This window comes from Leptospira montravelensis (assembly GCF_004770045.1).
In the GTDB taxonomy this organism is placed as follows: Bacteria; Spirochaetota; Leptospiria; order Leptospirales; family Leptospiraceae; genus Leptospira_A; species Leptospira_A montravelensis.
Genome location: NZ_RQFO01000011.1, coordinates 1 through 56,902 on the forward strand (window position 1 = coordinate 1; position 56,902 = coordinate 56,902).

Consider the following 56,902-nt stretch of genomic DNA (forward strand, 5'->3'; position numbering starts at 1 on the left):
AGGTGATTTAACGGCGGTTCGTGGGGTCGCAGGGGTTCTGACTTTTTTATTTTTAGTTGTATTTGCCATTCGCACTTTTTCCAAAAAATCAACTTCCTCCTTTGGATCATTACCGCAAGGGATTCGTAAGTTTTTGGAAACCATTCGCTCCCGATTTAGTAAAAATGGACTTGGGTTTGGTATTGGAATGGTTAGCGCCCTACTGCCTTGTGGAGTTTTGTATCCGGCTTATGCGGCCTCATTTGCTACAGGTACACTTCTAAACGGTGGACTTGTGATGTTTTTCTTTTATTTAGGAACCGTACCTGCGTTAACAGGTCTTGGATGGATTGTCAGAAAATGGAGAGATAAAATCCCTACAAAATGGATCCCTGCTTTCGGAACGATTGTGATTTTAACTTCTTTAAGTTTTTTACTCTACCGTCTTTTTTTCCACAGCCACGGAGAGTCTTGCGATCATTTATTATAATCAGTTTGTTATTCTGCCTTTCAATCACCAAACTAAAGTTTAGCGGAAATCAAAGAACCTAGTCTTTTAAAAATCAAAAACCTCTTCCTCTAAAGTATTTTTCTTTGAAGTGGCTAACCAAATCCTGATTAATTTTGGTATCATTGTTATTGCCAATCACGGCAATTAGTTTCTTTGCTATACTTCGATCATGGTTGACTAACCATCGTTTGTATTGTGCGTTCAGCTCCGATTCTCCCACAAGAATGACTTCTGTTGGAGATTGTAAGGTTTTTGTGATTTCTTCAAAATCCCAAACATCTGACTCCAGTGGTTTCTCCCAAGTTTTGGATTGCATTTGATCCGATTCAAACTTAATCATCTCGATTCGCTTCTTGTTGAGGTATAAGATACAGGCATTCATATTTTCACTTCCCTACATTCATTATGACGCATAGAAAAATAAAAACATACTATTTTTAAAAAAACCTCCTGTTCTGTTTCCTAATATTCAACATTGATAAATGTCAATCCATACTCAAACTTACAATTGATTCAGAACTTAACTCCTCTACAAGATAATGGACATTAGTTGATAATTCACTTGGTTCAAGAATGAACTCATTTAAAAAAACTAGAGAAAAAAGCAAAGAAGAGAACGTCAGAGCGACATAAACTTTTCTTTTTGTTTTTTCTGTTTGGACTCTGGCTTTTGTCCGTCTCACCATACGCAATTCAAAGTCAGAATCATTTAAAAGTTGTTCCCATTTTTTAGGATTCTTGGAATTCATTTTTTCCTCCTGGTATATGTTTACGGATCCATTCTTTAGTGCGGAACAAACGTGACTTTACTGTTCCCTGCCTAACTTCCAATTCTTTTGCAATTTCTTCCATTGTTTTACCTGACAAATAAAGTCGCAAAGTTTGACGATACACTTCAGGGATTTGTCCAAGCATAGACTCGACCCATTCTTCTTTTTCAAAAGAGGCCTCTTCCCTAACCCCAGACAACTGGACTTTGTTTTTGACCAAATACCTTCTTGCCTTTTCCTCTTCTCGTAATCGTTTTTCATTCATACGAAGGGCCTCGTTTCGGGCGATGGTGTAAATCCAAGTAGAGATTTTGGATCGACCATCAAAACCACCTTTTTCCAATGATTTAAAAACACGGAAATACACTTCTTGTACTACATCTTCTGTAGAATCATCAAAACGATCGATGAGGGTATCACCGACCGTTTTTAAAACCAAATGTTTGGTTTCTTTGACTACTGTTTCGAAGTCAAATTCTGGCATTGTTTACTCTTCCGGTGGTTGGTGACGACTTGCGAAACGCTCCACTAAATCAGCAAACTTCTCCCTTTGGTCTGGCTTGAGTACTGCATGGAATTCAACGAGTTTTGACTGGAAAAACTTACGCATTTCTTGGTGGCGAGTTTCTCTTTCGATACTCATTTTATCCAATAACTTCGTATCAATTTTTTCTGCACGAATCTGCGTTGCCATTTCTTTCGCCCAGGATTCATGTTTCGGTTTCATTTCCTTGTGTTTGGCTATGAGTTCGGCTTTGATAGATTCTAATTTTGCTTTTTGCGTATCATCCAAATCTAGTTTTGATGTTAGTTTAGAAGCTACCCATTCAATTCTTTTTTCGAAATCTTTGTGTCCACGACAATTTCCAAAAGCAAATGCCATGACCGATACAAGACCTATCGTTGTTGCGATTTTTAAAACTTGTTTGAGAGAGATCATAAAACCTTCCTTGTTTGTTTGGTGAATATGACCCGAAAGAATGAGGGAGAGTTCCCTACCTTCAAAAAAAGGTAGGGATTTTATTTTTTTAATTAAAAACTAGGGAACGGATCTCCTGTTAAGTATCCATCTGTTTTTAGGTCTTGGCAAGAAAGGATGTTTGCAATCGCAGAACCAAGTACAAAACCTTTAAATCCTTTGATATCAGAAACACACTGATCCACATCAGCTTTAACATAATATTTAGCAGAGTCAATACTTGCAATGTCAGCCGCAATTAAACTGTAAATAGAGATAAAAGGTCGACCAACCAAAATAGTTGAGTTGATTAGGTCTGTCTGGATTGCCGCATCGGTAATTCTAGAAGCAACTTCAGAACCCTTTTCACGATCGACCGTTGCTCCCACTGGATTTAAGACAAGACAATTGGTTAGCGAAAACGCTAAAGCAACAAACAGAATTTTTTTTAACATAAAAGTTTCCTTCGATAATGGTTTCACCAAATCTAAATTCTATATACCTTTGGTTCAAGAAAAATCTATCCCAACTGTTAATTTAACAACGGTCAATCGCCAACGATAAATATCGTTAGATACCAATTGTTTTTCTTTTTTTCAAAAAAAGCTCTGTAGTCAAGAGGACTACGTAAAAACCGATCACATACATAACCTGGTTTTCCTTGTGGTGTACATATTTTTTTCCAATTACAATTACTTTCTTTTTCGAGTCGTCTTCCATCCAAATCATCTGCCTCTGCTCTTACAATTTGGTAACTGAGTTGAGTGATTGACTTTGATTCTTTAGTAGCATCCTCTCTAACATTTACATTCTTTCCAATCACTAAATAATGAGTGAAAGGATCGTAGTCACCAGGGAAGGTTTCAAAAAAATAAGGAGCTACCATTTGACCTTCATTATTTTGGCGAAAACCTAATTTGACAGTTTCTTCCATAAGTTCCCAAAAATTGGAAGAGGAAGGTTTTTCTGTTAGTTGGAATGATTTTAAAAAATCTTTTTTCCCTGCTTCCCCACCAAAAGAAAAATGGATGTCTTTATCGATTACCTCTTCCAATGCTTTTCGATCTTTTGATTTTAGGATTTTTAAAAATTTTGTTTTGAATTCGTTAAAACTTTTATCTTTCGCAGAATGATCGATAGGTGTTAACGTTTTTGCAACAAAAGGTTCACAGGGCAAAAGAACGGTCGGAATCAGAATAAAAAAAAGGACTGAATAGAATTTTAGCATAAAACTTGCAAAAAAGTTACGCCGACAGGATAAAGAATCAATTCTTTTTCTGTACATTCACCGCAATAGTGCATTGTTTTGGGAAACCAAGATTTTCACGAATTTCTTCCAAGGAAAGTTTTTTCCGTTTGAGTTCGCAGACTTTCAAAAAAAGTTCGGCATACTCTTTATCTAGTTTTTCACCTTCTTCGTCCTCTTCGGTTAAAACGAGTTTGGCAATGTCGACACAAGATCTTTCTGAATCTGGCAATAACTGAAAAATAGTTTTTACGGTCTCTTCTTTCTGTTTGCAAGAAACACTGGAGGGATGTTTTTCTTTTCCATATAAAGAAGTTAGGAAGAAAAACAAAAAGATCAAAAATAGGTTTTTAGACATTCGCAAGATAAATCTTCTTCCCATTTCCATTTGGTCGAGTATCTTTCGTCCTATCCTAGAGAAATTAAATACCGATGACAAAACCAACTCGAAAAGAACACGACCTTTTGGGGGAAAGAGACCTTCCCGCAGATGTTTATTGGGGAATCCATACCCTACGGGCATTAGAAAATTATCCCATCACAGGAAAAACGATTGGAACCTACCCGGATCTAGTAAGGGCACTTGCCTATATCAAAAAAGCTTCTGCTAAGACTAATTGGCAACTCGGTCAACTTTCAGCGGAAAAAACAAAAATAATTTCTGACGCTTGTGACCGGATTTTAAAGGGAGAGTTCCATTCTGAATTTGTAGTCGATGTCATCCAGGGTGGAGCCGGAACTTCCACGAATATGAATGCCAATGAGGTGATTACTAACATCGCTCTTGAAATGTCTGGCTTACCCAAAGGAGATTACTCCCACTTACACCCATTGAATGATGTAAACATGTCCCAAAGTACAAATGATGTTTATCCTACTTCTATCAAAGTAGCTGCCGTCTTTGCTATCAAAAGTTTACTAAAAGCAATGGAAGAACTCCAATTAGCCTTTCGCAAAAAATCAGAAGAGTTTAAAGATATTTTAAAAATTGGAAGAACTCAATTACAAGATGCAGTACCTATGACTCTCGGCCAAGAGTTTTCTACCTACGACGTTATGTTAGGTGAGGATATCAGCCGTTTAAAAGAAGCCACTTCTCTTATTGGTGAAATCAATTTAGGTGCTACAGCAATTGGTACGGGGATCAATACAGATATTCGTTATTCACAAATTGTGACCGAAATTTTAGCAAATGATACGGGACTAAGTTTAGTAGCGGCACCGAATTTAATCGAAGCCACTCAAGACACAGGAGCTTTTGTTCAGTTGTCAGGCATACTCAAACGAATTGCGACAAAGTTATCAAAAATATGTAATGATTTACGGCTTCTTTCCAGTGGACCTCAAGGTGGATTTAACGAAATTAATTTACCTGCTAAAGCCGCAGGTTCTTCCATTATGCCAGGAAAAGTGAATCCCATCATTCCAGAAGTGGTCAACCAAATTGCTTATGAAGTCATTGGAAACGATATCACTATCACAATGGCTGCCGAAGCGGGTCAACTCCAGTTAAACGCTTTTGAACCAATCATTGCTCATAGTCTTTTCAAAAGCATTGAGCACCTAACTGCTGGTTGTAAAACATTAGAAATCAATTGTATTAATGGAATCACTGCCAATAGGGAACTGTTAGAATCACGTGTCAAAACTTCAGCAGGCCTCGCAACCGCTCTTAATCCATATATCGGATATGAAAATGCAACTCTTGTTGCCAAGAAGGCACTTTCTGAGAACCGTTCTGTTGAATCAATCGTTTTGGAACTGGGTTTATTAGAAGAAAAAAAATTAAAAGAAATCCTAAGACCTGAGATTCTCACATCACCACATACACTTTAAACGATGTTTATTTCTTGCTTTCTTTTTATTTTTTATAAAAATTCGCTCGGATCTCTCTGCAAATTATGAAACATTTAAGTATGGTATACCTAGTGGAAGATGATGTGATTACCACATTTCTCATCAAAACTCTGATGGAAAAATTCTCCTTTGCAGATGAAATTCAAGGTTTTCAGAATGGGGAAGATGCTCTGAATGCGCTCCTTGCAAGTTCCATTGATCCAGATATGTTATTTTTAGATTTGAATATGCCTGTCATGGATGGTTGGGAATTTTTAAAAGCAATTAGCAAACATCCAAAATACTCAAAACTTCCCATCTATATTTTAACCTCTTCTATCGATCCCACCGACAAAGCTCGTTCTGCAGAATTCCCGAATGTCAAAGGGTATCTTGTCAAACCACTCTCCCTCAAAGATTTGCAGTCCATCAACCCAGAAGTTGGCTAATGAGACATATTTTTTTCTTTAGTTTTTCCAAATACAGACGATCCTTAGGGTGTGAGACTTTCTGATATACCTTCTGTATCTTCTGTTTTGAACCGGATGGAATCCCTATCCAAACTTTCAGAAAATCCCAAATCCCTTGTCTCCTTTCCCGATGTTCTTGAGAGGGAATGGAACCGTTCCCATCCAGAAATCCAACAAAAAGGACTGAATCCTAAGGAAAAGGCCGAGGGAATCACTCTCCCCTTCCCCGAAGAAGTTGGATTCAAATCCACCACCTCTCTCCAGGCAGATACGAAAACCAAACCAGATGATATTTTAGGAACAATTGAATCCATTGCCAAATCCCAAGGTATGGACCCTAACTTAGTCAAGGCGATGGTAAAAGCAGAGTCTGGGTTCAAACCAAAGGCGGTGTCTCCGAAAGGCGCAATGGGACTTATGCAACTCATGCCGGAAACCGCTGAATCACTTGGAGTCAATGATCCATTTGATCCAGAGGAGAATATTGGCGGGGGAGTGAAATTTTTAAAAGGTCTTATGAAGGAATTCAAAGATCCAGAAAAAGCAATTGCCGCTTATAATGCTGGCCCTGGGGCTGTAAAACGTTACAAAGGGATTCCTCCTTATGAAGAAACTCAAAAGTACGTAAACAAAGTGAAACGATATTATAAAGACTTTAGTTCGTAAAACTTTTTATCCATTCTTAATAAAAAGTTAAATAACCAAATTTTTTCTGTAAACCAGTAGTATATTTATCAAACGGGCGTTTGGTGGGAATCTCAGACCAAGCTTCATCTACTTTTTTCACAATAAAATTCAAACTTTTTTCGTTTCTAATTTTTTCTGTAGTGGCTCTTTGGATGAGAACATCATCTTCGCTAATTGGAACAATGGCAAATGCCCTTTGGTTTCTTCTAAATAAACCTGATTTTTGGACCAATTGGATGTCTTGGTTCCAAATTCCATCTACATACAAGAAAGATTTATCAGTTACCGTTTCCTCACGCATGTATTTTGTTTTAGTTCCTGTTTGGAAATAAAAAGCAAAAGAAAACTCTTTCGGCAAATAAATGGGATCCGATTTTAAAATCAGAGCCTGACCGAAGGCTTTGGTAAGATTTTTAGATTGGAGTTCCCAAGGTTCTTTGTCTGAAGCACTTAGATTTTTAAATATAAAATAAATGGAAACGGCAATGGATACAACGATGACTACAGATGCAGTAATGGTATTCAGTTCTTTTTCAGTTTTTAATAAAACATGCCCAATTCCAAGCACCACAAGTGGCAATAAAATTAGAAGAGCCGAAGTATACCAAGTTTTGAATAAAAAACTAATGGAGTTTGGTCCAAAAAAATCTGCATAGGAAAAGTATATGAGAGAGAGAATAAAAAAACCTAAATACCCGAGTAAAAATAAAAACGGTACATTTTTCTTTTTATAAAACACTGATGTCTTTTGGGCAGCTTTTCTAGATCCACGAATCCCAGTCAGAATCACAAAAAAAGTAAACCCTAGATAGAACATAATGAAACTAGAAAAGAAGGCAAGGATGGTAAAGCTGGGAAAGATAAGCAAGTCTGTCATCTTCTCCAATCGGAATGTTAAAAAAACTAATAATAAAAATACAAGGCAAAGGGTTTCTGTAAAATAAGAAGTGGGAAATCCATAAGAAAAAGGTAAAAAAGCAGCCAGATAAACCAAAAGATAATGGTTACGTTTCCACTCTTCAGACCGAAGTAGTAACATAAACAAATGTAGGAACAAACTATAAAAAAGACCAGCTAACACTAAAAAGGATGGAATATAATTCATCCCAAAGAGTTTTTTCCAGGCAACCACAAACCAAATCGCAAGTGGTTCCCGGGCGGAAATCAGTCCCCCCTCTTCCACAGCTGCCTTAATATTGGCCAAAAACTCCCACTCTGATTCCGAAGTAGGAAAAGGTCTAAAATAAGAGAACAAAGCAAAGCCCAAACTTAAGAATAAGATGCTAAAAAAGAAAGGAAGTGGTGAAAAAGGTTTTGGGTCTCGCATCTTGGAAAAGGCTCAATTTGCCTAGTCCTGTATAAATTTTTAGGTGAAAATATTCCAGAAGATTTTCAATTATACATAGAATTTATAAAACGAGGCAAAGAATGTCCGCCGAAAAAAAAGATTACCTTCTCGTGGACGAGAATGGACAGGGAAAACCTGACAAACCGTGGATTTTTAGGACTTATGCAGGTCATACCAATGCAAAAGCCTCCAATGAGTTGTACAGAAAGAACCTTTCTAAAGGCCAAACAGGTCTTTCCATTGCATTTGATCTCCCTACCCAATGCGGCTATAGTTCCGACCATGAAGTATCACGCCCTGAAATCGGCAAAGTGGGTGTTCCCATCAACTCACTTGAAGACTTTCGCATTTTATTCGACCAAATTCCGATCGAAGAGATGAACACATCCATGACCATCAATGGAACTTCCATGTGGTTACTTTCACTATATGTAGCTCTTGCAGAAGAACGAGGATTACCTCTAGAAAAATTAAACGGCACCACACAAAACGATCTTATCAAAGAATATTTAGCTCGTGGAACCTATATTTATCCGCCAAAAGAATCCATGAAAATCATTGTGGATATGTATGAGTATTGTTTACACAACATCCCCAAGTGGAACCCATCTAACATTTGTTCTTATCATTTACAAGAAGCTGGTGCCACTCCTGTTCAGGAACTTTCTTTTGCACTTGCCACAGCCATTGCCGTGTTGGATGCCATCAAAGAAAGAAATTGTTTTACCGCAGACGAATTTGAACAGTGTGTGGGTCGTATTTCCTTCTTTGTCAACGCAGGAATTCGTTTCGTGGAAGAGATGTGCAAAATGCGCGCCTTCACAGAAATGTGGGAAGAAATTACCAAAGAACGTTATGGTGTTAAAACTGCCAAATACCGAGTGTTTCGTTATGGAGTGCAAGTCAACTCACTTGGACTTACAGAAGAACAACCAGAAAACAATGCATGGAGGATCCTCATTGAATCTCTGGGTGTGACACTTTCAAGAAATGCAAGATGTCGTGCCCTCCAACTTCCGGCTTGGAACGAAGCTTTATCCTTACCAAGACCTTGGGACCAACAATGGTCACTTCGATTACAACAAGTTCTTGCTTATGAAACAGACCTACTCGAATACCCAGATATCTTTGAAGGATCGAAAGTAATTGAATCCAAAGTGAAGGCTCTCAAAGAAGAAGCCAAACTTGAAATTCAAAAAATCGTCGATATGGGTGGGGCGCTAGTTGCCATTGAAAACGGATATATGAAGTCTCAGCTTGTTAAATCACAAACAGAAAGACTTTCTAAAATCAATTCCAACGAACTAGTGATTGTTGGTAAAAACAAATGGACCGACGGAATCAAATCTCCGCTGATGACTGACTCCGATGGTGGTATTTTTAAAGTAGATCCAAAATCCGCAGAACAAACATTAAACGTACTAGCAGAAGCAAAAACTCGCAGAAATGCTGACCTTGCCAAAAAATCAATTGAAGACTTAAAACAAGCAGCAAAAGACGGAAAAAACCTAATGCCGTTCTCTATTGCTTGTGCCAAAGCACTGGTCACCACAGGGGAATGGGCAGACGCACTTCGTGAAGTATACGGGGAATACAACCCACCTACTGGTGTGGATGGACAAAAACTCTTTTTATCGGATGATAAGGTTTCTACAGTTCGTGGGAAAGTAGAGGCATTCACTAAGGCCAATGGACATAGACCAAAAATTGTTGTAGGAAAACCAGGACTTGATGGTCATTCGAATGGTGCCGAGATGATTGCCGTTTCTGCAAAACATAGTGGTTTTGATGTAATTTATTCAGGAATCCGACTCTCTCCTGAAGAAATCGTTCAGTCAGCTGTGGAAGAAAATGCTAATGTAATCGGGCTCTCTATCCTTTCCGGTTCACATAAAGAAATCGTAAAACAGCTGTTTGATGAATTAACTCATTACAAAGCAAAAATCCCTGTTGTGATAGGTGGAATCATTCCTGAATCCGATTTTGAAGAACTCAAAAAAATGGGAATTCGTGAAATCTTTACACCAAAGGACTATGATCTAATGTCGATTATGGAAAAAATCATCGACATCGTCTCTGTAGAACCCGCTCTCGTTTAAAAACGGAAAATCGGTTTTACGATTCTCTTCCATTGTGGGTTTTTTAAATCTGCAATGGAAGTTCCACTACCCAAATTTATCTTTTTTTAATGGCACCACTCTTGTTTGATACCAAAGAATCTTTATCCCAACTAGTTTCGGAGGCACTTCTCGGTGAAAAGTATCCGATCGCAAAACTCATTTCAAAAATAGAAACGGAAAACAATTTAGAATTTCGCGAGTTCTTATTCCAAGAACTAATCCTTCAAAATCCAAATGCAAAAGAAGGTCTCACCATCGGTATCACAGGAACACCTGGTGCCGGTAAATCCTCGTTACTCGGTGAGTTATGCAAACTTTTTTTAGATTTTGCACCCGATAAAAAAATGGCAATCGTGGCGATTGATCCTTCTTCCAATGTGAGTGGGGGTTCCATCCTCGGCGATAGAACGAGAGTCACACTTCCAAGAAGAGACAATCGTATTTATTTCAGATCCCAACCTTCTCAATTGGAATTGGGTGGACTCAATCCTTATACCTATCATGTCATCCGTTTCCTAAGAAGAGTTTTCGATTATGTATTTGTAGAAACTGTAGGGATAGGCCAAAACGAAATCTCAGTTTCTCTTATTTCCGATTTATCCTTTCTTGTCATGCAACCTCTCGGTGGAGACCAAGTTCAATTTATGAAATCGGGAATAATGGAAGTTCCTGAAGCCTTTATCATCAACAAATGTGATGAAGAATCTTTGGCTAATTCCAGTTATTATATGTTAGAATCCACTTTAGAATTCATCAAAGACATATTACCCGATCAATCGCTACCCCCTATTTTCAAAACATCGGTTACCAAACGGAAAGGAATCGAAGAACTATTGTCATATATCTTACAGTATCAAAAACGGAAGGACAAAAATACAGAAACCCTCACCCAACTCACACAATGGATACGCAATGAATATGGAAGATGGGGAATTTCGATTTGGGAAAAATTAGAATCTTCCCAGTGGAACCAAGCTGTGAAACGAAATCCACTGGGTGGGATCCATAAACTGAAGTATGAAGAAGAGGAACGGAAATTCGTTTCGCTGATCCAAACAAAAATTAAATAAGGACTTTCAAGAATACTTCTGGGATAGGACAGGGTTTTCTCTCTGCATAATCAAAGAAAACGATGGCAGTTTTGGCACGGGCGATTTCTTTTCCTCCATTTTTGTGAGTCATTACATACACCATTTCCAATGATTTTTTGGACACATTGTCCACATAAAGCTGCATCAAAATGTCATCTGGAAAAAATGCTTCTGATTTATAAACAATTGCAACATCAGAAACCACTATCCCCTTCCCTTCTACATTGATTTCTGTCCAACCATGAGAATGGAAAAAACGGGCCCGACATTCGTGAGTTAATGTCAAAATGGCATCATGTGCTAAGTGCCCGGCAAAATTGATATCGGAAATCCTAACACTTAACTCTGTTACATAAATTTGTTTTTCAGGAATATCGATAGCGATTCGGGCCATTAATCAACAAACCATTTGTATCTTTCGTCAACTAACTTCGTTTCTTCTTTCAATCGGTCGGTATTCCAACCAAGAATTTTTGCAATCTTCTTATCTAGCCTTGTCCTTTCTGTGGAATCAAGGAGTCCTACAGTACCTACCCCAGACCTTCTAAAATAAAAATCAGTTAGATGAAAAATATCTTCATGAGTGAGCATATATTCCACTTCTTCTTCATAATAAATTTCGCCGTTAGGGATCCGATAAAAATCTTTGCCTTCTACTGATAAAATCTTCCAGGTGACACTACCATATCGCCTAGCCAAAGTTTCTAACTTTGCACCAGCTACTTTCGGAAATTTTAATTGTATTTCGTTTACAAGTTCTTTAAGGCTTTGGTATCTTCCCCCAAGTAAAGGAGTGAATTTTGTGGCACAAGGAGATTCTTGTCCTTTTGTGTACTGATCAATTGCATTTACTAAATTCTCGGCAACAGCACGACTTGTTGTGTATTTCCCACCTAACGCTGAGAAAAAACCTGGGAATCCTTCCTTTTCATAATGAAAGATCTCTGATTTTCTAGAAGCTGAATATGTTCCTTCTGTACTTCCTGGATCTTCCACTAATGGACGAAGGCCACCATAATAATAATCCACATCTTTTAGTGTCAGTTTCGCGAACCCAAAACTATAGTTTACTTCATCGAGTAGATCCACAAGTTCCGATTGTTTGACTTTAAACGCATCTGGATCATCGCCGTAAGCAGTGTCAGTGGTTCCGACAATCGTTTTTCCTCGCCAAGGGATTACAAACAGATGGGATCCATCTCTTTTGGATAACACGGCACATTCATTCCCGCAAATATTGCGAACTACCGCATGGATTCCTTTGGAACGAACGAGTTTTTTCTCTGCTGTGACTCCGGTCATGGATTCGATCACATCCGCCCAAGGCCCAGCCGAATTGACAACTACCTTAGTAGAAACCAATACCTTCTTCCCAGTCAGAGAATCGGTAAGACCGACCGTATAACCACCGCTATTTTGTTTTTTTAAAGTAGTAACCGCAAGGTAATTAAAGGCATGTGCACCCTTTTCTTTTGCTGATAAGATAAATTCCGTTGTGTGTTTTTCTGGATTGAGATTGGCGTAATCATAATATTGAAAACTACCTTTGAGAGACTTTCTATCTAATCCCAACACTTTATAAATGGTTTCTCCTAATGAATTCCATCTATATCTAGGAAGTTGAACATCAGCATCTATTTCCCGGTTACGATCAAAAGAAAGCGCATTGTACAACTCCATTCCAAAAAACAAAAGAATTCTTTGAAATAAAGAACGAATGGGAATGATAAATCCCATTGGTCTTACTGAATGAGGAGAAATTTTTGCAAGATACCTTCTTTCTGAAAGTGATTCACGTACAAGTCCAAACTCAAAGTTTTTTAAATATCTTAACCCACCATGAATGAGTTTAGAAGTAGCTTGGCTTGTACCGGAAGCATAATCATTTTTTTCGACTAGTAAACAATTGTAACCGCGAAGTGTGGCATCCCATAGAACATTTGCACCAGTAATCCCACCACCAATAATAATGATGTCGTATTCAGATTTTAAGTGACCGAGTCTTGAACTTTCTTTTTTTGTAATTTGTTTCATAGAATTAACATTTGATTGGAAGGGCATTCGGTATCACTTTGAAATGAGCAGGAAGTTGTCCCATATTCTCACCATCTACATCAATAAATACATCTTCGTCTGACTCTGCAGTTAGTTCGGTGATCTGTTTGGAAATGACTTTGGAATCTTCTGATAACTTCCCTCGGTACAAATAACCAAATTTTCGAAGGGTTTCCATTACCGTCACATCTTGAATGGCGAGTAAATCCATTTTGCCATCATCGAGTTTTGCTTTTGGAGCAAACCACATTCCACCACCCGCATACTCTCCATTAGCGCAGACAATTAACCTACATTTGTTGGTAATTTTTTCAAATTTGGAAAGTGTAAGTGTAATTTTTTTGTTGGTATAAGTGAATAAACCAAGAATTGTATATAATAAAAATACACCCTTACCTCCAATGATATGAGCCAATTTTGACCTATTAACTTTATAAACAACTTCACCACCCATCCCAAAATCTGCCAGATTCAAACATAGATAATTACCTTTTGTTTTATCTGCTTTCGTATAGGTAACAGCTATCAAATCAATCAATCCTTCTTTTCCATTTAGAATTTGTTCTAAGGCTTTGATTGGATTTTTTGGGACTTTGACTGTTTTTATAAAATCGTTTCCTCGCCCAGCAGGGATTGGGCTAAAAATTACATTTTTGTTTATTAATTTTCCATTTTCAAAAAGACCATTTATCACGTTTGAGAAGGTTCCATCTCCACCGATTCCTACAATCCAATGAAACCCTTGTTTGACGGCTTCTTTTGCGATATCACGTGCAGCGCGTTCCTTAGTTGTGGCTTCAAACTCATAAGGAATCCCTTTTTTGATTAATTCTGGTTCTACTTTTTTCCAAACTTTTGCAGAGAGACCTCCGCCAGATACTGGATTGATAATCACTTTCATCTTTCTCATCAAGTCTCTCCTTTGTTTCCACCAGAAAATAATCCATAGAATAATACATGTTCGATCGTTTCTAAATAGGCTTTTTCACTTTTGATTTCGTTTTGGAAATGCCCATCTAAAATCACTTCCACAGCTCCACGGATCATCCCCCAAGCAACGGCAACATTAGGATAAGTCCCACGCGAATTGATTAAGTTTTCTTGTTTTGCCTGTTTATAGATTTTTTCTAAAAGTGTTAAACGATTGGTTCTTTCTTCTGTCAGAAGTTGGCTTATATCTTCTGATACGTTGTTAATATTCAAATTAACGCCGCATTGTCTAGCAACAAGATACATATGACGATCACCTAAACAATGATCTATATAAGCCCTAATTGCTTTTCTTGACATCTCAATCGCCGTCTGTGCCTCAAAAGCCTTTTCTAAACGTTTACGCAAACGAACATAATCTTCATATTGAATGCGCGCCATCAAATCATCTTTACTTTTAAAATGGAGATAGATGGTTCCCCGGCCTATCTCCAATTGTTTAGCTATGTCATCCATCTTTACTAAAGAAGGATGTTTAGTTCTAAAGAGTTCAATAGCACAGTTGAGAATATCTGTTTCTCTCTGTGCAAATTCTCGTTTTTTCCTTTCAGAAACACCCATTATTTAAGTCCTAACAATCCGCCTGGATTCATGATTCCCTTTGGATCAAAAGTCTTTTTTAGAGATGATAAAATGCGAAGTCCTTCTTTACCGACTTCCCCTTCCATCCAAGGTGATAACATCCTTCCTATTCCATGATGGTGTGATAACGATCCGCCATTTTTATGGATGCTATCTATAATTCCTTTATGAAATTTTACAAAGTTTGTTTCTTCATTTTTTTTATCTATGGGACTTAAAAAAATAAAATACAAATTGGCTCCATTTTCATAAGCGTGAGAAATATGTACCATACAAGATGTATTCTCATGGCTTTTAATATATGCCCTAGTTTTTTCCCATAACCCATGCAGATTTGACCAACTAACAGCTGTCTCCAAGGTATCAATACGAATCCCTTCATCCATTAGATAATCTCTTAAATAAGCACTAGAGTATCTTTGGTGTAACCATTTGTTTACCGGAGATTCTCCAGTCGAAAATCCACCATTCCGTTTTGCAATTTTTTTGATCTTTTTTAAAACTTCTTTTGCATAAGTTGGATCACCATCAATGATGATATGCATAAGAGATCTTTCCATTGGTTTGTAACCAATGAACCTAAGAAAATAATCTTCCTTTCCTCCATGAAGTCCACTCATATGGAAAGAGATATCAGTTTCTTCTGGGTCTTGGATTCGGAAGAAATGTGGTTTGCCAAAGCCTGCCTGCATCACATCTCTCATCGTTTCTACAGCTTTTTCAAAGTTTTTAAAGATGAAAGAACCTTTGGCGGAGTTTTCCGGATGAAATTTACGAATTTTTAACGTTGCTTTGGTGATGACTCCAAAACTTCCTTCTGTACCTAAAAACAAACGGAATAAATCTGGTCCAATGGATGCAGCTGGGTAGGCTTTGGATTCAAATTTCCCAGTAGGAGTAATCGCTGTTAGACTAAGAAGTATATCTTCAATTTTCCCATAACCAGTGGAAGCTTGCCCTGCCCCCTTAGCAGCGATCCAACCACCAACTGTTGAGAATTCAAACGATTGAGGAAAGTGACCGCAAGTGTATCCCCGTTCGTTCAAATGTTTTTCTAAGACAGGACCGTAAACTCCCGCCTCAACAGTGACTGTGGAATCAATGGCATTAAATTCGATGATTCGATTTAGACGAGATAAATCTAAAGATATCCCACCTTTAGGAGCTTGTAATGCCTTTGTGACTGTAGACCCTGCCCCATAAGGAATCACTGGAATCTTATTTGTATTGGCAAGTGAGATAATTTCTACAACCTCTTGTTCTGACTTTGGTGACACAACTACGTCCACCACGTCAGTGACTTCACCAAACCTTGCTTTATAAATTTCTGTATAAAATTTTCCAATGGAATGGCGTGCGCGCGAACCATCGTCTAACGAAACATAATCTTTTCCGACAATTTGTTTTAACTTTGTGATAATAGCTTGAGAGAGTTTAGACTTTTTTAATGGATTTAGAGGGAGTTCTCCTTTGGGAAAGGAATTTTTGAACTCTTTGTCCACGGGAAATTGCGTTTCTAAGAATTTTAAAGTATGAGCCGGTAATTTTTCTTCTACTTCGGGAGAACCCCATTTATAAATCGTACGAGTTTGCATATTGGTAACCAAAAGTCCTTATTTGTTCCAGAATTTGAACCAAGTTCAATATTTGACAATTAAAATAACCAAACCATCCAAAAAATCTTCAACCTCTGAGTTCTTTGATGTATTCAGCGCGCACTTGGTCTACAAAGGGATTGGTAAAGGAAGTTCCGAATAATGCAGATAAGGTTTCTGCAATGACATCATCCAAATCAAACCCTGTTAAAATCCATTCCAATAACTCGAATGTAATGTCTAGGGCAGGAGTAGGATATTGTTCGGACTTACCTTTAGCAATTGTTAATAATAAGTCTGTTATCTGAGAAAATTTTTTCTCTTCGATTAATTTACGAATCTCAGTAGGATATGAGACCATTAACTTTTGTTTAATGGCATTTGGTGTAAAAACAACCTGGTCTTCGCTCAGATCCAATGCTTTTAGCAAATGTTCTTTTAGATTTTTTTCTGAATGATGGTTTTCTTGCCAAACGAGAAGAATCTTCTCTCCGACGAGAGAATCTTCGAAAGGTAAAAAAGGATAAGGTTTTTTATCCATAAGATGCCCAGGCGGTCATCCTCCTGGGTTCACAAACTAAATTATTTCTTTGGAGGCACAACTGCGTCTTTGCAAGTTTTTGATAGTGTGAATTTAACAACAGTCTTAGCAGGAATTACAATCGCTTCCCCAGTAGCAGGGTTTCTTCCTTTGCGTTTTGGACGATTGCGTTTAACAAGTTTTCCTAAACCAGGAATCACAAATGCTCCGTTTTTCTTAGTTTCTTTATAGGCGAGTTCAACAAAGGAGTCTAGGAACGCAGCTACGTTCTTTTTGGTCATACCAGTTATTTCAGCTAGTTCACTGAGCATTTCGGACTTCTTCATTGGGGTAGGAGTTGTTGCCATACTTTGATTTTCCTCTAAACCATTTAACGGTTACACATTATTTATAAAACTACATGATTTGGTACAAGACTAAATTGATTTTGGATACAATTTTTCTCCAAATTTCCTAAGAAATTCGAAGTTTTTTTAAAAAAACCTTTATTTCCCTAAGGAAAATGGGAATTTCTTCCAAAACTCATGCCTTCCACCAAGTATAAAAAGGTCGTAGTGGTCTTCAAACGTACCAAATACGAATTAGATTTGGAAACTTACGGCTCCATTCAGGCTTACAAGGAAGTTGCACGCCAAAATCCAGAAGTCTTTGAAAGAACTTTGGAATCACATGAGAGGCAATTAGAGTCTCGAAATTTTTTAAAAGCCCAAGTTTTTCCCGAAGCTGACTTTGTGTTTCGTGAAAACTTTGATCCAGAAAACGGAACGAAATACGATTTAATAGTGGCTCATGGTGGTGATAACCATTTTACTTATGTTGCACATTTAGCAGGAAATACACCTTTAATTGGATGTAATTCGGATCCACATTCTTCCGTGGGAGCCTTACTTGGGTTTACCGCAGAGGAACTAAAAATTGCCGTAAAAAATAACTTCAATCAAACTCAAATGGAGTCCTGGTCACTTTTAGATACGGAAATCCTATATCCGAATGGAACAAAACTGAAAACCGTGCCAGCTATTTGTGAACTTTCTATCCGAAACAATAGCCCAGATCTCACATCCAGGTTTTGGATTTCCTACCAAGGACAAAAAGAGGAACAAAAATGTTCCGGATTACTAGTTTACACAGGGGCGGGATCAACAGGTTGGATCAGTTCATGTTTTCCCAAAAAATTCTCGCCATTCTCCAAACATGAGCCATTTTTCCATGTTTATTCCCGAGAAATACGAGTGAAGTCCCGAGAAACAGAGTTTTCCTTGGCAGATTTTAGGGCTTTAGATCAAGTGGAAGTTATTTCTGAAATGAATGGTGGACTCGCAGTTGATTCTCTCACGGAGAGACATTATCCGTTTCCACCTTACGCCAAGGCGACGATTCGATTATCGCCAGAGAAATTATCTGTAATTGTTCCGCTAAAGAGAGGGGAATCCATGCAAGACTTACCATACGAAATAGAACAGAAACGTATCAATGGAACTGTCATCGTCCAAATTAAAGGTCGTATGGAATCAGGTCCACTTGACCGTATTACACAAACAATCCTCGATGAAATGGTTGGGACCGACAGAAAACATCTCATTTTAGATTTTTCTGAACTTAGATACATTTCCAGTTTAGGAATTCGTATGATATTGGATGTAAAAATGAATTTGCAAAAAAGAAACAAGGAAATGGCTTTAGTTGGTGTAACAAGTTCCATCTTACAAGTGTTTCATTTACTTGGTCTTTCCAATGCATTTCAATTCTATCCAGATCGCGAAGAAGCACTAAAATCATTTGAGGAGTCATCTAAGCCATAGATGTCTCCTCGAGTATCCGTCTGGATCACTAATGCGGTTTTTTTATCTTTTATTGTTGTATCTCTATTCTATTCGCTAGTCCATTTCGAAAATCAAAACTTAAAAACAGAAACTGCAAACTTAAACGAGGAAAAGAATAGAAGTTTTGCAATTGTACAAGAACTCTCACGTGTCAAAAACCAATTCCCAATTGCTTACCAATGTCATTATAGTTTCGGACTAAGCAACGGCTCACTCCATGAAATTACAGAGAGAATCCCCTACTCTATTTACAAAAAGCTAAGGTTAGGTGATACGATTCAGGTTTATAAAAAGGAAATTAGAATTTTTGGGAAACAAACGGCAATTTCTAGAATTAAGGGGAATGAAGAACCACTCCCCCTTTTGGAAAACTTAGAAAGATACTTTCAATATGGATTTATCTATTTACTCGTATTAGTCGGTTTTACTTTTATTGTTAGGGTTTTGGGATTACTATCTCAAACCTATCCTTCGCGGCAAAAACTAAATGAGACTGACGAGATTGTTGTAAATAATTCTCAGGATTAACATCAAAACTTACGAAACACATATATTTATCATGTTTTACAACATACATAAATTCTGAATAATTTAGATGAGTGTTCTGAGTCATAAAACCGCGAAGCCATTTACTCTCTCTGTAAACCCTTTCGTATTGAATATTCGTAGCATCAATTTTTTTAATTGCTTCTGATGATTCCTTAGAATAGTCCCGGCTCATAATTTCTTTTTTTAGCGTCTTGATTAAGTTATATTCCAATTTCGCTTTATTAGGTGGCAAATTTTCTGGGCGGGTTTTATAATAGTATTCAAATAACTCTTTATCTTGTCCCTCTTTCGCATCGTGATTCTCTTGGTTCACATCTGTTGGGGTGGCTTGTGGTTTGGTGTCCTGTGCAGAGATAGAGACAACTGCTACAAATAACACAAGGGTAATCGAAAGGGATTTTTTTAAGAGTTCCATAGTCTACATTATCGGATTCCTGACCCAAATTTCAAAATAAAATTTTCTGTTTTCAAAAAGAGAAACAAGGTTCAAAACAGGTTTATCATGTCGATTCCTCCGCTCATTACCTTCCAAGAGGACTTCCTTTCCGGAAAGCTGATTTCCAAGGAATATGTCCACTTTTCGGAAATCGACTGTCCAGAACTAGATGTTTGGATTGGAAGAGTGGTTCGTAGTATTTCCTTAGAATTCCTACATGAAATACTTTTTACCATCCTAAGTGAGCTCCTGGTAAACGGTTGTAAGGCCAACGGGAAACGTGTTTTTTTTAAAGAACAAGGACTAAATCTCTGGGATGAAAATGATTATGCCAGAGGAATTCCTATGTACAAGGATGAATTTGGCCATAATCGCAAAAGAGTCTTTTTAGCACTGGATCATTCCAATTACAAGATATCGTTAAGCACCATTTATAAAGAAGATTATATAGAATTTAGAGTCAGAAATAATGCTAAAATTTTGCCCGAAGAAAAAAATAGAATTATAAAAAGAGTTGAGGCGTCCAAAAAATACAAAAACATAAACGACGCCTATCGCGAGTCAGTTGACAATGAAGAGAGCTCTGGACTTGGAATTGTGCTCATTCATATCTTACTCAGAAATTCAGGTATATCGAACCAGTTTTTTCAGTTAATGACTACAGATGAATACACAGAAGTCATCATTCGAATTCCAAAACAACTTATACCAAAGGAAAATCAGACTAATATAAAAAATCTACTTGTCCGTGAAGTGAATACCCTACCTCCCCTTCCATCTCAGATCCAAAAACTAATTCTTATCGCAAAGAAAAAAGATGTCGATTGGCATGAAATTGCAGCACAAGTAGAAAAAGATCCAGCCATTACTGTTGAAATTTTAAAAATAGCAAATTCTCCTCTATTTGGAGCACATACTCCAATTATTTCTGTTTTAGAAGGAGTGAAAAGAATTGGTCTCAAAAATCTTGAATCTATTTTTTTAACATTAGGTGCGAAAAAAATACTTAACTCTCGTTATGCGAAACAAGTATTAGTATGGACACATTCTTTCAAAACATCTATGTATGCGAGGTTTCTGATAGAAGATCGCAAAAAACATTTAAAGTTATTAGAACCTGCTATTATTACTGCCCTACTTCATGATCTAGGTAGGATGGTACTTCTTTCCCTGGATTTAAGCCAAGTGAATCAAATTAGAGTTCTTAGAAGTGATGACAATAATGAAATTTCAGAATGGGTAGAAGAATATACCTTAGGCACTACACATTCCGAAATCGGTCATTTGATGGCTGAAAAGTGGAATTTCCCTGAGGAGATATTAGATGTAATACGTTATCATCACAAACCTTGGCAATGCAAAACTAGAAATAATATTCTATGTCAGATCATTTACCTAGCTGATATTTTAGCCAACATTGGTCGAGGCAAAGGAAATTACTTCACAGTAGAACCAGAAGTTTTGGAATATTTTGAAATCTCTTCAGAAAAGGAATTTCGAGATATGCAGGATAGTTTTAAAATCAAATTTGAGGAGCATAGAGAAGAATACCAAAATCTCTTAGCTTAATTAAAATTATGAACTGGAAAGATTTATTAAACCTTGAAGACAATCAGTTAGAAGATCCGAAACTTGCAGATGAATTTAACTTAGTGGGGCATCCAGAATACCCTAGTATATCCACACTTCCCCCAGAAGAAACATTAGAAATTCTCAAAGAATTCTTAATGGCAGAAGGACAAATTGTAAATATCAAAAACCTTTTAAGTTATGCACCTATTTTAGAAATTACATTAATTAAAAAGAATTTACCGACAATCTACGGATAGTCATTCCACATCTTGAACATCACTAATCGCTATTTGATGTTCCTTGCCAACTTCGTTGCTAAATTCAATCTTCTTAGCTACTGATTTTTCCATACTACTAATGAGAAGTTCGTTTGTCCTAGCTAAACGATCTGCCATAATCGAAACCATCTTTGCAGCAAATTTTGGGTTCTTTACCAGAAAGTTTTCTAACTGTTGTTTGCTTTCAATAACTGCCACTTCACAATTTGTTATCGTTCTTGCAGTAGCACTTCTTGGGTTTGAACTAAACAAAGCCATTTCGCCAAAAAAATCTCCAGGTTTCATGAGAGCCAATCTTGTTTGGCTATTATTCACCGTAAAAAATATCTCAACGTTTCCTTGGAGGATGATGTACATCGCATTATTCAGTTCCCCTTCTTTGAAGATTCTCTGATTTGGCGGAATGTTGAGTTTGCTCATTGATTCGTGGCTCCTATATCTATTTTTGGCTATTTTGCCTAAAATCTGAATTCATTTTCCTTTGCACCAGGAAATCTGAAAAGAAAATGCCGTAAAGGAGATAGCAATTATGGAATGGGAATTACTAGGGATCATACTAACGGGACTGGCAGCTTTGAGTCTTTTGGTCTTTCAAATCCCCTACTCCATCCCGCACCCACTGGGAGCCAGACAAGGCAGAGAAAATCGGTTCGATGTCTTGAGGGGATTCGCGATGGTTGGAATCGTCCTAATCCATATCCATTCATATTTCCAATTTTTTCATCCTGCCGATCAAATTGTGATCAGAACGACACTATTTTTTTCCAACCTCTCTCGATTTTCAGTCCCTTTGTTTATACTAACATCTGCTATATTTTTAAGAAAAAAAGATGGTTATTGGATTTCAAAACTAAAGAACCTCGTTTTACCATACACACTTGCCTCAGGTTTTGGATATTTAGTAAAATATAACCATTACAATGCATTAGAATTTATCCAATTTTATTTCTTAGGGAAAGTGTTCGCACCCTTCTATTTTGTCCCTTTATTAATTCAGTTTTATTTATTGTTTTATCTTTTTGATAAACTACTCTCTAATAAGTTGTTTTCGAAGTCATTACTACTTATTTCTTTTTTATTAAATTTATCTTCTAACTTAGGCTTTTTTGACTCAATTCTACCTAAAGAGTATCATGCTATATCAATTTTGAATTATATTTTTTTCTTTATCTTAGGAATCTATATCGGACTTTCCAATGAAGAAAAAGCTAACCAAAATAGAGAAAAGTCTCTTATATTCGGAACCTTTGCCATATTATTTTTCTTTTTTTTAATCCTATTTAGTTTTGGATATTTTGTAGATTTCAAAAACCATCACCTAATATACCCCATATTTATCTTTTTTGGAATTTGGGAATTATTGCCCAAATTCAATAGAAAGATTTCAGATTGGATTTCATTTATAGGAAACAATAGCCTATTTATATTTTTATTACACCCGTTTATCATCCACATGATGCACAGCGTGGATCCTTATACTTTTGGCGGTCCGGTAATAGGTTATATTGTCACATTAGTTCTAAACGTCGGTATCCCAATCATCATAGCATTTACAATCCAAAAGGGTAAGTCTTTATATCGATTACACCACTCTGACGAACGGTAGCAAATGCTTTTGCATATTCTACCAATACATTCAAAGTATAGGTTAGCCTGGATCTAATATATTCATCATCTTTACTTTCTGGATTTTCAGAATTCAAAACAGATTCCACATGCCGAACAATTACATGATCAGGTAGGTAAACAATACGAGTGTTTTTATAACTAGACATTCGTAGCTCAGCATTCGGATAACTACCACCCATTCCACTGGAAACTGTAATAATGAGTCCAGGTTTATGCGAGATATCACCACCGCTTAGGTAAAGAAAAAAGTTCTTTAAAGCAGGACTTGCCATTCCTGCATATTCTGGAGAAAGGAATATATATGCGTCAGCACTACTAAACCCTGAACTATATTCTAACCAAAATTTTTTAATTTCTGAATCCTTTTCCCACATTGATGGATCCCATAATGGAAGAGGATTTCCACCTAAATCATAAAGACTAGTTTCAATACCTTTTGTTTTTAATATCTCGGCTAGGAATTTACCTACTTTAAATGTTTGTGAATTCTTTCTATGGCTTCCAGCTACTAAGGATATTTTCATCTAAGACCACCCCCTCCACCTTGGTTTTTATTTCCTTTGTTATGTGGTTTCTTTTTATTTTTCCATTTGCGACTATTATGACCACTAGGTTTTGGATCTCTATCATCTTTTTTCTTCTGTTGATGATTGTTTTGTTTTTTATCAGAAAAAGCTCTTTCTTTTTTCTGCTCTCTATCTTTGGCAAACCGTAGTTTTTCATCACCGTATAATTGAATATATCCAAACAAAAAAGCAGCAAGAATTCCATGAATGCGTTCCCACTGTTTTTTATCTAATTCACCAAATACTGAATGGTCTGCAAAAGGACCAGAATGTAATTTAAAAGCAGTTAACGATGTTTTTAATCTTAGCAGTGCTGATTCCGCATCACCCAAATCTTTAAGCGGGAAACCTGGAATTTGGTTTGCCTTAGTGTAACTACCTTTTGAAAGCAGTTTTGCAAACTTATATTTTCCTAATATTTTATTGATAGTATTTCTTTTGGTTGTCGATCCAACTTTTTGGATAGATAATTCAATTGACTCGGCCAAAAAGTCATATACTTGACTTAACGTAATGTCTGCCTTTTGTTTTTTTTCACAAACAACAATAATAGACAACTCTCTTTCAATGTCGTCTATCGTTTTCAGTTTTAAATTTGATTTCATTTTTTCCTACTCGTTGATTCCGTACTTCTTTTTAAGTATACTCAAATCTTTTAAAAAGTTATCTCGCACTTTCCCGCTAAGTTTACTTAAATTGATACTGACACGGGTCGAAGCAGATCCTGGTCGGGGTGAAATCGTTTCACCCCCTCTGTTTTCTTTACGTTTAAGTAATTCTTCAAGATTCTTCACTGAAAGTGGTTTGCCACTAATTATCAGCTCCATTACAGATTTTTGGTCCAGTCTTGCAATACTGCTAAGTTGCTTTACATACCGTCCGCTGTAACCCAACAATTCAGAGACTTCTTCTGCTGTTTTTCTTTTTTCTTTACGAAGGAACTGAATTGCTTTGCCAACTTCCCAAGGATTTAGATTCTTTCTCTTTTCATTTTCCGCAAGTGACATCTCATAACAGACATCTTCATTTGCTTCGGTGATAATCGCAGGAATTTCTTTCCATCCTAACTTGATGGCAGCACGATATCGGCGTTCCCCAGCAACAATTAAATATTTACCTTTATCTTTCCTGACCAGGATTGGTTCGATTAAACCTAACCTTTCCATCGAAGGCAACAAGTCCGTCGTGTCTTCTCGACCGATGAGACGAGGTTGAGTTGGGTTAGGAAAAATTTGACTCAGCTCTAAATGCGAAGGATTCTTTTTCTTTTCCGAATACGCAGAGATTAAATCTAAAGCTTGGAATTCAGTTTTTTTGGACATCTATTTTACTTTTAACCTCGGAAGCAAGTTCACGAAAATTTTTCATTGTTGCTAAGTCAATTTTAGCAAGAAAAGACATTTTTGCTTGGGCTTGAGGAATGGATTCTCTCCGTTGGATGACCGTTTCAAATACAGGAAAATATTTTTTCACGCCTTCAGCAAGACCAGCAAGTGCTTTCTGACCTTCGTATTGATTTAAAACAGCTCCTAATAACTTCAACCTCTGGTTAGCTTTTTTCTGGATTTTCTGAAATGTTTCATATAGATCTCTAATCCCTTGTAAACTAAAAGCTCTGGTTTGAATGGGAACAAGTATGTAATCAGCACATATTAATGCATTTTCCAAAATAAGGCCTAGAGAAGGTGGGCAATCAATAATGATATACTCGTATCGCGAACGTAAAGGTAGAATTGCTTCATTTAACAATTCAAAATCATCCCTTTCATAGGGCGTGGTTAAATTTGCCAGCTCCAAAGTTGAAGGTAACAAGTCAAAATTTTCACCAATCGATTTGATTGCCGGTTCTATATTTTTTGCTTTTTTCCCTCGGTATCCCAAATAATCCATTACCGAAGGTACATCATCTTTCAAAAATAATTGAGTCGCATTTGCCTGAGGATCCCAATCAATCAACAAAACTTTATGGTTTTCAGCAAGGGCCTCAGCAAGATACAAACTAATCGTCGTTTTCCCCTCCCCCCCCTTTTGGTTTGATACCGCAATCACATGGCTATCAAAACCATCACTTTGCCTAGGTTCAAAATATTTCAGCAGAATCGACTGCTTAAATTCTTTAGATTTCCATCCAGGTATTTTCAGGTTTGCTGCTTTTTCTGAAAACTCGCTAGTGTTCATCCCAACAAATTTGGCTGCTTCCTCTTCTGTAAATATAGAATCTGTTTTGCCCATAACCTACTAGATGGTGAGTGAGCCTATCCGGACTGTCAATTTAATTATGTCTCTTAGGGGTGAAATCATTTCACCCTTAAGAGAGAACGAAGACCGTTTCAAAAAACAAGAAGCCATAACCAACCATATCCTTCGGGCAAAATTTAGGAATTTACAACTTTAGGGTCAAATAGATCGTAAGTTGGTGCCTAAAAAATTTCATTTTGCCATTTTATTTTTATTGTTAAGCGTTAGTTCCGTTTCCGCTGAAATTATCTGGGGGCCAACTCTCGAAAAATCAGGCGGAGAATACATTTTCGAGACAGGAAATAAGTACCCAAATTTATCAGGGATTCGCGGAGGGTCACGAATTTCTTTTCCAAGAGAATTTACTCTATTTGGAATCCAAGGAATCGTAACTAAAGATCGATGGGAAATTAGTGGAGCACTCAAAACTACAGGATGGTATCAAAAGTCAGGACAAGCTCGTGACGAAGATTTTTTCCTTGGTTCCGTCTCCACAGAAAATACTACTAATATCGCAACACGTGAATGGAGTTATAGAGACTCAGCAACTGTTTATGCGGGTAGCAGGAACTTTGCTGATGGTAAAGGGAAATCAACAGTCTCAGAGAATAAAGCAGAGTTCTTCGGTAGATATTACTTTCAAAGTGCAAATCCGAATTATTGGGCTGATGGCTCTGGTTTTTTTCTATCAGCTGGTGCTAGGTATTCATATTTTAAATATTATTTTTATGACGTGAATCAATTTATAGAATCGAATCCGGTTTTTTACGGACCAATTGGACTAGGCCTGAGTTTCTCCAATGACCTTTGGGAGTTTTTTGGTGGTGGCGGTTACCGTCATTCCCAAGGTGATTTCTACCTCGATATAAGTTTAATGCCATCTTTCGGACGAATCAAAACACGAGATTTCCATGTACAAAGATCCATCAATTTTTTCTCAGAAAATTATGGCTTAGGTTGGACATCTAAAGTCGAGGTTGGTTACAAAATGAATAATCATTGGCTAAGTTATTTACGTATCAACCATAGAAGATTTTTTTCAGAAGGAAGATTCACCTCGCAAGGAGGGCTTACCTCAGAAGATATTGCATCCAATTTAGTAAGCGGATTTAAATCGCATATAAACATAAAAGATTACTCAATCGAAATTGGCGTTCTAAATAAATTAGATTGGAATCAAAAACTAGATACTAACGAAAAAGATTACCAGAAAACAGATAACTAATACTTTCATAAACATAATGATAGATTTAACAATCGAAAGAAAAACTACCAAAGGGAGAAACATCTCACTAGTAGTATATCAGAATGGTAGAGTTGTTTTAAAACATCCTGCCCGAGTTCCCAAAAAACAATTGGAAGAGTTTTTGTTTGAAAAGAAGGACTGGATTTTAGCCAAATTAAAACAACTTCCAAAAGACATTCCACAAAAATTGAAATTTGAAGATGGCGAAAAAATTCATATATTCGGAATTCTAACAACAATATCATTAAGTTCAGAAAAGAAGTATTCTTATCTTGGCAAAACCATTCAAATCCCAAATGGCGATAATTCAGGATCAAAAATTCGGAAATGCAAAAAGCTATTAAAAGAAATTCTTTTAGAAAAAATTTTACCAATAATCGAAAAAACCTCTACCGCTTTAAATACAAAAGTAACAAAAATTTCAATAAAAGCAATGCGATCTCTTTGGGGTAGTTGTAATTCAAAAAACCAAATATCTTTAAATTTAAGTTTAGTACATTGTCCCGACTATATTATTGAATATATCATCCTGCATGAAATCGCACATACGATCGAACACAACCACTCCTCAAAATTTTGGAAAATTGTAGAATCACAAAACCCCAATTACAAAATTGCAGAGAAATGGCTCAAAGATGAAGGCAAAAAATATATATACTATCTCAATTAAATGAAAGAAAAAATCAGAGTTTTATTTATCTGTTTAGGCAATATTTGTCGTTCTCCTGCTGCTGAAGGAGCATTCAAAAACTTAGTAATCAAAACTAAGTTAGATCACTTATTCGAAATAGATTCGTGTGGCACTTCAGGTTACCACGATGGTGAGTTAGCGGATCCAAGAACTAGAAAAGAGGCAGAGAACAGAGGAATAAGTTTAACTCATAGGTCAAGGAAGTTAACGAAAGCAGATTTAACCTATTTTGATTATTTGTTAGTTATGGATGAAAACAATTTCCAGGCTGTAAGTAGTCTAACTAATGAGAAAAATATTCAGGATAAAATACTTCTATTTGGTAAATTTAGAAGTGATGCAGGTGCACCAATTGTACCTGATCCTTACTATGAGAATGAAGTCGCATTTAAAAAGGTGCAAGATCTTGTAGAAGATTGTTCTTTAGGTTTTTTAAATTTTTTAGGAGAAATAAAATGTCTCAAGTAAAGAAAAAAATCTTAGTTATTGGAGCTGGGTTTGCCGGATTACAAGTAATCAAAACTCTTGCAAATAATAAACGATTCGAAATTACCGTTGTGGATAAAAAAAACCATCACCTATTTCAACCACTTTTATATCAAGTGGCTACGGCAGTACTTTCACCTGCTGACATTGCTATACCGTCTCGATCCATAACAACAAAATATAAAAATGTAAAAATACTTTTAGGTGATGTCACAGCAATTGATTTCAATAATCGCAAAGTAGAATTCCAAAACAACTCCGAATCCTATGACTATCTTGTCTTAGCAACTGGCGCGAGAACTAGTTATTTTGGAAACAATAGCTGGAAAGAAAAAACCTTAGGTTTAAAAAACTTAAAAGATGCTTTATCTATCAGAAGAAGGATTCTACTTTCATTCGAACAAGCCGAACTAATTGGTAATTATGAAAAAGCAAAAAGTTTTATGCATTATGTAATCATAGGCGGAGGACCAACTGGTGTAGAACTTGCAGGTTCCATTGCCGAACTTTCTCATAATATCATCCGTAAAGACTTTAGAAATATCGACTCTGGTATGACAAAAGTTACACTCATCGAAGCAGGACCTAGGTTACTTGCTGCTTTTAGTGAAAAATCCAGTGCCTTTACCCAGGAAAAACTAGAGAGAAGGGGAGTAGAAGTACTTACCAGTTCCCCCGTACTCGACATTACTGACACAGGCGTTGTTCTAAAAGATAGAACCATAGAATCAAAAACTGTGATTTGGGCAGCAGGTGTTGAAGGTTCGGAATTAGCCAAGAACTTGCCACTTAACAAGGATAAGGCGAACAGAATTATCGTGGACGAATTTTGTCGAACCACCGAATATCCGGAAGTTTTTGTGATAGGTGATGCAGCAAATTATGGGAAGGGACTGTCAAAACCATTACCCGGCGTTTCTCCCGTTGCGATGCAACAAGGAAGATACGTTGCCAAAACAATCGATTCAATAGAAAAAAATAGACCATTAACTCCGTTTCATTACTTTGATAAAGGGAATATGGCGACCATTGGAAGAACCGATGCAGTTGCGGAATTTGGCAAAATTAGATTAAAGGGAATTTTTGGATGGTTTGGTTGGCTTTTTGTGCATCTTGTTTACCAAGTTGGATTCAAAAACAAAGTGAGCACACTCCTCAGTTGGGTTTGGAGTTACTTAACATTCCGCGCTGGATCAAGACTGATCCAAGAAGAAATGGATGAACTTTCAGTTCGATCGTAAATTGTAACGGTTTTTCTCAGCCTCGGAAATACACTTTTTATAAGCAAGTTCTGCATTACCTATCCAAACAGCAGAATTTAATTCTGTATTTCCATCGGCAGTATGTCTTTGAAGAATCGGTAACATAAAAATATAACTTCGATTTCTAACCTTTTCACATTCTTCCCTAAATTGATCTTCACGAGAAAATTGTGCACAGGAGTAAAACAAAAAAAGAAATACAAATAGAGTTTTCTTCATTTTGATTCGCTAAATAGAGTTTGTAATTCTGAAAGTTCCAAGGATTGATCCTTCGAAAGATAGTTCTGGTTGGACTCAAGAAATCTAAGGTCTTCTTCCGCTTTTATAAATTGAGACTTTTTATATTCGGGTTTATGACTTACTTTCAAAACTATTTCTCCTTGATAACCTGTATCACCATTTGCTTCCAAAATAGTAGACCTAACTCGTTTTAAATATAAGGGGATTAGTTTCTCCGCCGGAACTTCCTTAGAATATTCCGTGAGTCCAAAAGTTAAGTAGGTGATTTTCTTTCGATGGATCGTAGTTGCGTTTGCTTTTGTTTCACAATCAGATAAACTGATACATATAGATTTTTGTTTAGATTCAGCAAAAAGCGGGAATCCGAATACTAAGAATAGAACTAGAAAAAGATAACGATTCATGAACAAATTTCATAAAGAAAGGGAAAAAGAATCAAGCTTAAATCCAAAAGATAAATGTTTACAATGGGGAGGAATCAAAAAGCCTTAGGTATATGCTACCAATTTCTATTCACACAAAATTTCACTCTATTGAGGGGATTGAGTGGGGGAATCCACAAGGAATTCCTATCCTTGCATTTCACGGTTGGTTGGACAATGCAAACAGTTTTGCACCATTAGCAAATTACTTTCCTAATTACCGGTTCATATCTATCGATTTTCCTGGACATGGTAAATCGAGCCATAAACCCGAAAATACCCTATATTATTTTGCTGAATATGCGCTTGAGGTTGTATCAATTGCTCAAGCCCTTGGTTTAGAAGATTTTATCCTAATGGCACATTCAATGGGAGCCGCCGTTTCAACGTTAGTTGCCGGTACAAACCTATTAAAAATCAAAAAACTGATATTAATCGAATCATTAGGACCTCTTACAAATCTTTCGGAATCAGCACCAGATATACTTACAGAGGCGATCAAACAAATCCTACACCCCAGAGGCAAAAAAGAGACTTTCTTCCCGGATATGGAATCTGCTGTCGGTGTACGCATGAGAGCTGGTGATATGAAGAAAGAATCAGCAGAAATTTTAATGGAACGAGGTATTGAAAAAACCCCCAAGGGATTAAAACCAAGAAGGGATTTAAGACTTCATTACAACTCATTTTTCAGATATACAGAAGAGCAGATTGTATCCTTTTGCAGTCGCATAGATTGCAAAACATTGCTAATATTAGGTGATAAATCCGGTTTCCCGATAGCCGAAAAATACAAACACCGAAAAGACGCAGTAAAACACCTAACAGAAGTAATTCTTCCGGGAGGGCACCATTTACATATGGATTCCCCGAAAGAAGTTGCCAATGTTATCATCGATTTTTTAGAAAACTAAATACTAAGGACAATAAATGAATCAGCCTATAGAAAATCCTTCCCGACATGGCTACGAAATCCATCATGATACATGTTTTGGGTGTGGAAAAGAAAACCCGTTAGGACTCGTAGCGGACTTCACTTTCCACGATGAAACGGGAGAGGTCAATTTTACATATAATTTCAAAAAAATGTATAATGGAGCACCTGGCTTCGTACATGGAGGAATACTTTCTACTGTATTAGATGAAGCAATGGGAGGACTCTGTTTTCATTTGGGTTATATAGTTATGACAGATACTATGAGCTTCAAATTCCACAAAGCAACACCGGTAGAAAAAGAATTACTCATTAGGGCTTGGCCAATTAAAAAAGCAAAAAGGAAAGTATTTTTAGAATGTGAATTAACTTCACTCGATAAGGAAATTTTATATGTAAAAGGGGAAGGAGCCTTTCATATACTGCCTCCACGTTTTTTCTCTGATAAGTTAACCGGAGGAAAAATAGCGATTGCGAGTGAATTATTATCAGTAAATAAATTGAAACGCGCGCATCTCTTTGATAGGATAGAAACATGAAACCAAAACTTCTCTACTTAGTTATCTCAATACTGGCAATCCAATGTTCAGGTGCCTCCATAAAAGACGGGTCAGGCGACCAAGAATTCGAACTAAAATTTACCAAAGGTAAATGGATACGAACAGAACGTTTCAAAAATTCGGGAGGACTTCGAGCCATCGGAGAAGTTAAAGCAGAATGTGGCGGTGCCCGATGCTCTGAAGACCAAGTATCTAAATTTGCTCCCGCAAAAATCAAATCACTCCCAAAACATGGCTCTTGGGAGGAATATATTCAGTTCGAACAACCTGGTTCAACTGCAGAAAATCCAAAGTATAAATCCACACTAGACCAAGTAGGGGAATATATTGATGGTAAAAAAACGGGAATTTGGAAAAAACCAGATCCAGAAAATCCGCAAAAGTTTCTTGCGGAAACACCGTGGATTGACGGCAAAAAAGAAGGGGTTGCGAAAACTTTTGATAAACAAGGCAATGTCACCTCGGAAACCACTTACGTAGATGATAAAAAAAATGGTCCATACTATAGAAAGAATAACAAAGGTGAGTGGGTAGAAAAAGGTTCTTTCAAAGATAATGAAGAAGATGGTGAATGGATCTACTATTTCATCGGAGCAGATGGAAATGGAACTAAAACAAAAGTTTCCTATGCCAATGGTCTAAAAAATGGCCAAGAAGTTAACTATTATAAAGATGGGGCTATTGAATCACAAGGATCATATGTATCAGATGTTCGTTCTGGTTTGTGGAAAATGTTTGGACCAAAAGGTAACGTACTAGCAGAAGGATCATATTCCAAAAAAGAAAACTCAGAAAACTTAGACATTAAGTATGAAAGAACAGGAATTTGGAAAGAATACTATGCAGACGGTAAACTATTTGGAGCAGGCCCAAGAAAACATACAAGAACCGGCGAATGGAAGTTCTATTATAAAAATGGACAGATTGGGTATCATGGAAATATGGCAAACGAAAGTATGTTGGAATCCGCTAAAGTATATGACAACACTGGAAAAATTCTAGGTGAAGGAAAACTTTTCTTTTCGCTTGTTAAAATTGATGAAGAAACCCAAGATTTAAAACTAAATTACAAACCTAGTATTCCATATACTTACTTCTATCCTTCAGGAAAAAAAAGAATGGTCATTCGTTCGACTGAAGACGCAACTGAATATTCAGAAGATGGAAGAGAACTTGGAAAAGGGCCTGTCGAACCTCAAGGGAGAAAAATGGGATGTTGGACCATTGGGGGGAAAACCGAATACTTTATGATTGATAAACCGATGCCAAAAATGACTCAATCGCAATGCAAATAAACGAAGAACAAATCAAAGAAATTTCCGACCAAGTTAAGTTAATACGGTCGGAACTATCCGAATCAATTTCAGGGATGGACAATGTAATCCAATCTCTAATCGTTGGCCTAGTGGCCAACGGACACGTGTTACTCGAAGGGATGCCTGGCTTGGCCAAAACTCTCGTTGCAAAGAATTTAGCATCCATAATGGATGCAAAATTCTCAAGAGTACAATTCACTCCTGATCTTCTGCCAGCTGACTTAACGGGAACAAATATATTTAATCCTAAAACATCATCCTTTGAAATAAGGAAAGGGCCAATATTTACAAATGTTTTGCTTGCTGATGAAATCAATAGAGCTCCAGCAAAGGTTCAATCTGCATTACTCCAGTGTATGGAAGAAAGACAAGTTTCCATAGCAGACCAAACCTTTGACCTTGACTCACCATTTTTTGTCGTAGCCACACAAAATCCAATTGATCAGGAAGGAACCTATCCACTCCCAGAAGCACAACTAGACCGCTTTTTGTTTAAAGTGACAGTCACCTATCCGTCATTCGATGATGAATTAACAATTTTACACCAACATGGCAATTTAGGTAACACGAAGAAAAAATCCAAAAAAATAATACATCCGAAAGACATTCAAAAAATATCAGAAACTTCAAACAAAGTTTTCATTGAACCAAAATTACAAAACTATATTGTAAGCCTGACAAGAAATACAAGACCAGAAAGTACGGTCGATAGTGAATTAAAAACCTATATCCAACATGGAGTAAGTCCTAGGGCCAGTCTTGCTTTACTGAAAGTCAGTAGAATTAACGCATTGCTCGAAGGTCGCAATTTTGTAATCCCGGAAGACATCCAACGATTTTTCTCCGAAATCGTAAAACATAGACTTCATTTAACAATTGAAGCAATTAGCGAGGATATCAGCACAGATTCCATTATTAAAAGAATCCTATCTGTAACGGAAGTTCCTTAGATGTTATCACCTGAGCTAAAACGCTTACTCCAGGTTTTACAATGGGAATCTAAAAAGAAATTTCCCTCTACGAGACAGGGCCTTCTAACCATGTCACTGAAGGGAAGGGGGCTTGATTTCAAAGAAGTAAGGAACTACCATTTGGGAGACGATATACGTTATATCGACTGGAATGTGACTTCAAGAACAGGCGAATTACATACAAAAGAATATTACGAAGAACGTGATGCTTCGGTAATTATCTTCTATGATATAAGTGATTCGCTCAGTGGCTTAAAAAAAGACACTGCATTCCAGATAGCTTTGTTTTTGTCTTTGTTCCATATAAAATCAGGGAATCGAGTATTGTTAATTGGCTTCTCAAATGGCAAAAATTCTTCAGGTAAATGGTTAAAAACAGAATCAGAAGTTTTTTTCACCTTCACCAACATCACAAAACTGAAAAAAGGCGAAGGAACTAATTATGGAGAGGCATTCCAATATGCATTTAAACTGTTCCCAAAATTTGCAGTTAGCTATTGGATTTCTGATTTTATTGAATTTTCAAATTATACAAAAAACAATATTATTTCTAAAGTCTGGGATCCAATCGGGATATGGATTGAAGACGAATTAGAAATGATAAAACTTCCATTTTGGTTTAAGTTATTTGGGAAAATATCAGAAGAAAAAACTAGTTTTCGCAACTCAGATAATACTTATGAAAAAGACTTAAAAGCAGCCAAATCATTTTTTAAAGAAAACTTTGTTCGCATCAATCCAAATTCAAAACTTTCCAATCAGATTTTACCCTTATTCAAAGCTAAAAGAAATGGCTAAATACTTAATAATATTCTTTCTAACTTCTATACCTATTTTCGCACATCCCAAAGAATTTATATTAGAAAATGATATATATGTTGGAGATACAGTTCATTATCAAATTGAATTAACTGAAGAAGATGAACATAACTTAGAAGTGATAGATGGAGATTTTTACGAAGATGATACCATGCCTTCTTTTAAAATATTTAATACCACAAAAGAAAACTCGAAATTAAAAACATCTATCATATTCTATAAGCCAGGAAACTTCAGAGTCCCTGTCTCTTGGACAAAAAATAATGATCCAAAGAAATCCGAATTAAACATAGTAGTCAAATCGCAACTTCTTGGAAACGAACCTGATATCGAAGACATTGAACCTCCAATCGCATTTTCAGGTCCCTATTTTTTTCGTTTATTTATCATTCTTTTAATTACCGGAGTGAATGTTTATCTTTTATATGCACTATATATTTACTGGAAATCAAAACAAACAATTGTAGATGCAATTTGGGAGAAACAACCCGTATTCGAAGAAAAAACCAGACGACTTCATAATATAGAAACTTATTTACAATCGGACCAGATACTAGAAAAAATATTTGCCTTTAAAATCAGTGAGTACCTGAAAGAAACATATTCACAAAAATTAGGTCAAAATCTACTCGGCAAAACAGATTCAGAATTTTTAGCACAATTATTTGACAAAACACATATAAAAGATTCAATACTAAGGGAATTGCGAATATACTTTAGAAAAACAAAGTATGATAACAACTTAACAGAAATTAGCAAAGAAAAAGCGCTAACTATCTGGGAAAAAATAAAACAGGATTTTGAGCTGTAATTATGGAAGAATTTCAAAGACCTTACCTTTTATTACTTATAGTTCCCTTTCTTATAATCGCTATATATCAATGGAAGAAAAAACCATTGGGAGCAGTATTACTGGTCCAGTCAGATCGATTTCAAATACCAAAGTCAAAAATATTTCTTAAATCCAAAATTATACTCTTAAAATTATCAGAATTGATCATCTATTTGGCAGCCATTTTCCTAATTATCGCCGCAGCAGGGCCTGGGAAAAAATACAAATTAACACCCGATATAACCAATGGGATTGATATCATGATAGCATTAGACATTTCTGGCTCTATGGTAAATTCCTATGACTTTTTACCAAAAAATAGACTTACAGTTTCAAAAGAATTACTTAGAAACTTCATAAAAAAAAGAGTATATGACCGAATTGGAATCGTTCTCTTTGCAGGTGCCGCTTATCTTCAATCTCCTTTATCCAACGACAGATACGCGTTAGAAGAACTAATCACGGAAGCATCAGATGAAGATATTACCGAACAAGGAACAGCCGTTGGTGATGCTTTAGTACTATCGACATACAGACTCAAGGATTCCCAAGCAAAATCAAAAATCATTATCCTTCTTACAGACGGAGTTTCAAACACCGGGAAACTTGACCCTGAAACAGCATCACAAGCTGCCAAGGCATTTGGAATTAAAGTTTATAGTATAGGAATTGGAAAAGAACAAAGCCAATACGAAGTAAATTATGAATCCTTGGAGGAAATTTCACAAAGCACCAATGGCAAATTTTTTCGAGCCGAATCACCTGAAGTATTGGAAGAAGTTCTAAGCGAAATCAATGGGTTAGAAAAGGTGGAACTCCCTTCAAAACCTATGGAAATACGCGAAACACATTTCCCTACCGCTATATTCTTTTTCTTCAGCTTACTAGGGATAGTTGGTCTCACCATGTTTTTTCCACTCACGGAGAAACTATAGTGAATCTGAATTTTATAGCAATAGTTTCACTTATTTCTATACTCATTTGGATTATAGTTTTTTCTGGAAAACTATATATCAATGTTAAAGCAAACCTTTTCAAAGAAAAACATGAAATCCTAAAAAATAGAATTTATACAGGTAATACAAAAATATACATATTAAAGATTTTCTGTTTTCTGCTAGCCCTCTTTTTGGCATTTTATTCCCTATTTAAAACCAAATCTACAGAAGTTGACTCCATTAAAGAATTCGAATCAGCAGATATTTTGTTTGTGGTCGATGTTAGTTTATCAATGAATGCAATTGACGTTAAACCAAGCAGACTCAAAAGATTTCAAGACTTAGCTTTAAGAATTCTACCTAATCTAAAAGGGAATCGAATAGGAATCGTTGTTTTTGCTGGTCAATCCTTTTCGTTTTGTCCTTTAACTTCCGATATCACTGCAGTCTCAGACTACGTTCAAGCATTAGGCGTAGAAATGGTAGGTGCAAAAGGAACAGACCTCGCAGTAGCACTCGAACGAGTAAACAAAATAAGGAAAAAAAATAACAATATATCCTCACAAATAACAATAGTTGTTTCCGATGGAGAAGATCACGAGAACCAAAATCTGCCAACAATAGAAGGGGAAGTGATGGTTTGGGGGATCGGTACGCAAGAAGGGAGTTTTATTGAATACCGCGACCCAGGAACAGGAAGAGGAGGTTATGTGACTATGGATGCAGGTATTTCCGATTCACCAATGACACCAAATTTAGTGATTTCAAAAATGGATGTAGACAAATTAAAATCAATTGCCGAACAAAATCATGGTACTTATTATGATGTATCTTTCGAAGCAGAGGGAGCATACGCTCTTTTAGATACAATCCAATCCATCAAAAAAAATAAAATTCAGATGATTGAACATTTTAAGAATGAAGATGGTGCTCATCCGTATATAATTGCAGCCATTTGCTTTTTATTCTTAGAAAGAATTCTTATTTTTTTTATACAAAAATTACCAACACAAATTTATTTAATTGTACTACTTCTTATATCTTTTGGTTGGGGTAGATTAGAAGCTTGGGAACTCGACCCAGGCGGCAACTCTATCGAACGTGGGGTAAAATCTTATAATAATAAAAATTATAACGAAAGTCAAAAGGAGTTTGAAAAAGCAAAAGAATACATCAAAGACGATCCAAAACTAATCTACAATGAATCAGCTTCGGCTTACCAATTAGGGCAATATAAAGAAGCGAAAGAACTTTCTGAAAAAATTTTAACTCACCCGAAAGCGGATAAAGAATTAAAGGCAAAAGCAAATTTCAACCTTGGCAATATTTATGCTAGATTAGGGGACAAAAAGAACGCATTAAAATCATATACCGAAACATTAGAAATGAATCCAGATCATCTTGCCGCTAAAAAGAATATAGAACACCTTACAAAAAAAGAAGAACAAAATCAAAACCAAAAACCAGAACATAAAGAGCCCAACCAGAAACCTTCACAAAACAACAAACAAGAAAAACCAAAAGAAGATAAGACAGACGCAGAAAGAATTTTAGAACCATTTTCTGGAGACACAATTTTAAAGAACAAAAAGGGCGGGTCTTTTGATAATGATAAATTCTGGTAAATTTTCTCTTCTTTTGTTTCTAATTTATCTCACTCCATTTACAAAAGCAATTTCTTCAGAAGTAGAATTTAATTTAATCCCTAATGAGTTTTCACTCGGAGAACATGCAAAACTAGAGGTGAGAGCACACGGCGACAAAGCCTTTAGAGCGCTACAAACCAATATCAAAAAAAAAGGTGTGCGTATTCAATTTTCTGGCAGCGGTACAGAAACACAAATCATCAACTTCAAAGTATCCAAATCACAAATATTAAACTTTTATGTTTCCACAGAAACAGAAGGATCATTTACACTTCCTGAAATTTCTGTAGAATACGATCACAAAACTTATACCTCTCCACCTATCTCCTTTAAAGTCAGCAAAAAAACTAAACAATCACAAAACCAATGGTTCAATCCGTTCCCCTTTGAAATGGGAGAAGAGGTATCTCCAGAACCACCTGAAGTATCGTTCCATACTAATAAATCTATTTTTTACAAAGGTGAACCAATTGTCGGATATTATGTACTATATTATAATGGATACAGACAGCCATTTCTTGAAAGAGACCCAAATCAATCTATTTCATTTCCTTACTTCTTATCAGAAACACTCAAACAAGTATCGATACAAATTGAACCAGAAGTGCTAAGAAATAATCAATTAAAAAAGACTCTAGTTTATGACAAGGAAATATATGGGCTAACAGGAATTAAAGCAGGAAGATTCCAAATTGGAAGAACCAAATTCATATCCGGAGATAGTTTGCGTTTCAACTCCTTACAAGAAACCGTAAACACAACTCCTGCCACTGTTACAGTCCTAGAACTTCCTCCAAACAAACCAAAAGGATTTACTGGTGCCATTGGAAATTTCAAACTCAACCTAACGAATTATCCCAAAATTGTCCACTCAGGGGAAACAGTTTATTATGAAATCACCATTGAAGGCGAAGGAGGATACGAAGGGATCTCGCCAATGTTAGTGCTTAACTCAAAAGCCAACTTCATTTCCCAAAATAAAATCAAAACGTTTAGGAAATTAGATTCAGGTGAATATGGATTTTACTCCGTAGTAAAATTTCTTTTCGGGTACCAAACAGAATCTCCAGGCAAACTACAAATAGAACCTTACCAGTTCAGTTTTTTTTCGCTGAAGGAAAATCAGTATAAAACGCTTAAACTCATATTCCCCGAAATCACCATCCTTTCAGAACCAAAAAGATTTGTTGAGTCAGAAAAAGTTAATCCAAAACTGCAAAGCCGACCTTCAATTTTTGCTTTAGTTTTGATTGCGATTTTTGGGGTTCTGTTCTACGTAGGTTATAAACGGTATACATTTAACCGACAATCTAAAATGGTTTCAGAGTTAATACAATCCTTAGGAAAAAAGAGAAATGTATTTCTCGCCGACTATTTAGAAAAAAAAGGGATACAAAAAGTGGATACCCAATTTTTGGTAAACCTTCTCAACGATGCAGACAAACAATCCGCAGAAGAAGTTTTCAAAAATTTATCCATTCAAGAAAGAACAAAAGTCATATTTTTAAAAAAACAATTACAAAACCAGGAGTAACTTATGTCAGCTGAAGAAACAGGAAAAATAAGTGTAGAGACAGAAAACATCTTCCCCATCATCAAAAAATGGCTATATTCAGAAAAAGATATATTCATCAGAGAATTAGTTTCCAATGCGAGTGATGCCATTACGAAATTAAAAAAAATTGCTTTATCGGAGGAATTTGAAGGTGGCAACGACTACAGAATTGATTTAAACTTCGATGTTGAAAACAGAATTTTATCCATTGAAGACAATGGAGTAGGAATGACAGCGGAAGAAGTCAAAAAATATATCAATCAAATTGCATTCTCTGGTGCTACAGACTTCGCCAAACAATACCAAAACGCAGAAAACAAAGCAGAAATCATTGGTCACTTTGGACTCGGCTTTTATTCATCCTTTATGGTATCCAAAAAAGTAACAATAGAAACCAAGTCTTACAAAAAAGGACAAACTGCTGTTTTATGGTCCAGTGAATCAGGAACAGATTTCACGATTTCAGAAATCACGAAAGAATCAAGAGGGACAAAAATATCCTTATACCTTGATGGTGAGTCTGGTGAATATTTAGATAAATGGAAACTAAAAGAACTCATTAAAAAATACTGCGATTTTTTACCTGTAGGCATATACGTATCTGGAGAAAAAGCAAATCGTGAAAAACCATTATGGTCAGAAGAACCCGCAAAAGTCTCTGCAGATGATTACAAAGATTTTTATTCCTACTTATTTCCTTTCTCCGGAGAATCTCTTTTTCATATCCATCTAAATGTAGATTATCCATTCCGTTTACAAGGGATTCTATATTTTCCAAAACTCACTCATGAATTAGAGGCATCAAAGAATGGTATTAAACTATTTTGTAACCATGTCTTTGTCAGCGATAACGCAAGTGAATTAATACCACAATTTCTCACTATCCTTAAAGGAACTATAGACATTCCAGACCTACCCCTAAACGTTTCTAGGTCGTATCTACAAAATGATCCTCTCGTAAAAAAGATATCTAACCATATTATTAAAAAAGTGGCAGATCGTCTGATTGAAGATTTCAAAAAAAACAGAAACAAATATGAAGAAAATTGGAACGATATTTCTTTATTTGTAAAATATGGCGTGCTTACCGACGAAAAATTTTACGATGCAATGAAAGACCATTTAATCTTTAAAAACTCAGAAGGTGGATACTCAACAACTTCTGAATATTGGGAAAAGAATAAAGAGAAGAACCAAAACAAAATTTTCTACGCAAATGAAACTGAAATGGGATCTGTCTATATGGAGCTACTAAAATCACAAGGATTGGAAGCCCTACTAGTCGACTCAAAAATTGATTCCCACTTAATTCAACATTTAGAAATGAAAAATCCAGATTGGAAATTTCAAAGAGTAGATTCTGAAATCGCAGACCAAATCGTAGATAAAGATACTCCAAAAGATTTGGTAAATGAAGAAAACAAAACAGAATTTGATAGAATCAAAACATTATTTCAAGCCTCAATACCTACCGAAGGTGTAGAAGTAAAAGTCGAAGCATTAAAATCTTTAGAGGTTCCCGGAGTCATTCTTTTGCCCGAGTTTATGCGAAGAATGTCCGAAATGAACTCAATGTTAAACCGGGAAGACACAAAAAACATTCTAAGATCACATACTCTTATGGTAAACGCCAAATCCCCCTTAGTAAGATCCGCATTACAAGCGTTCGAAGGCGTAAACCCCGATAAAGGAAAAAAATTGGCAAGAATCATTTATGACCTTTCACTCCTTTCTGCAAAGGTAATGGATGAAAAAGAAGTTTCAGAATATACAAAAAGGACAACGGAGTTCCTCCAAGAGATTTTTTCATAGTAAGGGGAAAACGCTACAGAAAGATTTGGCAATGATTCCTATTTTTGGAATTGTTGCCATGTGATCCAGATTTGTATAACAAGTCGTCTTAGTTCCTTACCGGTTGTAGTCGCTTATAAAAAGAGTTACTTTGAAGAATTTGGTGTCAAAGTAACCCTCCATGTTAACACACACCATAAGGCAATCATGCCATTATTGGATGCCGGTCGAGTAGAAGCTGGTGAAGTTCCTACCATTGCTTATCTACAAGACAGTTTTTTAAAAAAATCCAAACTCAAACGAATCTATAAGGGAATTTACCTTTACCACTCTCCACTTTCTTTTTACTCAAGATTTCAATTCAAACCAGAAGATCTGACAAGAAACAAAGCTTATATACTTCCTGTCCCGCACCAGTACTCTGTCGAAAGGCTTTTCGCTGAAAAATTTCTTGAAGAATATGCTCCCAAGAATCCTGTTAAAGTTCGATACATTGACACTCCAGGTTTTCTCGAAGAAAAAGAATTTCTAAAACCATCTTGTTTAGGTTTAGTTTCAGATCCATTTTCAAGTCCATTCCTTAGAAACTTTCAAGACTTTGCCAATACACTTGACTTGCCGATACTGGAATCAAAATCATTTTACCCATCCACCTTACTAGCATTTAGTGGGGATGCTGTCTTAAAAACAGGAAGAGAGGTCTCAGGTGTACTTCTTGCGGTAAAAAAAGCCATAGACCTTTTACAAAACACAAATCAATTGAGCCAGGGAAATTTATGGGAAGACCTTCAACTTTCCCATTTTTACCCGCATCTAAGAGTAGGAGAGACAAAGAACCTTTTAAACTCCCATCCCCTCATTCAAAAAGGAATTTTCTCTTACAAGGGTGATGCCACAACACTCTATCCACTTTTAAAAGATGTATATTTTCGTCTGATTCGCAGAGTCATTCAACCTGACGCCGTAAAAGCTGCTTTTGATTTCGACGAAATCCTATCAGCCCTTGAACCAAAAAAAATATTTGATGTGCGTAAACTAAACTCTTTCCAAGAACCAAAAGAAACAAAATTACATGCACCTTCTCAAATCAACTACAGAAAACTCAATGCAGTAAGGCACCTCATTGTCGACGTCAACTCAGTAGTTTTGGATATACTTCAAGGAAATTACAATTCACGATTGAATTCTGACGAAACTTTACAATTAGACAACCGAGTCAAAGTACTCGTTAACTCAATGTTAGATTCATTTAATGCCAAATTAGAATTACAAAGAGAAGAAATCACAGAACTCGAAAACTTAATTTCCATTTTAGAAATCAAATTAGACCGTTCTGCAGTAGATCTTCAATACTCAGAAGAAAAATACAGGTATTTATTTGAATTTTCTAGAGAAGCAATTGCCCTTGTGGACGCAGATACCGGAAGTATTCTAGAAGCAAACAACCAGTTTCGGTTGTTAACAGGTTATACTCGTGGTGACATCACGAAAATGAATATTGAAGACATCATCCTTGGCAACCAAGTATCTAACCAACTTAGATTTGGAGCTGACCTTTCTTCTGATACAATGTTATCGCTTCCCGATGTGGAAATCCTCGCAAAAGATGGAAACAAACTAGAAGTTGATATCAGTTTCACATCCATTTTGCTTTCTCCAAAAAAACGATACCAAGTACAATTTCGTCCCAATTCGGAAAGAAAAGAACAAGAAAGACTACAACACGAATTTATTTCTAATGTAAGCCACGAACTAAGAAGCCCGATGACAAATATCAGAGGGTATTTAGAATTTTTTAAATCAGACGCAACTTTACCGTTTAACAACGAACACAAAAACATGTTAGAAGTAATCGATAAAAATGCAAAAAGACTTAGTTTTTTAATCGAAAACCTTTTAAAGTTAACTACATCAAGAGAAAAAGACAAAGAAGCAGAAGTAGTAGAAATCTTCGATCCAGTTACCGTAATCGAAGATGTAATTCACATGAACTCACATCTTGCCAAAGGAAAACCTATCGAATGGGATTTATCACTCAAAAAAGGTTTTTTCTTACGTGGGATCAAATTTGAATTTTCACAAATCATAACCAACCTTTACGTGAATGCACTAAAATATACATTCAAAGGAAAAATTGGAATCTCCATTCGTGAAACCAATGGAAAAATTGAAATCACAGTAGAAGATACAGGAATAGGAATCGACCCAAATTTTAAAAACCAAATCTTCGATCGTTTCTTTCGCATTCCATCTTCGGATAACAAAAAAATTGGTGGAACAGGACTTGGATTGTCTATTGTCAAGTCACTAGTGGACAAAATGTCCGGTGAAATATTTGTCGAAAGCAAAATGGGAGAGGGAAGCAAATTCACCATTTACTTCCCAAAAGTGAACATCAACGCTTAGAAGTTTTTTTCTTTTTAGGAACCTGTTTTTTCTTAGGTGTTTGTTTAGATTTTTTCTTTGAAGACAAATCATCAGGTTTCAATAAAACTAAAGCAGGAATGTTTTTTTCATCCAACTGCATTCCAGACAAAATCAAAGAAAGTTCTAACATTTCCCTTGTTCCAAGTAAATGCATCATTTCTAATGCTTGGTTCATTCCTAGTTTTTTAAAAATCTTCAGCGCATTGCTAACACCAAAAAATTTGACAAGAATTGGAAGTTCCGCTAACCCGCGCTGTTTGATCCACTTTTTACAATCAGCCACCGAAAGTTCACTTACAAGTTGAATGACCGGTCCTACCTGAATTTCATCCACTAACCAAAGGAAATCTTTCATAGGAATTTCTTTTAGAAGAGCGATGGACTTTTCAATTCCTAAAGTTTTCAGAATTTCTACGCTTGTTTCTTTGCCTAAAGTTTTTGCAAGTAGACCCACATCATGAGGTGGTATACTCCGAGAAACAAGAGCCAAATCTTCCATTGGAAGAGAGTGGATAAAATAAACCAAATCATCGTCATCATTTTCGCGGATCATCTCTACGAGAATTTTTTCTGGGATTTGTTTTACCAACTCAACGACTGTATCCTCACTTAACTTTTGCGTCAGGACAATGAGCCTTTCTTTAGGGACTTTTCCCGTTAAGGAAAGTAACTTCTCGTAACCGAGATTTTTCAAAATCTGAAAAGATTTTTTGGGGCCAAGTTTTTCTAAATACTGATATACACTTTGGATTGTTACGAGAACTTCTTTCATTTGCCCCAACTTTGGATACAAACTGTCAGAATCTTCGGAAAATTCCAGAGAAATTCCTTTTCGAATCCGTTAAATTTTGCAAAATGGAAGAGTGAAGCAGCGCCAACTTTGGTTTCTATTGGTTTTTTTCCTTTTGGGAGTAGGGGCACTAATCTACTATAAAACAGCACCCTATGAACATTCCCTTTCTGCCCTCATTGGGATTTGGGAAGGTTTCTATGAAATCAATCCAAACCTCGTCGATTCCCAGTTTGTGATTTATAAATCGGGAGGTTATGACGGACAATTTTTCTATTTCCTCGCAAAAGATATGTTTGTTGGTGGGGACTGGGATCTTATTGTCGATTCCTATCATTTCCGTTTTCATAGAATGGGACTTTCTTTATTCGTTGGTCTATTTTCTTCCATTTTTGGATTCTCTCATTATCCCATTTTCACTCTTCTTTTTTTGTTCGTAGTATTTTCTATTTCCGTATTCTCCTTGTTTTCATTACTTCCGGATTCAAAAAAATGGTTGGTTATCTTTTATCTATTTTCACCTTTCTCTTTAAATGCAAATCTACTCCTTGTTGCAGATTCACTTTTTGTTAGTTTTGGAATCATAGCTTTCTACTTTTTCACAAACAAAAAAGACCTACTTGCTGTTTTCTTTTTCCTACTTATGGTAATCACAAGAGAGTTAGGGATTTTGTTTCTTATACCCATTGTTTTCAAAGCGTTAATAGAAAAAAAATGGGAAAAGATGGTTCTTTATTCCCTACCAGGCATCGTATTTGTTTGTTTGGTGGGATATGGATTAATCCATCCGCCAAACCACCTAGGAACAAATCCTCTCGGATTTCGAGATATGACAGACTTTCCTTTATTTGGTTTTTTTAAAAGTTTTATGGAAAATGGATCTTTCCAATTCAAACTTAAAGAATTCCCAAAGGTTCTTTTTTTCATTTCCTTTTTAGCCTTATCCATTGCCAGCATCCAATCATTCAAAGATTCTTTTTCTAAAAATATAAATATACTCGTCCCCATTTTTGGAAGCCTCTTTGTCATACTCATTGCAGAAGAAGGGTATTGGCGATCGTTTGATAATCTAAGCAGAATGTTTACATTAATTATGCCATTTTCATTACTTTTAGAAGATGCATTTAAAAAACCGTTTATACGTTTATTTCTCGGAATTTCCTTTACCTTGTTTTTATTTTTAATCATTCGAATTTTATGGATCACCCCCAACAAGGAGTACTTTTTATCCCTATGATATCTCTAGCTTATTCTCCATGTCCCAATGACACTTTCCTTTTCTACCACCTGATTCGTAATACAAGTTACCCAGTAAAAGAAGAATTATACGATGTAGAAAATTTAAACGAATTTGCTTTCCAAGGAAAATTTCCCGTCACCAAACTTTCCTTTGCTGCTTATTTTCATATTATTGATAAATACATTTTACTTGAAACCGGATCAGCACTAGGAAGAGGATGCGGCCCGATACTCATCCGAAAGAAAAATTCCAAAACAGATCTTTCTAATTATAAAAAACTCTACATCCCAGGGAAATTAACCACAGCAAACCTTCTATTATCCTTATATACCAATGGAAAACAGAACCCAACCCCATTACGTTATGATGAGATCATTCCCAAAGTAATGACCGAGGATGATAGCCTTGGGGTGATCATTCACGAGGAACGTTTTACTTACGAAGCAAGAGGTATGGAAAAGGTGGTGGATCTTGGGGAATGGTGGGAAAAATCAACAGGATATCCCATCCCTCTGGGTGCCATAGCCATTCGACGAGACATTCCAAGAGAAGAGGCACTCAGGTTCCAATCCAACTTGAGACAAAGCCTAAGTGATGCCTACAAAGAACCCAAAGAAATGATGGATTACATTCGAACTAATTCACAAAACAAAGAAGATGCGGTAATCAAATCTCATATCAATTTATATGTTAATGAATTCACAAAAACTTTAGGAGAAGAAGGCCACAGTGCAGTGGAGTATCTATTACAAAGAGCAATTGAGGCAGGTTTTATTAAAAAACCCACCTCATCGTTGCCATTATTTTTAGGAGAAAGTTAGCATACAAAGGATGTTTCCTTTGTCGCGTTTACAAGCTTCAATTGCCTTAGCCACAAGCATCCCAGGTTTTAATTTCGAAGGATCTGCTTTCACGGCATGACCAGAAGCAAGTCCTGAAACTAAAAGGTCTCCCGGATAAATGGGAACTTGCGATGCATCCACGTGAATTTTGGTAATCCCAAGAAGTGCCACAAGAACATATTCTACTGCCTTTTCTTGTTTTCCAAATACCACATAGGCATTGGAAACACAGACACCGATTACATTAGTAGAGTAGGGGTGTTTTGATCTTCCCAAAACGCCAGGTTCTTCTGTGGCAACCAGAAGGTCTCCCGCAGTCACAACATCTTTTCCATCCAATCTAAAATAACGAGCAATACATTCCTCGCCACCTTCTTTTGTTATACGAAGATTCCCTTCAAATAAAGACTCTCCATTTGCATAAATAGCTTTACCCGAACCAGGAAGTTCCATCTCAGGAATACCTTTCCCATCTACAACTAAAGCAAAATCTGATTGAGAGAGAAACCTACCACCTGGTGCCGTTGTACCGGCACCCAAAATTCCTGCCGATTGTTTGGCTGACTTTCCTTTGGAAATTCCATACACTCCCACGAAATCCCCAAACCCTGTGACACCGGTTCCAGAGGATACACCCACAACACCGGTTCCTACTTTTGTATTTTTGCCGTAAATGATTGTGTCATTTGTTTGTGGCGGTACAAACCCTTTAGAACTTGCTTCTGCTTCTCCTGTGATTTTCAAAAGACCTGTATGTGAGTTAAAATCATGTTCTTTTTCTGCATAAGGATGTGTATGTGGTTTTGGATCCCTCTTATCGGATAACCTTGGGTCATCCGAAAGAACCACCTTACCGGGAACAGCTTCTCCATGATTTGCCAGTAACACAATTCCCGCTTCTTGGAAGCCTGCTTTCGCCAAACGTTTGTCATCTCCCTGAACAACTGTTCCTGGTTTTGTTTCCCCTGAATGGGCTAGTTGCACAATTCCATGTAATTCTGTGCTAGCATGTTTGAGACGTTTGTCGTTTCCTTGTACTACTGTATCTGATTCTTCACCACCATTTGGTGCTAATTGTACAATACCTTTCGAAGTGTTTGTTGCGTCTCTGAGCCTAGGATCATCACCGGTAACCACCTTATCAACGGCAACTTCTCCTGAATCAGCAAGTTGAACCAATCCGATAGATTTTTTTGTAGCGACTCGAAGACGAGAATCATTTCCTTGGACCGCCACACCGGGACGAGTCTCGCCATCTAACGCAAGTTCCACGATTCCGGGATGATCTGTCGAAGCATTACGCAAACGTTCATCATCAGATTGTACGACAAGTCCAGGCCTTGCTTCTCCACTTCTGGATAATCGAACTAAGCCATGAGTGAGTTCAGTGGCGATTTTTAGGCGTTTATCATTTCCTTGGACCGCAACCCCAGGTTTTTCTTCCCCGTCAGATGCCAATTCCACAATTCCACGATATTCCGTAGTAGCATCCCTAAGGCGTCTGTCATTGGCCTGAACCACAACACCCTCTTTTACTTCTCCATCCACAGCAAGGCGGATGATTCCTGACCTAAGGACAGAAGCATAGGGAAGAGGCTCTCTTGTTGGTCCACCGTAGTCTTTTTTATCAGGACTAGAGTATAACTCAAGTTCGATGACTTCCGTTACGTAATCTTTTTTATTTTGTTGTTTTTCTTGGATAAAAACTAATTTAAGAAATCGTAAGTTGACAGCAGAGAACCTCCACTTATACCAAGTTCCTGGTTCAGATAAAAAGAAGTTCTCTTCATGGAGTTGGTGCCATGTAATATCATCTTCGCTATAATAAGCAACAAACCGTTCAGGAAAATTTGTAATCGGATCATTTTTGGTTAGCATCCGCATCTCTTCAATACGATTCACTGAACCCATATCCAAAATTAAATATTCTTCTTCGGGTTCTTCTTTCTTTTTAGAGGACCAACCATAATCAGGTCTTGTATCAAATAGATTCTCTTTCACATAGAGTCTGTCCAGTTCCGAACTTGCTTGGACAGATTGCACTCCAGTGATTAGAATCTTTAATTGACCAAAACTAATCCGATTTTTTCCGTTACTTGCCTTTCTTGAAATCTTAGAAACAAATTTCACATAACGAGCGCTAGTAAGGGAAAAAAGCCATTTGGCAGAAGTTTTAAAAGATTTTCTAAATGATGATTCTTGTAAAATAGGTTCCCAGTTTTTTCCATCATGGGATAATTCAAACCGGAAAGAGTCAGGAAAAAAATCCAATCCATCCTTTCCGGGTAATAATTCAATCCCATTGAAATAAACCACATCATCAAACTGGAAGATGATCGAGGAAAGTGAGGACTGCTCCTTTTCCTCAAAAAAGGATAAAAATTCGTCATTTTTAACTTCGAAAGTTCCCGTTGTGGAAACAGATTTGATTGGTAGAGAGTAGGGGTGGCTTGTGCGTATTAAATGATCTTTCATTGCGCTTTTTAATGCTGATTCCTTCCAAAAATTACCGTTTTTCTATCCAGTCTATCGAATTTCACTGAGTCTCGATCCTTCTTCTTTCTCTGAGAAAACAACGAGTACTGCTGGTTTTACTCGTTCCGTGAAATACATATTCACAATTTGCCGAAGATGCCCTTGCAAAGGAGAGGTAACTACGATCACATTTCCATCAATTTGAACCTGCACTCTTTCAAGCTGACTCCAAGAAGATTGAGTGAGTTCCTTTCCTGCCCAAGCCAAAAAACCAGTCCAAGAGGCTGGATGAGATAGGGTTTCTTCCACTGGATGTTTCTGCTCAGTTTTAATCACTTCTTGTCTTTGTGTAGAAATGAGTTCCCGACAAAGAGATTGAACATAAGAGGCATTCGTTTCCATATGTAAAGACACCGCTTTTTTATAAGCTTCAAGGGCGATTTCGGGGCCAAAAAGCTCCACTAAAGTTTCAAATGCTTTTTTCTCTTCTTTTTCCTTACCTAATTCGCCAGGCGAGGGTGCATTGTTTGTATTAGATATAGTTATATTAATATGGTTTGGGGTTCCGTTTGCACCCCCCTTATCGTCCCATTTCGACCTCTCAGGCAGGCCGATTTCGGGCCCTCTGGAGTGTATGTTTGTATCCCCCAGGGGGGTAATTTTGGAACCCTCATAGTGAAAGGAAAAGTGGTATCTGGTAGAGGTTCGTCCGTTCCCAGGTATTTGGAAGAGTAACCCTGCTTTTGTGAGTTCCTTTTTTGCGGATACAATGGATTTTTTGGTTTTGAAGCCTGTGAGTCTCATCAAGGTTTCCGTATTGGGCCAAACCGGTTTGAAATTGTAGTCACTGAATTTTAATAGAACCGGGTAAAGTGTTTTGGCTGCATGGGATAGCTCTGCCCAAACACCTGAATCTATGATGTCGGTCATCAGACGGATATAGGGATGCCGCTGGTCGCTCACAAAAGCTCCTCCGCTTTTTCTGCAAAAATGAAACCAAATTTAAGCAAATTTTGCGAAGGAGTTGACATTATCTGACATAATGTTAATTATGTCTCATCCAACAACATTCCTTCGGGAAACCCCGACCCCCTGGTGTACCAGGGGATTTTTTTATATTTTGGGTTGGGATACTACAGATCCCCCGTCTCTTGGATCGACAAGAAACGGTTGCTCAAACTTAAATTACTTTTATTATGTCACATTATTGTCGGATTCCGGCAGATGTCAAGTTCGTACAGCATTTTTCCTGGAGGGTACTATAAATTTTTTTCCTAAGTACTTGACTGCTTAGTACTCGTTTAGGTTATGCCGAGTCCCCGTATTTTTTTGCCAGTTCTTTTCGGATGAATTTATATATATCACCAAGTAAGATTTCATCTTCTGATAGGATCTGAATGCCCGTCCCAGTCCTCCGGATTTTGTAGCCGGAGTAGGCAGAGTTTTTTGCTAAATTTGTCTCCCCGGATTTGACCTGTTTATTGAAATCTTTGGCGTCTTTGACAGTTTTGAGAGCTCCTTTATGAAATAGAGCCAGGAAGTCATCAAGGCTTCCTTTTTTTGCCGCCTGGGCTGCTTGTACCAAAAGGTTCTTATTATAGATTTCGTTCTTTTTGCATTTCTCGAGTTCTTCTTTGGACATGGAAGTTATCGAAAGGACTTCCGTCATATAACTGCGACTTTTCCCGAATAGGTCTCCAAGTTCTTGGTCTGTGTAGTTATGGGAATTTTTTAGAAATAAGAGAGCGTCCACCTCTTCATAAGGGGATAAGTTTTCTCTTTGAAGATTTTCGATGACTGCTAATTTATAAATTTCTTTATCAGGGCGGTTAAGGATTTTGCATTCGATTTCGGCCCAACCTAGCGACTTAGCAGCATGGTAACGCCTTTCGCCTGCAATAATTTTGTAATTCCCTTCTCTTTCCCCTTTGGACACTATGATGGGTTGTAAAAGTCCATCGACCTTTAGTGTCTGTGCCAGTTCCTCAATTCCCTTTTTTCTTTCTTGTCTTGGTTGGTATTCTGAGGGTTGGATTCTATCCATCCGAATTGTTCGGATGGTTCCATCTAAATTTTCTGCCTGATAAATGTCAGCCAGAGTGCCGAGGCGTTTACTTTTTAAGCTCATTTAAAACCTCCTCAATAAAACCTTCATACTCTTGGGACTGGCGTGAAGTCTTGTTGTAGTCAAAGACAGATTTTTTTGCCAGGTGGCTTTCCCCGATGGCCACCCCATCAGAGATCGTATGTTCAAAGATACGGAAGTATTTGGTCAAAACTGGGAGGATGGTTTTGGTAAGCAAAGTCTGTGGTTTGAGTTGGGTGATGAGGGCACCTAAAATTTCTAGGTCAGGATTGATCCTCTTTTTGATTGAGGAAATGGTTTGTTGTAATCCCATAATTCCATCCATTGAGAATTTTTCTGCCTGGAGTGGGATGAGGACATAGTTGGCGGCGACTAGGCTGTTTACCGTGAAGATAGAAAGAGAAGGGGGACAGTCAATAATCACGAAATCAAATTCTTTAATGGCTGAAAGTGAATCTCTTAAAATATACGGAGCCTCTACTGAGTTCACGGATACTGTTTCCATCTCCGCCAAGCGCATGCTAGACGGTGCGACCCACAAATGCTCGTTATATGCTGGGGTAATGATCTCTTTAAGGTTTGCGGAATTTTGGAACAGGTGTGCCAAATCTTTTTCGACCGTCTCTGGGTTTAAAAAAATTCCGGTGGAATTGGCCTGCGGATCCATATCGATGAGTAGGGTTTTAAGATTGCGACGGGCCAACCCCATAGCAAGATTCAAAGAAGTCGTTGTTTTTCCTTCTCCGCCTTTTTGGTTTGCAACTGCAATGGTGATCATCTATCTCTATTTTCCCTTCCCAAATGGTATGCTTTCCTGCCGAAAATTTGGGATCAATTGTATTTTTAGAAAGGAGCAAAAAAAGGATTTTTTCCCCATTCTATCTCCATTGTCGGACATCCGACATACTGAAAATTAGCAAAAACTATCTCCTCTCTTTTTGTCGGACATCCGACATTCAAATAGGTACGTACTTGACAAAGTGATTAAATTTAAACAGTTTCATAGCATGCCTTCTCAAGCCATTTCCCTGCTTGCCTCAGACAAAACAGGCAAGGATTGGATGGATTCTGTCCTTCCAATTTTGTGGGAAAGGTTATGTACTGAGTTAGGTCTTTCTTCCGGTGTGGTGGTTTTAAAAATAGAGGAAGAGGATTCCTTTTATGAATCAGCTAGTTTTGGTTATGGGGAAGATGGCTTTTATTATTCATTTTTAAACCGTGATTCATTGCATTGGGAAGAGTTGATGCGCTCCCAAGAGCCCGTCTTTTTCTCTGGCACTGAGTTTGAATTGTTTGGTAAAAAGACAAATGCTATAGCCATTCGGATTCGGTCTGGGCAAAAAGAGATAGGTTTCCTTCTTGTGGAAATAGAAGAATCTTATGCTCTCCCGGTGAGTATCTTTCTTAGCCTTCTCGCGGAAAAGGTAGGAAATGAATGGGGTAGAACTCAAGAGCTACCCGTCGTCAAAGTGGACTCATATTCTGAAAATTCGCATTTTTTATACCGTAAGGAAATTCCCAATTTAGAGCTGGCAACCAAAGAATTTTCGAAGCAGAAAATCTTAACCATTCTCGGTCCTTCCGGTTCAGGGAAGAAAACCTTGGCGAAATGGATCCACCAATCTGCATTGCCTGGTGCTCCCATCCTCGTTATTGAATCCTTACCTGACCACTTTGGAAAATTGGAAAAAGCTTTGGCCCTTTGGGGAAGTGAGTCACGACAAGGAAGTATAGTTCTTACGGGGATTCAAAGTTTGAATTTGGGGCAGCAGCAAATCCTCCTCGATTGGTGGTCGAAGTCCGGATATTCTGGGTCCTTATTTTTGCTCGGCCCTGAAGGAATGGGGCAAGAATTGTTACCAGAATTTGAAAGATTTTTGCAAAAAAATTCGTTGGTACTACCATCCCTTAGGTTCCTTCCCAAAGCAAAATTGCAAACTTTGGTTCAAGCGATATTTGAAGAATTATGTAATTCTCAGAACCGATTGGGTTTGCATTTAGGGGCTATGAGTTTGCAGGAATTGATATCAAGATCTTATTCGGAAAATTTTACAGATTTAAGGAATGCCATTTTAACTGGGATTCTGACCTGCAGGTCAAACCAGGTGGAGCCTTCAGATTTGGAGCCTGGAAAATCCAAGATGGATTTGGAGATTCCCGATGCAGAAGATTTAGACTTGCGGCGTGGAACCGAGGCCTTAGAAAGGCAGAAGATTCTGCTTGCCATGCGAATCTTTTCGGGCAACCAAATCCGGATGGCAAAGGCCTTGGGCATTTCGAGGGGATCCCTCCAATATAAAATGAAACAACTTGGTTTAATGTAAAGATGGATGATACTGTATATGAAGAACGGAAAACCCCCGCTGGTTTTCTCGTCAAAGTCCGGCTTTCCAAGTTAACCTACGTTGTTTTTGCAGATTCCGGACCAGAGGTTCCCAAAGGGGCCAGAAATAATTCTATAGTTGTCAATGTCCCTCGAGTGGGGTTTTTCGGCGATGATTTCGATGTCTCCCATTTCCATTTGGGTGAACTTTCCTTTGTCAATGTGAAAGCTGGTAAACTCGTCATTCCCTACCAACATGGATTTTCCAACGAAATCAAAACCATTTACCTAGGAACCGGGAGTCAAAGTGATGTCCTCCCCGTTGTCATTTATCATTACAAAAGTAAGGAAGATTTGATGGCAGCCTGGGAAAGGGGAGAACATGCCCAATATCTAGTGGTGGATGAAGAAATCCCAAGGTCAGATATGGTTTCTTTTAAGATCCGATACCCGAGCATGAACATCCTTGTGATCAAAAAAAGGATTAATACTTCTGCAGAATCACAGACTCCCAAAACAGACGAATCTAAAGACAAGGGAGTGGTTGATTACGACAAGGTTCGGGCAACGGATGTTGCCAAAAACCAAAATCTAAATACTTACAGCGAAAATCCTGTTTTTTTGGCAAGGATCCACTTGCGTGCAATGGAGTTAGATAAAGTAAAACAACTCCTATTAGATTTCCACCTTTCCTCTGACGACGTTATGTTCATCAGGACCTTCTTAGATGTGATGATCAAAAACGAATTAAAAAAGCCTGAACTTGATGTTGTAAAACCACAACTCATTGCCATGAATGAGGCCTTCCGTTTGGCAGTTCTCATTTTAGAATTCAGAGTAGAGGATTTTGAAAAGGAATTGGATTTAGGATTCTCAAAAGAAATCTCCAATATGATTTATGCCCTTCTTGCAAAAGAACAAGAGACCGCACAAGATCTAGAACATGAAATTGTTCTCTGGGAATGGAAACTCCGGGTACGTTCTCAAATCATCAAAAAATAGTCAAAATACGTTAAAAAAAGCTTTATTTTTCTCCGATTTCCGGGCAAACTGAGACAAATCCTATGGTTTTCTCGGAAAATACAAAAAAAATGGCACAGAAATTGCAAACGTACGCAGTTTCCCTCGCGCTGTCGTTCTTTTTTATTTTTCCTGTTTCAAACCTTTTGGCAAACGAGTCAGACTTACCTGTCATCATTCCTAACGATGTCCTCCTAACACCTATCGAATTAAGAGATGGTTTGGTTCTTGAGGTAACTGTGGTCCCAGATACGGAAATCGCTTTCGAATCACCGGTAGGATCAGAAGAGGAAAGTTTTCTTTTTACGGATTCTTCCGATTCACAAGAATTGGTTTTATCTTTGCCGCTTGAGATTTCTAAAACAAATTGTGTTTTCGAAATGGGATGCAAAACAATATCCCGAGGAAAGTCTCTTCCGGCTGAGGAGCTACTTTCCATTTTTGAGAATGACCCAGAGCATTTCCCTGTAAAATCGATTGCCAGCCCAGGACTTTTTGGTTTTCTGGGGATATGTCTCAGCCGAAGCGAGTTGCCTTCCAAAAATTTCTCAATGCTATGCGAAAACTCTCTACCGAAGTCAATGACTCGGAGATCTGCAAACGATTGGAAATTCTTATGGCGACCAGTAAAGACGACTTACCTTTGGCCCTCGTCAACCAACTCTTACAGGATGCTAAAAACTTCGACCCTAAAGCCATCCACGAACCTTACACCCAGTATGTCCGACATTTCATCTACATGGTCAAACGGAATGGAAGAGTTCCCAGTGACCTATTGTCAGGGGAAGAGGACAGATCTTCTGAAAATTCTGGCTCCAAGTCTGCTAGAAAGCAGTCAGATGCCGGTAGCACAAAATCCAAACGCACTACCCCTAAATCCGCGACTTCTGTAAAAAAGGCAAAAACCTCCTCTAAAATAAACCCTAAAAAGGCCTAAATTTCTTTCTTTCGGGCCTCTACAGGCAGGTCCTGTGCGCACTACAGGGAAAATGTTCCCATTTGATTCAATCGGGACATAATCTGATTCTAAGGCAAATCTGCCCATTTTTAATCATTTACGCTGGTTTGAATGCGTCGCCTCACTGTTCCAGGGGAGTGAACCTATTAAATTCCGAAAGAATGCCTAAAAATAGGCAATTACTGAATACGAAAGGCTTAATCGTAATTGCCCTAAATTCGCCACCTAGCATTAGTTTGGCCAAAGGGTAAAGTTCTAATTTGGGCGGGGACTGTCCTTTCTTGGGCACCCAAATTTTGGCATGTTCCTTTGCCGTCAGACCTAAGCTAGGCAGATCTTGACCTGACGAAAAAAGGGCACTACTCCAAAAAATCTACAGAATTTCCAGGTCAAGAAAAACTTCCATAAACACCCAGAGGTGAAGGTCAGAAGGAAGGGTTCTGTCCGCTTTCGGATGTCGAAAAATGGTCACATGAAGGAAGGAGTTTATGGGCCTAGAATTGTAAAAAGGCATATTTTTATACAGTTTCCTTGGGCGGAGGACTGGTTGTTTCGGAAAGATCCAAAGCTCAGTTTTCTATAGAAGAATTGATATTATAGGGGTTCCAGGGGTGACCAGCTGTCCAAAATCCGACATTTATACGAATTTCCAGAAAAATCGGTGAATCCGAAAGAGGAAACGAATCTGCCTAATGGCCAATACCTCATTGATCCTAAGAACGCCTTAAACCTGCGAAAACAGGCCAAAAAGATGCCAGATTGTCATGTGTATCGAAATAACATGCATCTGTAAAATTGTCAGGTTTGGGAATAGTAGTTGCCACCCCTGCATTTGGTAGCCACCGTTCTTTTTTATATGGCGGAAACGATTCGATTAAGAGTGAAATGTCATGCATGTTCCAATTTAATTGAGGGAACTGCGAAATATGGTTCTGGGCACTTTGTTCCGGAAGGTGTGGTCTTTGATTTTGTCGCCGTGGGGAAAGTTGAGGGCGCACAGGGTCGGCGCGTTAAAGCGGAGGTCACCTGCACTTGTCCCAATTGTGGGGTAAAATGCAAATATAATGTGTAGTGCTTAATAGTAGGCATTAAAATGCTCTTTAATTCTGCAATTTTTGCTCTCTATTTTTTATCAACTCTTGCGGTTTGGTGGGCTTTACGC

The 56,902-nt window shown here is 37.3% G+C and carries 60 protein-coding genes; 31 read left to right on the forward strand and 29 right to left on the reverse strand.

Going from position 1 to position 56,902, the window contains the following annotated elements:
- The coding region (locus tag EHQ31_RS07945; protein WP_135568318.1) for a sulfite exporter TauE/SafE family protein at positions 1-469 on the forward strand (469 nt) is incomplete at its 5' end.
- 73 nt (positions 470-542) lie between these two features.
- Here the strand turns inward: EHQ31_RS07945 and EHQ31_RS07950 are convergent.
- From EHQ31_RS07950 to EHQ31_RS07980, 7 genes are all read right to left on the reverse strand, one after another.
- The gene (locus tag EHQ31_RS07950) at positions 543-830 is read right to left on the reverse strand and encodes a hypothetical protein (protein WP_135568319.1); all 288 of its coding nucleotides are present in this window, start codon (positions 828-830) and stop codon (positions 543-545) included.
- A 145-nt stretch (positions 831-975) separates the two neighbouring features.
- Positions 976-1,239, reverse strand: a complete 264-nt coding sequence (locus tag EHQ31_RS07955; protein ID WP_135568320.1) for a hypothetical protein — start codon at positions 1,237-1,239, stop codon at positions 976-978.
- Positions 1,220-1,744, reverse strand: a complete 525-nt coding sequence (locus tag EHQ31_RS07960) for an RNA polymerase sigma factor (protein WP_135568321.1) — start codon at positions 1,742-1,744, stop codon at positions 1,220-1,222. Before EHQ31_RS07960 ends, EHQ31_RS07955 begins: the two co-directional genes overlap by 20 nt.
- A gap of 3 nt (positions 1,745-1,747) precedes the next feature.
- The gene (locus EHQ31_RS07965; RefSeq protein WP_135568322.1) at positions 1,748-2,200 is read right to left on the reverse strand and encodes a Spy/CpxP family protein refolding chaperone; all 453 of its coding nucleotides are present in this window, start codon (positions 2,198-2,200) and stop codon (positions 1,748-1,750) included.
- A gap of 92 nt (positions 2,201-2,292) precedes the next feature.
- Positions 2,293-2,673, reverse strand: a complete 381-nt coding sequence (locus EHQ31_RS07970; RefSeq protein WP_135568323.1) for a TIGR04452 family lipoprotein — start codon at positions 2,671-2,673, stop codon at positions 2,293-2,295.
- Positions 2,674-2,765: 92 nt separating this feature from the next.
- Entirely contained in the window at positions 2,766-3,446 is a 681-nt protein-coding gene (locus tag EHQ31_RS07975; RefSeq protein ID WP_135568324.1) for an SH3 domain-containing protein, read from the reverse strand.
- Positions 3,447-3,483: 37 nt separating this feature from the next.
- Positions 3,484-3,822, reverse strand: coding sequence for a hypothetical protein (locus EHQ31_RS07980; protein WP_208652748.1), 339 nt, complete (start codon positions 3,820-3,822; stop codon positions 3,484-3,486).
- Positions 3,823-3,896: 74 nt separating this feature from the next.
- Between EHQ31_RS07980 and EHQ31_RS07985 the strand changes: the two genes are divergently transcribed.
- The 3 genes from EHQ31_RS07985 to EHQ31_RS07995 all read left to right on the forward strand — a co-directional run bounded on the left by EHQ31_RS07985 (position 3,897) and on the right by EHQ31_RS07995 (position 6,436).
- The gene (locus EHQ31_RS07985) at positions 3,897-5,300 is read left to right on the forward strand and encodes an aspartate ammonia-lyase (RefSeq protein WP_135568326.1); all 1,404 of its coding nucleotides are present in this window, start codon (positions 3,897-3,899) and stop codon (positions 5,298-5,300) included.
- 65 nt (positions 5,301-5,365) lie between these two features.
- Positions 5,366-5,749, forward strand: a complete 384-nt coding sequence (locus EHQ31_RS07990; protein ID WP_135568327.1) for a response regulator — start codon at positions 5,366-5,368, stop codon at positions 5,747-5,749.
- Between the two features lie 51 nt (positions 5,750-5,800).
- A complete protein-coding gene (locus EHQ31_RS07995) occupies positions 5,801-6,436 on the forward strand; it encodes a lytic transglycosylase domain-containing protein (RefSeq protein ID WP_135568328.1) in 636 nt (211 codons plus the stop codon).
- A gap of 16 nt (positions 6,437-6,452) precedes the next feature.
- On the opposite strand, the gene EHQ31_RS08000 is transcribed toward EHQ31_RS07995, so the two are convergent.
- Entirely contained in the window at positions 6,453-7,784 is a 1,332-nt protein-coding gene (locus EHQ31_RS08000) for a hypothetical protein (RefSeq protein WP_135568329.1), read from the reverse strand.
- Between the two features lie 101 nt (positions 7,785-7,885).
- Here EHQ31_RS08000 and EHQ31_RS08005 point away from each other — a divergent pair, with 101 nt between their 5' ends.
- Together EHQ31_RS08005 and EHQ31_RS08010 are read left to right on the forward strand one after the other, a co-directional pair.
- Entirely contained in the window at positions 7,886-9,904 is a 2,019-nt protein-coding gene (locus EHQ31_RS08005; RefSeq protein ID WP_135568330.1) for a protein meaA, read from the forward strand.
- A gap of 89 nt (positions 9,905-9,993) precedes the next feature.
- Positions 9,994-10,995, forward strand: coding sequence for a P-loop NTPase family protein (locus EHQ31_RS08010; protein ID WP_420844110.1), 1,002 nt, complete (start codon positions 9,994-9,996; stop codon positions 10,993-10,995).
- On the opposite strand, the gene EHQ31_RS08015 is transcribed toward EHQ31_RS08010, so the two are convergent.
- The 7 genes from EHQ31_RS08015 to EHQ31_RS08045 all read right to left on the reverse strand — a co-directional run bounded on the left by EHQ31_RS08015 (position 10,988) and on the right by EHQ31_RS08045 (position 17,126).
- Positions 10,988-11,410 carry an acyl-CoA thioesterase gene (locus EHQ31_RS08015; protein ID WP_135568331.1) on the reverse strand — a complete coding sequence of 141 codons (423 nt, stop codon included), beginning with the start codon at positions 11,408-11,410 and terminating at the stop codon, positions 10,988-10,990. The genes EHQ31_RS08010 and EHQ31_RS08015 overlap by 8 nt on opposite strands.
- Positions 11,410-13,077, reverse strand: a complete 1,668-nt coding sequence (locus EHQ31_RS08020; RefSeq protein ID WP_208652749.1) for a glycerol-3-phosphate dehydrogenase/oxidase — start codon at positions 13,075-13,077, stop codon at positions 11,410-11,412. The genes EHQ31_RS08015 and EHQ31_RS08020 overlap by 1 nt, the downstream gene beginning before the upstream one ends.
- The gene (locus EHQ31_RS08025; protein ID WP_135568333.1) at positions 13,055-13,981 is read right to left on the reverse strand and encodes a diacylglycerol/lipid kinase family protein; all 927 of its coding nucleotides are present in this window, start codon (positions 13,979-13,981) and stop codon (positions 13,055-13,057) included. Before EHQ31_RS08025 ends, EHQ31_RS08020 begins: the two co-directional genes overlap by 23 nt.
- Positions 13,981-14,622 (reverse strand): TetR/AcrR family transcriptional regulator, encoded by a 642-nt coding sequence (locus EHQ31_RS08030; RefSeq protein ID WP_135568334.1) that lies wholly within the window; start codon positions 14,620-14,622, stop codon positions 13,981-13,983. Before EHQ31_RS08030 ends, EHQ31_RS08025 begins: the two co-directional genes overlap by 1 nt.
- Positions 14,622-16,238, reverse strand: a complete 1,617-nt coding sequence (locus tag EHQ31_RS08035) for an FAD-binding oxidoreductase (RefSeq protein WP_135568335.1) — start codon at positions 16,236-16,238, stop codon at positions 14,622-14,624. Before EHQ31_RS08035 ends, EHQ31_RS08030 begins: the two co-directional genes overlap by 1 nt.
- Positions 16,239-16,326: 88 nt before the next feature.
- A complete protein-coding gene (locus EHQ31_RS08040; RefSeq protein WP_135568336.1) occupies positions 16,327-16,779 on the reverse strand; it encodes a VanZ family protein in 453 nt (150 codons plus the stop codon).
- Positions 16,780-16,820: 41 nt separating this feature from the next.
- Positions 16,821-17,126 carry an HU family DNA-binding protein gene (locus tag EHQ31_RS08045; RefSeq protein WP_135568337.1) on the reverse strand — a complete coding sequence of 102 codons (306 nt, stop codon included), beginning with the start codon at positions 17,124-17,126 and terminating at the stop codon, positions 16,821-16,823.
- A gap of 177 nt (positions 17,127-17,303) precedes the next feature.
- Here EHQ31_RS08045 and EHQ31_RS08050 point away from each other — a divergent pair, with 177 nt between their 5' ends.
- Positions 17,304-18,581 (forward strand): STAS domain-containing protein, encoded by a 1,278-nt coding sequence (locus tag EHQ31_RS08050; RefSeq protein WP_135568338.1) that lies wholly within the window; start codon positions 17,304-17,306, stop codon positions 18,579-18,581.
- A 457-nt stretch (positions 18,582-19,038) separates the two neighbouring features.
- Here EHQ31_RS08050 and EHQ31_RS08060 read toward each other — a convergent pair whose 3' ends face one another.
- A complete protein-coding gene (locus EHQ31_RS08060; RefSeq protein ID WP_135568340.1) occupies positions 19,039-19,566 on the reverse strand; it encodes a hypothetical protein in 528 nt (175 codons plus the stop codon).
- Positions 19,567-19,653: 87 nt separating this feature from the next.
- Here EHQ31_RS08060 and EHQ31_RS08065 point away from each other — a divergent pair, with 87 nt between their 5' ends.
- Both EHQ31_RS08065 and EHQ31_RS08070 read left to right on the forward strand, forming a co-directional pair.
- Complete coding sequence (locus EHQ31_RS08065; RefSeq protein ID WP_135568341.1) at positions 19,654-21,156, forward strand: HDOD domain-containing protein; 1,503 nt, start codon at positions 19,654-19,656, stop codon at positions 21,154-21,156.
- Positions 21,157-21,164: 8 nt separating this feature from the next.
- Positions 21,165-21,416 carry a hypothetical protein gene (locus EHQ31_RS08070; RefSeq protein WP_135568342.1) on the forward strand — a complete coding sequence of 84 codons (252 nt, stop codon included), beginning with the start codon at positions 21,165-21,167 and terminating at the stop codon, positions 21,414-21,416.
- Here EHQ31_RS08070 and EHQ31_RS08075 read toward each other — a convergent pair whose 3' ends face one another.
- Positions 21,417-21,857, reverse strand: a complete 441-nt coding sequence (locus tag EHQ31_RS08075) for a Crp/Fnr family transcriptional regulator (RefSeq protein ID WP_135568343.1) — start codon at positions 21,855-21,857, stop codon at positions 21,417-21,419. It abuts the gene before it with no gap.
- 109 nt (positions 21,858-21,966) lie between these two features.
- Here EHQ31_RS08075 and EHQ31_RS08080 point away from each other — a divergent pair, with 109 nt between their 5' ends.
- The gene (locus EHQ31_RS08080) at positions 21,967-23,043 is read left to right on the forward strand and encodes an acyltransferase family protein (protein ID WP_135568344.1); all 1,077 of its coding nucleotides are present in this window, start codon (positions 21,967-21,969) and stop codon (positions 23,041-23,043) included.
- Here the strand turns inward: EHQ31_RS08080 and EHQ31_RS08085 are convergent.
- Genes EHQ31_RS08085 through EHQ31_RS08100 form a run of 4 tightly spaced genes read right to left on the reverse strand, consistent with a single transcriptional unit; the run spans position 22,988 to position 25,864 of the window.
- On the reverse strand, positions 22,988-23,590 hold the full coding sequence (locus tag EHQ31_RS08085; RefSeq protein ID WP_135568345.1) for an NADPH-dependent FMN reductase: 603 nt from the start codon (positions 23,588-23,590) through the stop codon (positions 22,988-22,990). The two genes, EHQ31_RS08080 and EHQ31_RS08085, sit on opposite strands and share 56 nt — an antisense overlap.
- The gene (locus EHQ31_RS08090; RefSeq protein ID WP_135568346.1) at positions 23,587-24,237 is read right to left on the reverse strand and encodes a DUF1569 domain-containing protein; all 651 of its coding nucleotides are present in this window, start codon (positions 24,235-24,237) and stop codon (positions 23,587-23,589) included. Before EHQ31_RS08090 ends, EHQ31_RS08085 begins: the two co-directional genes overlap by 4 nt.
- A gap of 6 nt (positions 24,238-24,243) precedes the next feature.
- A complete protein-coding gene (locus EHQ31_RS08095; protein WP_135568347.1) occupies positions 24,244-24,954 on the reverse strand; it encodes a ParB/RepB/Spo0J family partition protein in 711 nt (236 codons plus the stop codon).
- Positions 24,938-25,864 carry a ParA family protein gene (locus EHQ31_RS08100; protein ID WP_135568348.1) on the reverse strand — a complete coding sequence of 309 codons (927 nt, stop codon included), beginning with the start codon at positions 25,862-25,864 and terminating at the stop codon, positions 24,938-24,940. The genes EHQ31_RS08095 and EHQ31_RS08100 overlap by 17 nt, the downstream gene beginning before the upstream one ends.
- A gap of 181 nt (positions 25,865-26,045) precedes the next feature.
- Here EHQ31_RS08100 and EHQ31_RS08105 point away from each other — a divergent pair, with 181 nt between their 5' ends.
- From EHQ31_RS08105 to EHQ31_RS08120, 4 genes are read left to right on the forward strand one after another with little or no spacing between them, the layout of a single operon-like run.
- Positions 26,046-27,095 carry a putative porin gene (locus tag EHQ31_RS08105; RefSeq protein ID WP_208652750.1) on the forward strand — a complete coding sequence of 350 codons (1,050 nt, stop codon included), beginning with the start codon at positions 26,046-26,048 and terminating at the stop codon, positions 27,093-27,095.
- A gap of 16 nt (positions 27,096-27,111) precedes the next feature.
- The gene (locus EHQ31_RS08110) at positions 27,112-27,786 is read left to right on the forward strand and encodes a M48 family metallopeptidase (protein WP_135568350.1); all 675 of its coding nucleotides are present in this window, start codon (positions 27,112-27,114) and stop codon (positions 27,784-27,786) included.
- Positions 27,787-28,275, forward strand: coding sequence for a low molecular weight protein-tyrosine-phosphatase (locus EHQ31_RS08115; RefSeq protein WP_135568351.1), 489 nt, complete (start codon positions 27,787-27,789; stop codon positions 28,273-28,275). It abuts the gene before it with no gap.
- Positions 28,263-29,534, forward strand: coding sequence for an NAD(P)/FAD-dependent oxidoreductase (locus EHQ31_RS08120; RefSeq protein WP_135568352.1), 1,272 nt, complete (start codon positions 28,263-28,265; stop codon positions 29,532-29,534). Before EHQ31_RS08115 ends, EHQ31_RS08120 begins: the two co-directional genes overlap by 13 nt.
- On the opposite strand, the gene EHQ31_RS08125 is transcribed toward EHQ31_RS08120, so the two are convergent.
- Together EHQ31_RS08125 and EHQ31_RS08130 are read right to left on the reverse strand one after the other, a co-directional pair.
- Positions 29,520-29,774 carry a hypothetical protein gene (locus EHQ31_RS08125; protein ID WP_135568353.1) on the reverse strand — a complete coding sequence of 85 codons (255 nt, stop codon included), beginning with the start codon at positions 29,772-29,774 and terminating at the stop codon, positions 29,520-29,522. The two genes, EHQ31_RS08120 and EHQ31_RS08125, sit on opposite strands and share 15 nt — an antisense overlap.
- On the reverse strand, positions 29,771-30,199 hold the full coding sequence (locus EHQ31_RS08130; RefSeq protein ID WP_135568354.1) for a hypothetical protein: 429 nt from the start codon (positions 30,197-30,199) through the stop codon (positions 29,771-29,773). The genes EHQ31_RS08125 and EHQ31_RS08130 overlap by 4 nt, the downstream gene beginning before the upstream one ends.
- A gap of 92 nt (positions 30,200-30,291) precedes the next feature.
- Between EHQ31_RS08130 and EHQ31_RS08135 the strand changes: the two genes are divergently transcribed.
- From EHQ31_RS08135 to EHQ31_RS08185, 11 genes are read left to right on the forward strand one after another with little or no spacing between them, the layout of a single operon-like run.
- The gene (locus tag EHQ31_RS08135) at positions 30,292-31,131 is read left to right on the forward strand and encodes an alpha/beta fold hydrolase (RefSeq protein WP_135568355.1); all 840 of its coding nucleotides are present in this window, start codon (positions 30,292-30,294) and stop codon (positions 31,129-31,131) included.
- Positions 31,132-31,147: 16 nt separating this feature from the next.
- Entirely contained in the window at positions 31,148-31,690 is a 543-nt protein-coding gene (locus EHQ31_RS08140; protein ID WP_135568356.1) for a PaaI family thioesterase, read from the forward strand.
- A complete protein-coding gene (locus EHQ31_RS08145) occupies positions 31,687-33,006 on the forward strand; it encodes an LIC20035 family adhesin (RefSeq protein WP_135568357.1) in 1,320 nt (439 codons plus the stop codon). Before EHQ31_RS08140 ends, EHQ31_RS08145 begins: the two co-directional genes overlap by 4 nt.
- The gene (locus EHQ31_RS08150) at positions 32,997-33,977 is read left to right on the forward strand and encodes an AAA family ATPase (protein ID WP_135568358.1); all 981 of its coding nucleotides are present in this window, start codon (positions 32,997-32,999) and stop codon (positions 33,975-33,977) included. Before EHQ31_RS08145 ends, EHQ31_RS08150 begins: the two co-directional genes overlap by 10 nt.
- A complete protein-coding gene (locus tag EHQ31_RS08155) occupies positions 33,978-34,796 on the forward strand; it encodes a DUF58 domain-containing protein (protein WP_135568359.1) in 819 nt (272 codons plus the stop codon).
- A complete protein-coding gene (locus EHQ31_RS08160; RefSeq protein ID WP_135568360.1) occupies positions 34,789-35,628 on the forward strand; it encodes an LB_053 family protein in 840 nt (279 codons plus the stop codon). The genes EHQ31_RS08155 and EHQ31_RS08160 overlap by 8 nt, the downstream gene beginning before the upstream one ends.
- A 2-nt stretch (positions 35,629-35,630) precedes the next feature.
- Complete coding sequence (gene batA / locus EHQ31_RS08165) at positions 35,631-36,584, forward strand: VWA domain-containing protein BatA (RefSeq protein ID WP_135568361.1); 954 nt, start codon at positions 35,631-35,633, stop codon at positions 36,582-36,584.
- The gene (batB, locus tag EHQ31_RS08170; RefSeq protein WP_135568362.1) at positions 36,581-38,212 is read left to right on the forward strand and encodes a VWA domain-containing protein BatB; all 1,632 of its coding nucleotides are present in this window, start codon (positions 36,581-36,583) and stop codon (positions 38,210-38,212) included. The genes batA and batB overlap by 4 nt, the downstream gene beginning before the upstream one ends.
- Positions 38,196-39,767, forward strand: coding sequence for a BatD family protein (locus tag EHQ31_RS08175; protein WP_135568363.1), 1,572 nt, complete (start codon positions 38,196-38,198; stop codon positions 39,765-39,767). The genes batB and EHQ31_RS08175 overlap by 17 nt, the downstream gene beginning before the upstream one ends.
- 3 nt (positions 39,768-39,770) lie before the next feature.
- A complete protein-coding gene (htpG, locus tag EHQ31_RS08180) occupies positions 39,771-41,600 on the forward strand; it encodes a molecular chaperone HtpG (RefSeq protein WP_135568364.1) in 1,830 nt (609 codons plus the stop codon).
- Between the two features lie 60 nt (positions 41,601-41,660).
- Entirely contained in the window at positions 41,661-43,985 is a 2,325-nt protein-coding gene (locus EHQ31_RS08185; protein ID WP_135568365.1) for a sensor histidine kinase, read from the forward strand.
- Here EHQ31_RS08185 and EHQ31_RS08190 read toward each other — a convergent pair.
- A complete protein-coding gene (locus EHQ31_RS08190; protein WP_244247318.1) occupies positions 43,975-44,778 on the reverse strand; it encodes a magnesium transporter MgtE N-terminal domain-containing protein in 804 nt (267 codons plus the stop codon). The two genes, EHQ31_RS08185 and EHQ31_RS08190, sit on opposite strands and share 11 nt — an antisense overlap.
- 76 nt (positions 44,779-44,854) lie before the next feature.
- On the opposite strand from EHQ31_RS08190, the gene EHQ31_RS08195 reads away from it, so the two are divergent.
- Positions 44,855-46,033 carry an AZOBR_p60025 family cell surface glycopolymer formation protein gene (locus EHQ31_RS08195; protein WP_135568367.1) on the forward strand — a complete coding sequence of 393 codons (1,179 nt, stop codon included), beginning with the start codon at positions 44,855-44,857 and terminating at the stop codon, positions 46,031-46,033.
- The gene (locus EHQ31_RS08200) at positions 46,030-46,857 is read left to right on the forward strand and encodes a 1,4-dihydroxy-6-naphtoate synthase (protein WP_135568368.1); all 828 of its coding nucleotides are present in this window, start codon (positions 46,030-46,032) and stop codon (positions 46,855-46,857) included. The genes EHQ31_RS08195 and EHQ31_RS08200 overlap by 4 nt, the downstream gene beginning before the upstream one ends.
- On the opposite strand, the gene EHQ31_RS08205 is transcribed toward EHQ31_RS08200, so the two are convergent.
- From EHQ31_RS08205 to EHQ31_RS08220, 4 genes are all read right to left on the reverse strand, one after another.
- Positions 46,843-49,353, reverse strand: coding sequence for a discoidin domain-containing protein (locus EHQ31_RS08205; protein ID WP_135568369.1), 2,511 nt, complete (start codon positions 49,351-49,353; stop codon positions 46,843-46,845). The two genes, EHQ31_RS08200 and EHQ31_RS08205, sit on opposite strands and share 15 nt — an antisense overlap.
- A gap of 51 nt (positions 49,354-49,404) precedes the next feature.
- Positions 49,405-50,283, reverse strand: coding sequence for a helix-turn-helix domain-containing protein (locus EHQ31_RS08210; protein WP_135568543.1), 879 nt, complete (start codon positions 50,281-50,283; stop codon positions 49,405-49,407).
- A gap of 376 nt (positions 50,284-50,659) precedes the next feature.
- A complete protein-coding gene (locus EHQ31_RS08215) occupies positions 50,660-51,481 on the reverse strand; it encodes a ParB/RepB/Spo0J family partition protein (RefSeq protein ID WP_135568370.1) in 822 nt (273 codons plus the stop codon).
- Positions 51,465-52,217, reverse strand: coding sequence for a ParA family protein (locus tag EHQ31_RS08220; RefSeq protein ID WP_135568371.1), 753 nt, complete (start codon positions 52,215-52,217; stop codon positions 51,465-51,467). Before EHQ31_RS08220 ends, EHQ31_RS08215 begins: the two co-directional genes overlap by 17 nt.
- A gap of 229 nt (positions 52,218-52,446) precedes the next feature.
- Between EHQ31_RS08220 and EHQ31_RS08225 the strand changes: the two genes are divergently transcribed.
- Both EHQ31_RS08225 and EHQ31_RS08230 read left to right on the forward strand, forming a co-directional pair.
- Positions 52,447-53,763, forward strand: coding sequence for a helix-turn-helix domain-containing protein (locus tag EHQ31_RS08225; RefSeq protein WP_135568544.1), 1,317 nt, complete (start codon positions 52,447-52,449; stop codon positions 53,761-53,763).
- Positions 53,764-53,765: 2 nt separating this feature from the next.
- Positions 53,766-54,764 (forward strand): hypothetical protein, encoded by a 999-nt coding sequence (locus EHQ31_RS08230; RefSeq protein WP_135568372.1) that lies wholly within the window; start codon positions 53,766-53,768, stop codon positions 54,762-54,764.
- Between the two features lie 22 nt (positions 54,765-54,786).
- On the opposite strand, the gene EHQ31_RS08235 is transcribed toward EHQ31_RS08230, so the two are convergent.
- On the reverse strand, positions 54,787-55,221 hold the full coding sequence (locus EHQ31_RS08235) for a hypothetical protein (RefSeq protein ID WP_135568373.1): 435 nt from the start codon (positions 55,219-55,221) through the stop codon (positions 54,787-54,789).
- Between the two features lie 72 nt (positions 55,222-55,293).
- Between EHQ31_RS08235 and EHQ31_RS08240 the strand changes: the two genes are divergently transcribed.
- Together EHQ31_RS08240 and EHQ31_RS08245 are read left to right on the forward strand one after the other, a co-directional pair.
- Complete coding sequence (locus tag EHQ31_RS08240) at positions 55,294-55,719, forward strand: phosphatidylinositol phospholipase (RefSeq protein ID WP_135568374.1); 426 nt, start codon at positions 55,294-55,296, stop codon at positions 55,717-55,719.
- Positions 55,720-56,596: 877 nt separating this feature from the next.
- Positions 56,597-56,812 carry a hypothetical protein gene (locus EHQ31_RS08245; protein WP_040917529.1) on the forward strand — a complete coding sequence of 72 codons (216 nt, stop codon included), beginning with the start codon at positions 56,597-56,599 and terminating at the stop codon, positions 56,810-56,812.
- The last annotated feature ends 90 nt before the right edge of the window (positions 56,813-56,902 follow it).

Excerpts from the sequence above, each read along its gene's own strand:
- EHQ31_RS07950 (WP_135568319.1), bottom strand. The coding sequence starts at position 830 with ATGATTAAGTTTGAATCGGATCAAATGCAATCCAAAACTTGGGAGAAA.
- EHQ31_RS07955 (WP_135568320.1), bottom strand. The coding sequence starts at position 1,239 with ATGAATTCCAAGAATCCTAAAAAATGGGAACAACTTTTAAATGATTCT.
- EHQ31_RS07960 (WP_135568321.1), bottom strand. The coding sequence starts at position 1,744 with ATGCCAGAATTTGACTTCGAAACAGTAGTCAAAGAAACCAAACATTTG.
- EHQ31_RS07965 (WP_135568322.1), bottom strand. The coding sequence starts at position 2,200 with ATGATCTCTCTCAAACAAGTTTTAAAAATCGCAACAACGATAGGTCTT.
- EHQ31_RS07970 (WP_135568323.1), bottom strand. The coding sequence starts at position 2,673 with ATGTTAAAAAAAATTCTGTTTGTTGCTTTAGCGTTTTCGCTAACCAAT.
- EHQ31_RS07975 (WP_135568324.1), bottom strand. The coding sequence starts at position 3,446 with ATGCTAAAATTCTATTCAGTCCTTTTTTTTATTCTGATTCCGACCGTT.
- EHQ31_RS07980 (WP_208652748.1), bottom strand. The coding sequence starts at position 3,822 with ATGTCTAAAAACCTATTTTTGATCTTTTTGTTTTTCTTCCTAACTTCT.
- EHQ31_RS07985 (WP_135568326.1), top strand. The coding sequence starts at position 3,897 with ATGACAAAACCAACTCGAAAAGAACACGACCTTTTGGGGGAAAGAGAC.
- EHQ31_RS07990 (WP_135568327.1), top strand. The coding sequence starts at position 5,366 with ATGAAACATTTAAGTATGGTATACCTAGTGGAAGATGATGTGATTACC.
- EHQ31_RS08000 (WP_135568329.1), bottom strand. The coding sequence starts at position 7,784 with ATGCGAGACCCAAAACCTTTTTCACCACTTCCTTTCTTTTTTAGCATC.
- EHQ31_RS08005 (WP_135568330.1), top strand. The coding sequence starts at position 7,886 with ATGTCCGCCGAAAAAAAAGATTACCTTCTCGTGGACGAGAATGGACAG.
- EHQ31_RS08010 (WP_420844110.1), top strand. The coding sequence starts at position 9,994 with ATGGCACCACTCTTGTTTGATACCAAAGAATCTTTATCCCAACTAGTT.
- EHQ31_RS08015 (WP_135568331.1), bottom strand. The coding sequence starts at position 11,410 with ATGGCCCGAATCGCTATCGATATTCCTGAAAAACAAATTTATGTAACA.
- EHQ31_RS08020 (WP_208652749.1), bottom strand. The coding sequence starts at position 13,077 with ATGCCCTTCCAATCAAATGTTAATTCTATGAAACAAATTACAAAAAAA.
- EHQ31_RS08025 (WP_135568333.1), bottom strand. The coding sequence starts at position 13,981 with ATGAGAAAGATGAAAGTGATTATCAATCCAGTATCTGGCGGAGGTCTC.
- EHQ31_RS08030 (WP_135568334.1), bottom strand. The coding sequence starts at position 14,622 with ATGGGTGTTTCTGAAAGGAAAAAACGAGAATTTGCACAGAGAGAAACA.
- EHQ31_RS08035 (WP_135568335.1), bottom strand. The coding sequence starts at position 16,238 with ATGCAAACTCGTACGATTTATAAATGGGGTTCTCCCGAAGTAGAAGAA.
- EHQ31_RS08040 (WP_135568336.1), bottom strand. The coding sequence starts at position 16,779 with ATGGATAAAAAACCTTATCCTTTTTTACCTTTCGAAGATTCTCTCGTC.
- EHQ31_RS08045 (WP_135568337.1), bottom strand. The coding sequence starts at position 17,126 with ATGGCAACAACTCCTACCCCAATGAAGAAGTCCGAAATGCTCAGTGAA.
- EHQ31_RS08050 (WP_135568338.1), top strand. The coding sequence starts at position 17,304 with ATGCCTTCCACCAAGTATAAAAAGGTCGTAGTGGTCTTCAAACGTACC.
- EHQ31_RS08060 (WP_135568340.1), bottom strand. The coding sequence starts at position 19,566 with ATGGAACTCTTAAAAAAATCCCTTTCGATTACCCTTGTGTTATTTGTA.
- EHQ31_RS08065 (WP_135568341.1), top strand. The coding sequence starts at position 19,654 with ATGTCGATTCCTCCGCTCATTACCTTCCAAGAGGACTTCCTTTCCGGA.
- EHQ31_RS08070 (WP_135568342.1), top strand. The coding sequence starts at position 21,165 with ATGAACTGGAAAGATTTATTAAACCTTGAAGACAATCAGTTAGAAGAT.
- EHQ31_RS08075 (WP_135568343.1), bottom strand. The coding sequence starts at position 21,857 with ATGAGCAAACTCAACATTCCGCCAAATCAGAGAATCTTCAAAGAAGGG.
- EHQ31_RS08080 (WP_135568344.1), top strand. The coding sequence starts at position 21,967 with ATGGAATGGGAATTACTAGGGATCATACTAACGGGACTGGCAGCTTTG.
- EHQ31_RS08085 (WP_135568345.1), bottom strand. The coding sequence starts at position 23,590 with ATGAAAATATCCTTAGTAGCTGGAAGCCATAGAAAGAATTCACAAACA.
- EHQ31_RS08090 (WP_135568346.1), bottom strand. The coding sequence starts at position 24,237 with ATGAAATCAAATTTAAAACTGAAAACGATAGACGACATTGAAAGAGAG.
- EHQ31_RS08095 (WP_135568347.1), bottom strand. The coding sequence starts at position 24,954 with ATGTCCAAAAAAACTGAATTCCAAGCTTTAGATTTAATCTCTGCGTAT.
- EHQ31_RS08100 (WP_135568348.1), bottom strand. The coding sequence starts at position 25,864 with ATGGGCAAAACAGATTCTATATTTACAGAAGAGGAAGCAGCCAAATTT.
- EHQ31_RS08110 (WP_135568350.1), top strand. The coding sequence starts at position 27,112 with ATGATAGATTTAACAATCGAAAGAAAAACTACCAAAGGGAGAAACATC.
- EHQ31_RS08115 (WP_135568351.1), top strand. The coding sequence starts at position 27,787 with ATGAAAGAAAAAATCAGAGTTTTATTTATCTGTTTAGGCAATATTTGT.
- EHQ31_RS08120 (WP_135568352.1), top strand. The coding sequence starts at position 28,263 with ATGTCTCAAGTAAAGAAAAAAATCTTAGTTATTGGAGCTGGGTTTGCC.
- EHQ31_RS08125 (WP_135568353.1), bottom strand. The coding sequence starts at position 29,774 with ATGAAGAAAACTCTATTTGTATTTCTTTTTTTGTTTTACTCCTGTGCA.
- EHQ31_RS08130 (WP_135568354.1), bottom strand. The coding sequence starts at position 30,199 with ATGAATCGTTATCTTTTTCTAGTTCTATTCTTAGTATTCGGATTCCCG.
- EHQ31_RS08135 (WP_135568355.1), top strand. The coding sequence starts at position 30,292 with ATGCTACCAATTTCTATTCACACAAAATTTCACTCTATTGAGGGGATT.
- EHQ31_RS08140 (WP_135568356.1), top strand. The coding sequence starts at position 31,148 with ATGAATCAGCCTATAGAAAATCCTTCCCGACATGGCTACGAAATCCAT.
- EHQ31_RS08145 (WP_135568357.1), top strand. The coding sequence starts at position 31,687 with ATGAAACCAAAACTTCTCTACTTAGTTATCTCAATACTGGCAATCCAA.
- EHQ31_RS08150 (WP_135568358.1), top strand. The coding sequence starts at position 32,997 with ATGCAAATAAACGAAGAACAAATCAAAGAAATTTCCGACCAAGTTAAG.
- EHQ31_RS08155 (WP_135568359.1), top strand. The coding sequence starts at position 33,978 with ATGTTATCACCTGAGCTAAAACGCTTACTCCAGGTTTTACAATGGGAA.
- EHQ31_RS08160 (WP_135568360.1), top strand. The coding sequence starts at position 34,789 with ATGGCTAAATACTTAATAATATTCTTTCTAACTTCTATACCTATTTTC.
- batA (WP_135568361.1), top strand. The coding sequence starts at position 35,631 with ATGGAAGAATTTCAAAGACCTTACCTTTTATTACTTATAGTTCCCTTT.
- EHQ31_RS08175 (WP_135568363.1), top strand. The coding sequence starts at position 38,196 with ATGATAAATTCTGGTAAATTTTCTCTTCTTTTGTTTCTAATTTATCTC.
- htpG (WP_135568364.1), top strand. The coding sequence starts at position 39,771 with ATGTCAGCTGAAGAAACAGGAAAAATAAGTGTAGAGACAGAAAACATC.
- EHQ31_RS08190 (WP_244247318.1), bottom strand. The coding sequence starts at position 44,778 with ATGAAAGAAGTTCTCGTAACAATCCAAAGTGTATATCAGTATTTAGAA.
- EHQ31_RS08200 (WP_135568368.1), top strand. The coding sequence starts at position 46,030 with ATGATATCTCTAGCTTATTCTCCATGTCCCAATGACACTTTCCTTTTC.
- EHQ31_RS08205 (WP_135568369.1), bottom strand. The coding sequence starts at position 49,353 with ATGAAAGATCATTTAATACGCACAAGCCACCCCTACTCTCTACCAATC.
- EHQ31_RS08210 (WP_135568543.1), bottom strand. The coding sequence starts at position 50,283 with ATGACCGACATCATAGATTCAGGTGTTTGGGCAGAGCTATCCCATGCA.
- EHQ31_RS08215 (WP_135568370.1), bottom strand. The coding sequence starts at position 51,481 with ATGAGCTTAAAAAGTAAACGCCTCGGCACTCTGGCTGACATTTATCAG.
- EHQ31_RS08220 (WP_135568371.1), bottom strand. The coding sequence starts at position 52,217 with ATGATCACCATTGCAGTTGCAAACCAAAAAGGCGGAGAAGGAAAAACA.
- EHQ31_RS08225 (WP_135568544.1), top strand. The coding sequence starts at position 52,447 with ATGCCTTCTCAAGCCATTTCCCTGCTTGCCTCAGACAAAACAGGCAAG.
- EHQ31_RS08230 (WP_135568372.1), top strand. The coding sequence starts at position 53,766 with ATGGATGATACTGTATATGAAGAACGGAAAACCCCCGCTGGTTTTCTC.
- EHQ31_RS08235 (WP_135568373.1), bottom strand. The coding sequence starts at position 55,221 with ATGGAAAGTAGCTCCTCAGCCGGAAGAGACTTTCCTCGGGATATTGTT.
- EHQ31_RS08240 (WP_135568374.1), top strand. The coding sequence starts at position 55,294 with ATGTCTCAGCCGAAGCGAGTTGCCTTCCAAAAATTTCTCAATGCTATG.
- EHQ31_RS08245 (WP_040917529.1), top strand. The coding sequence starts at position 56,597 with ATGGCGGAAACGATTCGATTAAGAGTGAAATGTCATGCATGTTCCAAT.